Origin of the sequence: Bradyrhizobium quebecense (assembly GCF_013373795.3) — a bacterium.
GTDB lineage: Bacteria > Pseudomonadota > Alphaproteobacteria > Rhizobiales > Xanthobacteraceae > Bradyrhizobium > Bradyrhizobium quebecense.
In genome coordinates this window covers 2,833,997-2,890,172 of sequence record NZ_CP088022.1, presented here as the reverse complement: position 1 = coordinate 2,890,172, position 56,176 = coordinate 2,833,997, and the positions used below count along the sequence as shown (strand labels likewise).

Here is a 56,176-nt window from a genome sequence, read left to right as displayed (position 1 = left end):
ACTACGAGCCGGAGCAGCCGCGCACCGTGGAGCCCTTGATGGGCTGGACCTCGTCCACCGATATGAAGCAGCAGCTCACGCTGCAGTTCGAGACCAAGGAGGAGGCGGTCGCCTATTGCGAGCGCAAGGGCATTGCCTACCAGGTGATCGAGCCGAAGGATTCCGCTCACCGCCAGATCGCCTATGCCGACAATTTCGCGTTCCGCCGCTGGGAGCCGTGGACGCACTAGGCCATACCGCTTCAAAACGAGTTCAATTCCGTCATGGCCGGGCTTGTCCCGGCCATAAACGTCTTTGCTGCCTGAATGAAGAAACGACGTGGATGCCTGGCACGAGGCCGGGCATGACGAGTCTGGCGGAAGGGGCTCCGGGTCAGCCCGCGGGGCTTGGCGCGGCGAGGGCACCCGGGATTGGCAGCGGCGCATCCTTGGAGACGCCGAGCACCGGAAAACTTCGAATTTTGCGCACGTTGGGCAGACCCGCGAACTGCAGCAGCTGCTGACGCATATCGTCGACGCTGGGCGCGACGCATCTCAGCATGAAATCCGCATCGCCCGAGATCCGCCAGCATTGCAGGAAGCGCGGCACGGCCGCGACCGCCGCCTCGAACGCCTCGATCGCAACCAGGTTCTGGCTGTCGAGCTGGATCAGGACGAAGGTCGTCACCTCATAGCCCAATAGCCGTTCGTCCAGCGTGGCGCGGATCGCCTGCACCACACCGCGGCTGCGCAAGGCGCGGACCCGGCGCAGGCAGGGCGGGGCGGTGATGCCGACGCGTTCGGCGAGCTCGTTGATCCTGATCCGGCCGTCCCGCTGCAATTCGGACAGGATCCGCAAATCGATGTCATCGAGCTGTGGGCGCTCTGTCACAGTCACGAGCCCGCTACCGCAGTCCGCGGGCTCTTGCTGCCGCTGCCGACCCGACCGAGCGCGGCCTGCGGTGCGACGCCCGACAGCACCAGCTTCTCATGCGCCGCGATGATGGCATCGCGGGTCAGCCGGCCGCCGGGGCGGTACCAGGTGCAAAGACCCGTCAGCAGCGCGATGATGGCGAAGGTCGCGACCTGGATATCGCCAACTTCGAACACGCCGTCCGAGACCCCCTCGGTGAGAATCTGCGCCAGCCGCTGCTCATAGGCACCGCGCAACGCCACCACGACGTCGTAGTTCTTGGCATCGAGGCTGCGCAGCTCGGAATTGGCGATGAAGACCTCGCGCTTGCGGGTCATGTGATAGCTGACGTGGAAGGCGACGAAGGCGCGCAGCTGCTCGACCGGATCGGCTTTGCCCTCCAGCGCGAGATCGAGCTCGCGCAGCAAATCGTTGATATGCTCCTGCACCAGATCGAACAGCAGGTCCTGCTTGGTTGAGATATGGTTGTAGAGTGAGCCGGCCTGGATCCCGACCTCGGCGGCGAGCTGGCGCAGGCTCATTGCCTCGTAGCCGCGCTCGAAGATCAGGCGCACGCCGGCCTTGCGGATCGCCTCCAGCGTCGTGGGGCCATGTGAGCCGATCGTGCGTGCCATCGGGGCCTCGGAGGGATGTTGGCTTGTCAGGGAGTACCGGAAACAAGCAAACGACCGTATGTATATCGCATGAAATCCCAGTAAATTCAACGAACTGCGGATTTCACATGCAAACCATAGCACAGTCGCTTGCGAAGCCAAGAAAAAAACGTATGATCGTTTAATTGCAATCTCATGGGAGGGGTCATGGCCTCGAACCGGGCGGCAATCTTCAATTTCGACCTTGGCGAGACCGCGGATGCGATCCGCGAGACGGTGCATGATTTCTCGACCAACGAGATCGCGCCGCGCGCCGCCGAGATCGATCGCTCCAACACCTTTCCGCGCGACCTCTGGCCGAAAATCGGCGCGCTCGGCCTGCACGGCATCACGGTCGAGGAGGAGTACGGCGGATCGGGCCTCGGCTATCTCGAGCACTGCATCGCGGTCGAGGAGATCTCGCGCGCGTCGGCTTCGATCGGGCTGGCTTACGGGGCGCATTCCAACCTCTGCGTCAACCAGATCCGCCGCAACGGCAACGAGGCGCAGAAGCGCAAATATCTGCCCAAGCTGATCTCCGGCGAGCATGTCGGATCGCTGGCGATGTCGGAGCCCTCCGCCGGTTCCGACGTGGTCTCGATGAAGACCCGCGCCGAGAAGAAGGGCGACCGCTTCGTGCTCAACGGCAACAAGATGTGGATCACCAACGGTCCCCACGCCGAGACGCTGGTGGTCTATGCCAGGACTGATGCCAATGCCGGCCCGCGCGGCATCACCGCCTTCATCATCGAAAAGGGCATGAAGGGATTTTCCACCGCGCAGAAGCTCGACAAGCTCGGCATGCGCGGCTCCGACACCTGCGAGTTGGTGTTCGAGGATTGCGAGGTGCCGGAGGAGAACGTGCTCTCCGAGGTCGGCCGCGGCGTCAACGTCTTGATGTCCGGTCTCGACTATGAGCGCGCGGTGCTGGCGGCGGGACCGATCGGCATCATGCAGGCCTGCATGGACGTCGTGCTGCCCTACGTCCACGGGCGCAAGCAGTTCGGCGAGCCGATCGGCTCGTTCCAGCTGGTGCAGGGCAAGATCGCCGACATGTACACCACGATGAATGCCTCGCGCGCCTATGTTTACGCGGTGGCGAAGGCCTGCGACCGCGGCGAGACCACGCGCGAGGACGCCGCCGGCGCCATCCTCTATGCCGCCGAGAAGGCCACCCAATGCGCGCTGGACGCGATCCAACTCTTGGGCGGCAACGGTTACATCAACGACTATCCGACCGGTCGGCTGCTGCGCGATGCGAAGCTCTACGAGATCGGCGCCGGCACCAGCGAGATCCGCCGCATGCTGATCGGCCGCGAGCTGTTCGCGAAGACGGCCTGAGCTGCGCACCGGCCGTCGTGCCTCCGGCGCGGCGGCTCGGTTTCCAAAAAATCCTGTCGGCCACTCCAACGAAACGTGCAACAGCGATGCCGCTTCATTCGACGATCGATCCCACATCCTCTGAATTCGCCCGCAACGCTGATGTGATGCGCAGCCTGGTCGCGGAACTCCGGGACAAGCTCAAGCAGGTCGCGGGCGGTGGGGGCGAGACCTCGCGCAAGCGGCACACCTCGCGCGGCAAGATGCTGGCACGCGATCGCGTCGATCTGCTGGTCGATCCCGGCACCGCATTCCTCGAACTGTCGCCGCTCGCCGCCAACGGGCTGTACGGCGGCGATGTCCATTCGGCCAGCGTCATCACCGGCGTCGGACGCATCTCCGGGCGCGAATGCATCATCGTCGCCAATGATGCCACCATCAAGGGCGGCACCTACTACCCGCTGACGGTGAAGAAGCATCTGCGCGCCCAGGACATCGCGCGGCAGAACAATCTGCCCTGCGTCTACATGGTGGATTCCGGCGGCGCCTTCCTGCCGCTGCAGGACGAGATCTTTCCCGACGAGCGGCATTTCGGCCGCATCTTCTACAACCAGGCCCAGATGTCGTCGCAGGGCATCCCGCAGATCGCGATCGTGATGGGCTCCTGCACCGCCGGCGGCGCCTATGTGCCGGCGATGTCGGACGAGAGCATCATCGTGCGCAATCAAGGCACGATCTTCCTCGGCGGCCCGCCGCTGGTGAAGGCCGCGACCGGCGAGGTTGTCACTGCCGAAGAGCTCGGCGGTGCTGACGTCCACTCCCGGCAGTCGGGTGTGACCGATCATTACGCGCAGAACGACGCCCATGCGATCGGGATCGCGCGGCGCATCGTCGGCACGCTGAAGCAGCCGGCGAAGGCGCCGCTCAACATGAAGGCGCCGCAGGAGCCGCTGTTTCCCGCCGAGGAGATCTACGGCGTGGTCTCCGCCGACGGCCGCAAGCCGTTCGACGTGCATGACATCATCGCGCGGATCGTCGACGGCTCCGAATTCGACGAATTCAAGAAGCTCTACGGCACCACGCTGATCTCCGGCTTCGCCCATATCTGGGGCTATCCGGTCGGAATCATCGCCAACAACGGCATCCTGTTCAGCGAGAGCTCGCTGAAGGGCGCGCATTTCATCGAGCTGTGCTGCCAGCGCGGCATTCCCCTGGTGTTCCTGCAGAACATCACCGGCTTCATGGTCGGCAAGAAGTACGAGGCGGGCGGCATCGCGCGCGACGGCGCCAAGTTGGTGACCGCGGTTGCGACCGCCGGCGTGCCGAAATTCACCGTCGTGATCGGCGGCTCCTACGGCGCCGGCAATTACGGCATGTGCGGCCGCGCCTACAGCCCGCGCTTCCTCTGGCTGTGGCCGAACGCCCGCATCTCCGTGATGGGCGGCGAGCAGGCCTCGATGGTGCTGAGCCAGGTGCGCCGCGACGGCATCGAGGCCAAGGGCGAGAGCTGGTCGGCGGAAGAGGAAGACAAATTTCGCGAGCCGATCCGCGCGCAATACGAGAAGCAGGGCAATCCCTACTACGCGACCGCGCGGCTCTGGGACGACGGCGTGATCGATCCCGCCGACACCCGCCTGGTGCTCGGGCTCGGCCTGTCGGCCGCCGCCAATGCGCCGATCGAGCCGACGAAGTTCGGCCTGTTCAGGATGTGACCCAGGATCTGATCATGGACCGCTCAAAACTCTACCGGCGTTTCCGCACGCTTCTGATCGCCAACCGCGGCGAGATCGCCTGCCGCGTCATCCGCTCGGCGCGCGCCATGGGGCTGCGCACCGTCGCGGTCTATTCCGAGGCCGACCGCGACGCGATGCACGTCGCACTCGCCGACGAGGCCGTGGTGCTCGGGCCCGCGCGGGCGCGCGACAGCTATCTCAACATCGAACGGGTCATCGCAGCCGCAAGACAGACCGGCGCCGAGGCCGTGCATCCCGGCTACGGCTTCCTGTCCGAAAATGCCGAGTTCGCGCAGGCCTGTCTCGATGCCGGTTTGGTGTTCGTCGGCCCGACCGCCGCGATGATGACCGCGATGGGCTCGAAATCCGGCTCGAAGGCGTTGATGGAGAAGGCCGGCGTGCCGCTGGTGCCCGGCTATCACGGCGAGGTGCAGGACGAGGCGATCCTGGCGGAGGCCGCCAACCGGATCGGCTTCCCGGTGCTGGTCAAGGCGTCGGCCGGCGGCGGCGGTCGCGGCATGCGCGTGGTCAATTCGGCGGGCGAGCTGTCGGCCGCGATCACCAGCGCCAAGCGCGAGGCCAAGGCGGCGTTCGGTGACGACCGCATGCTGATCGAGAAGTACGTGCAGAACCCGCGTCATATCGAGGTGCAGATCATCGGCGACAGCCACGGCAATCTGCTCTCGTTGTGGGAGCGCGAATGCACGCTGCAACGCCGGCACCAGAAGGTGATCGAGGAGGCGCCGTCGCCGACGCTCAACGCCGCGCAGCGCGAGACGGTCTGCGAGGCCGCCCGCAAGGCGGCCGGCGCGGTCAATTATGTCGGTGCCGGCACGATCGAGTTCGTCTCCGACGGCAAGGATGTGTTCTTCATCGAGATGAACACCCGCTTGCAGGTCGAGCATCCCGTCACCGAGCTGATCACCGGCGTCGATCTCGTCGACTGGCAGCTGCGCGTCGCGTTCGGCGAGGCGCTGCCGCTGAAGCAGGACGAGATCAGGCTGAACGGACACGCGATCGAGGCGCGCGTCTACGCGGAAAATCCGCAGAAGAACTTCATGCCCTCGGTCGGCCGCATCAAGACCTGGCGGACGCCGCCGGAAGGCGACGGCCTGCGCATCGATGCCGGCTATCGCAGCGGCGACAACGTCTCGCCGTATTACGACGCGATGCTCGCCAAGGTGATCGCCTGGGCGCCGACGCGCGAAGGTGCGATCGAGAAGCTCAATCGCGGGCTGCAAGAGACCGATGTCCGCGGCATCGTCACCAACATCCCGTTCCTGTCGGCGCTGGTGACGCATCCGGAGACGCGCGCCAACGCGATCGATACCGGCTTCATCGAGCGCGAGCTGAAGAACCTGACATCAGGCACCGGTGCCGCCGGTGAGTTCGAGCTCTGCGCGGCGGTGGCCGCGATCGTCAACGACGAGCAGAAGGCGGCGCGGCGCGAGGCGAACTCGCCCTGGCAGGCGTTCGGCTGGATGCCGGTCGGCCGCCGTCAGCGGGTGTTCTCGTTCCGGCAGGGCCATGAGGCGCCGCACACCATCACGTTGCACTATGGCAATGGACCGTCGACGCTCTCCGTCGGCGGGCGCGAGCTTGCCTTTGCCATCTCCTCACCCGGCGATGATGGCTTCGACCTGACGCTCGACGGCCTCAAGTCGCGCGTCGCTTCGGTCATCGAGGGCCACGAGCTGTACTTGCGCACCCGCAACGGCCGTTTCGACCTGCACTGGGTCGATCCGTTCGGCGGCGAGAGCGAGGAGCAGGTCGGCGAGGACAAGATCGTGGCGCCCTTGCCGGGCACCGTGGTCGCGCTGCTGGCCGAGGAGGGCGCGACGCTGGAGAAGGGCGCGCCGATCCTCACGCTCGAAGTGATGAAGATGGAGCAGACCCTGCGCGCGCCCTATGCCGGCGTGCTGAAGAAGCTCAAATGCAAGGTCGGCGACATCGTCGGCGAGGGCGTCGAGCTTGCCGAAGTCGAGCCCGCGGCCGCGTCATGAGTGATCAGATCCACATCGTCGAGATGGGGCCGCGCGACGGCCTGCAGAACGAGAAGACGCCGGTCAGCGTCGAGGCGCGCGTCGCCTTCGTCGAGGCGCTAGTGGCGGCGGGGCTTAAGACCGTCGAGGTCGGCGCCTTCGTGTCGCCGAAGGCGATCCCGCAGATGGCAAGCTCCGACCAGGTGCTGCGCGGCGTCAGCCAAATCAAGGACAAGGTCAAGGGCGCCGAATTCCACGTGCTGGTGCCGAACGAGAAGGGCTATGACGCCGCGCGCGCGGCAGGCGCCCAGGTCGTCTCGGTGTTTGCGGCGGCCTCCGAAGGATTTTCGCGTGCCAACATCAATTGTTCGATCGCGGAGTCGATCGAGCGCTTCAAGCCGGTGCTGGCGCGTGCCAAGGCCGACGGCGTCAAGGTGCGCGGTTATATCTCCTGCGTGCTGGGTTGTCCGTTCGACGGCGAGATCAGGCCGAAGGCGGTCGCCGACCTCGCAATGACGCTATGGGATCTCGGCTGCTACGAGATCTCGCTCGGCGACACCATTGGCGTCGGCACGCCGCTCAAGGCGAAGGAGATGCTGCGTGCGGTTGGCGCCGAGCTTCCGGTCGGCAACCTCGCGATGCACTTCCACGACACCTATGGCCAGGCGCTCGCCAATCTCTATGCCGGCATGGAGGAGGGCGTGCGCGTCATCGATGCCGCCGCCGGCGGCCTCGGCGGCTGCCCTTATGCGCCCGGCGCCACCGGCAACGTCGCGACCGAGGATGTCGTCTACATGCTCGAGGGCATGGGCGTGAAAACCGGTATCGACATGGACAGGCTGCTGGCCACGACCAACGAGGTCGCCGCCTTGCTCGGCCGCCCGCCGGTCAGTCGCGTCGCCTCCGCGCTGAACGCGAAACGGAAGCGGCTCGGCGGATCGTAGGGGCACGGGTTCCAGGGACCGCGGGATGGAACCCGTTTTGCGGCGCACACCGCCTTCGTTACCCCTCTGGGTCAAAACCCCTCGAAAGCGTTCACGCCTTGGTGACTCAAACATGCTGATGTGAGGGGGCTCGCAATTGCTCCAGGTGCGTCTCGCCATGTCCGGACAGGTGTCAGCTTCCCGCGGCCGAACGTTTTTGGCCGGAAAGATCGTCTTCAATTTCGGTCGGTCGGCCTTCGATTGCACGGTCCGGCAGCTCACCGATACGGGAGCGACCGTGGAACTCGAAAGCGTCGTTGGCATTCCCGACCAGGTCCAACTGTTGATTGTCGGTACCAATCAGGTGAGGCCATGCAAACGGTTGTGGCAATCGGACCGCCAGCTCGGCCTGGTGTTCGAGGCGCAGCAGGCGAATGCTGCGGCACCCGCGCCAGCAGCAGTCGTGCCTGCCGCTGCTGCGCCATCAGCCATTCCGGAGCGGCGCAGCGGCGATATTCTGCGCGGGCACATGCTGGCGCTGCGCGCGGCGCTCGATCAGATCCCGGTCGGCATCCTGCTTTTGGACGCGGAGCTGAAAGCCCTGTTCATCAACCGCGCGTTCCGGAACATGTGGCAGCTTCCGGACGCGGTGGCCGACCGCAATCCCAGCTTCACCGATCTGATGCATCACGGCTGCAAGACCATGGCCTATGAGCTGCCGGCTGAGCAGCTTCAAGCCTATGTTGCCGAACGCGTCCGCCTCGTGAGTGTCGGCGATGCAAACCCGATCGATCTCAGGCGCAGCAATGGCGATGTGGTTCGGTGTCAATGCACGCCGCTGCCCGATGGCGGCCGGATGATGAGCTACACGCCCGTGACCGACATCGTGCGCGCATCGGACAAGTTGAAGGTGCTGACCGGCGCCCTCGAGAACGTGGAGGACGGCGTCGTCCTGCTTGATCGCGATCTCAATGTGATTTTCCTCAACCGGCGCATGCGAGAATTCTGGGAGGTGAGCGAGGAGGAGGTTGCGCGGCATCCGGCGTACGTCACGCTTCTCACGCGCAGCCGCCGGGCAGTCCCGACCGGCTCGACCCCGGAGCAAATCAAAGCCTTTCCGGCGAAGCGGATCGCCGAGATCAAGGCGGGCGATCACAAGCGCGACGTCCAGACGCCTGATGGCCGCAATATCAGGATCCATTGCTCGACCATGGCAAACGGCGGCCGGATGCTGACCTTTGTCGACGTGACCGATCTTGTCGGTAATGCGCGACAGCTCGAGGTGCTCGCGACCACCGATCCGCTCACCGGACTGTTCAACCGCAGGCACTTCCTGACGACGCTGGATGCAGAGTGGAGCCGGTTCCAGCGCTACTATCGCTCCGTCTCCGTCCTGATGGTCGATATCGACTACTTCAAGAGCATCAATGACCGGCTCGGTCATGCGGCCGGCGACGAGGCCATCAAGGCCGTCGCCGAGATTTGCACACGCGGCAAGCGCAAGTCCGACGTTGTCGGCCGTGTCGGAGGCGAGGAGTTCGCGGTTCTGCTGCCGGAAACGACGTTGTCGCGCGCCCGGACAGTCGCCGAGCGCATTCGCAAGAGGGCGGAAGGATTGAAGTTGGGGGCGGATGATCGTCCTGTGCCGCTGACGGTGAGCATCGGCGTTGCCGAGGCCCTCACCAGCATGCCCGGGATCGAGGCGCTGATGAAGGCCGCCGATGCCGCGCTCTACCTGGCCAAGGAGCACGGCCGGAATCGTGTCGAGTGCTGGGCGCCTCCGGCACCGCCGAAGCTGGCGGCCGAGTAGCGACTCCATCGTCATTCCGGGGCGTGCGAAGCACGAGCCCGGAATCCATTGTGCCGCATTATGCAAACCCCCGCGGCAAAAACATTTCTCTTCATCCGAATTGCAACTGCGTGCGTGCGATCGGCACCCGGCTTTCCCTGCGCCCTCTGTTCGGGGAGAGGGCGGCAATCAAGACACAACTAATGCGAGCTACTTAGCTATGCGGAAACTTAAGGTGCGTGTCAGGTTCCCATAAGGACCGATAATACATGGTTGCCCGGGAGCCACGATTGTTGCGTCGTCGCAACAGTGAATCGACATTTAACCCTAAATACAGGCGGTCCGCAGTCGCGCCGCTTTTTGGCCACACCCTGACATGAAAGGATATTCACCTAGCTGAATAGCCAGCGCTCGCGACGACGGGACTTTTGATCGGTTCCGGCGTTGTTGGAGGGAACAGGGTCGCGATGGACGCCAAAACGAACATCAAGGGCAGGCTGCCGAGCCGTCACGTGACGGAAGGGCCCCAGCGCGCACCGCATCGGTCTTATCTCTATGCGATGGGGCTGACGACAATCCAGATTCATCAACCATTTGTCGGCGTTGCTTCATGTTGGAATGAAGCAGCCCCCTGCAACATCTCGCTGATGCGCCAGGCGCAGGCGGTGAAGAAGGGCGTGGCGTCCGCCGGCGGCACGCCGCGCGAGTTCTGCACCATCACCGTGACCGACGGCATCGCGATGGGCCATGACGGCATGCGCTCGTCGCTGCCGTCGCGGGAATGCATCGCCGATTCGGTCGAGCTGACCGTGCGCGGTCACTCCTATGATGCGCTGGTCGGGCTCGCCGGCTGCGACAAGTCGCTGCCGGGCATGATGATGGCGATGGTCCGGCTCAACGTGCCCTCGATCTTCATCTATGGCGGCTCGATTTTGCCCGGCAACTTCCGCGGGCAGCCGGTGACCGTGCAGGACATGTTCGAGGCGGTCGGCAAGCACTCGGTCGGCGCCATGTCGGACGAGGACCTCGACGAGATCGAGCGGGTGGCGTGCCCGTCGGCCGGCGCCTGCGGCGCTCAGTTCACCGCCAACACCATGGCGACCGTCTCCGAGGCGATCGGCCTCGCGCTGCCGTATTCGGCCGGGGCTCCGGCGCCTTACGAGATCCGCGACGCCTTCTGCTCCGCCGCCGGAGAGAAGGTGATGGAGCTGATCGAGAAAAACATCCGGCCCCGCGACATCGTCACCCGGGAAGCCCTTGAAAATGCTGCGGCCGTGGTTGCAGCCTCAGGTGGTTCGACCAATGCTGCGCTGCACCTGCCGGCGATCGCCCATGAGTGCGGTATTAAATTCAATTTGTTCGACGTTGCCGAAATCTTCAAAAAGACTCCTTACGTCGCGGATTTGAAGCCGGGCGGCCGTTATGTTGCCAAAGACATGTTTGAAGTTGGCGGCATTCCGCTGCTGATGAAAACGCTGCTCGACAATGGCCACCTGCACGGGAATTGCCTGACCGTCACTGGCCGAACGATCGCCGAAAACCTCAAAAGCGTGAAATGGAATCCGCACCAGGACGTGGTGCGGCCCGCCGACAATCCGATCACCGTCACAGGTGGCGTTGTCGGACTGAAGGGTAATCTCGCTCCGGAGGGTGCGATCGTGAAGGTCGCGGGAATGTCCAACCTGAAGTTTACCGGTCCGGCCCGGTGCTTCGACCGCGAGGAAGACGCCTTCGAGGCGGTGCAGAAGCGCACCTACAAGGAAGGCGAAGTGATTGTGATCCGCTACGAGGGGCCGAAGGGCGGTCCCGGGATGCGGGAGATGCTGGCGACCACGGCGGCGCTGACCGGGCAGGGGATGGGCGGCAAGATTGCCCTGATCACCGATGGCCGGTTCTCCGGCGCCACCCGTGGCTTCTGCATCGGACATATTGGACCCGAAGCGGCCGTCGGCGGGCCGATCGGGTTGTTGCAAGACGGCGACATCATCGAGATCGATGCGGTCGCCGGCACCCTTAACGTAAATTTGAGCGACGCCGAACTCGCAAATCGTAAGACCAAATGGGCCCCTCGCGCGACGAACCATACATCTGGTGCGCTGTGGAAGTACGCCGAGCAAGTGGGGCCGGCGGTGGATGGCGCAGTCACCCATCCGGGTGGCGCGTACGAGAAACAGTGTTATGCGGACGTTTAAGCGTGCGATATTTGCGTTTGCGTTAGGGGCCATTCCGGTGGCAGGCCCCGGATTCGGATTCGACGGCGCCCCGGTCAGCCCCCAGGATACCGTTCTTCCGGTGGTCGCTCCGCAGCCCGGCACGGCCGGTGCGCTGAAGCGGGCCGCCACGCCGGTTGCCCCTGCGGCGACCTCGCCGACCTCCTCCTTCAGCACGCTGCAGTACCAGGCCGAGGGCGGTCACCCCGTGGCGCAGTGGAAGCTCGGCAAGATGTACGCCGAGGGCGACGGCGTCATCCAGGACGACATGCGCGCCTTCGAGTATTTCAGCCGGATCGCCAATGCGCATGCCGAGGATTCGCCGTCGGCGCCGCAGGCCTCGATCGTGGCCAACGCCTTCGTGGCGCTCGGCCGCTATTATCTGAGCGGCATTCCCAATTCCAAGGTCAAGGCGGACACCGAACGGGCGCGGGAGATGTTCTCCTATGCCGCGTCCTATTTCGGCAATGCCGATGCCCAGTACGACCTTGCCCGGCTGTACCTGAAGACGCCGGACGCCTCGCGGGACGATTTCCGCTATGGCGCACGCTGGCTCGGGCTCGCCGCCCAGAAGGGCCAGCACCAGGCGCAGGCGCTGCTCGGCCAGATGCTGTTCAACGGCGACCGGCTGCCGCCGCAGCGGGCCCGTGGCCTGATGTGGCTGACCCTGGCGCGCGACAGCGCGACGCCGGAAGAGGCCTGGATCAAGGAAAGCTACAACCGGGCGATCGCCAAGGCATCCGAAGACGACCGCGCGATGGCACTGCAGATGCTCGAGCATTGGGTGCAGGGCCGTCGCGATTAGAGGCCGCCGGGATTGATATTCCCCGCGGCCGGCGGGCTCAGGCGGTCTCGAAATCGAGATCGGCCCAGACTGGGACATGGTCGGACGGCTTCTCCCAGGCGCGGACATAGCTGTCGATTCCAACATCGATCAGCCGGTCGCTGGCCTGCGGCGACATCAGCAGATGGTCGATGCGCAGGCCCCAGTTCTTCTGCCAGGCGCCGGCCTGGTAGTCCCAGAAGGTGTACTGGCCCGGCTCGTCATTGACCGCGCGCAGCGCATCGGTGAGGCCGAGGCCGAGCAGCGACTGGAAGGCCTCGCGGGTCGCAGGGCGGAACAGGGCATCGTCGGCCCAGGCGGCCGGATTGTAGACGTCGCGGGCCGCCGGAATGACGTTGAAGTCGCCGGCCAGGATCAGCGGCTCCTCGGCCTTAAGCCGTTCCCGCGTGTACTCAAGAAGCCGCGACATCCATTTGAGCTTGTACGGATATTTGTCGGTGTTGGCGGGGTTGCCGTTGGGCAGGTAAAGGCACGCGACCCGCACCACGCCCTGTTTCAGCGTGACGACGCCTTCGAGGAAGCGAGCATGTGCGTCCTCGTCGTCGCCGGCGAGGCCCGACTTGGTCTCGTCGAATGGCAGCTTGGAGAGCAGCGCGACGCCATTGAAGGTCTTCTGGCCGTGGGTGACGACATTATATCCGAGCGCCTCGACCTCGAGCCGCGGAAACGCGTCGTCGACGCATTTGATCTCCTGCAGGCAGACGATGTCGGGGGAACACTCCTTCAGCCAGGCGACCAGAAGTTCGATCCGTTGCCGGACCGAGTTGACGTTCCACGTAGCGATGCGCATGCAAGTGACCGGATTGAAGCCGCAGGATTTTACTTAGGTGGCATACCATGGGCGAACCGCCTGTGCTAACCCTCTCCGGAAACAAGGCGTAACAATTGCCGATGGGGGAGTTGCGATGCGTCCCGGCCCTGAGGGAAGCGGGCGGCGCACGTGCGAGAGGTATGAGAAAACGCAATTTGGTTCTGACTGTCGCTGTTCTCGGCATTGCGGCTGGGGCGGCTTACATGACCCGCACTTCATGGATGGGTGGCGGTGCCGTCACCGCGCAGGGGACGCCGCGGCCGCGCGTGGTTTCGGTGGATCTCGCCAAGGCCGAACGCAGGTCGGTGCCGGTGGATGTCGACGCGATCGGAACGGTCACGCCGATCTCAAGCGTGGCGTTGAAGTCGCGGCTGGAGACCACCATCATCTCGGTCCATTTCGAGGACGGCGCCAAGGTCAATGAGGGCGACCTGTTGTTCATGCTCGACGCGCGGCAGATCGACGCCCAGATCGAGCAGGCCGAGGGCGTCCTGGCCCGCGACCAGGCCCAACTCGAGGGCGCGCAGCGCGACCTGCGCCGCTACACCGAGCTGGTCGGCAAGGGCGCGACCACGCAGGTCAACCTCGACAACGCCAAGACCCAGTCCGACGTCCTGATCGGCACCATCAAGGCCGACCAGTTCGCGCTGGAAAACCTCCGCGTCCAGAAGAGCTACACCGTGATCCGCGCACCGTTCGCGGGGCGGATCAGCGCCGCCAACGTCAAGGTCGGGAATTTCGTCCGCCCCGCCGACACCCAGCCGTTGGCCGTCATCAACCAGATGGCGCCGGTCTATGTCACCTTCGCCATTCCTCAGCGTGCGCTGGTCGATCTGCGCGACGCCATGGGGAAGGACGATCCCAAGGTGATCGCGACCATTCCCGGCCATCAGCGTTCCGAGAGAGGCAAGGTCGCGATGGTCGAAAACGCCGTCGATGCGACCACCGGCATGGTTACCGTGCGCGGCATCATGAACAATGCGAGCGAGACGCTGTGGCCCGGCACCATCGTGCAGACCAAGCTGATCATCCGCAGCGAAGACGCGGTCGTGGTGCCCACGGTCGCGGTCCAGCGCAGCCAGAACGGCAATTTCGTTTTCGTCGTCCAGGACGGCGTCGCCAAGGCCCGGCCGGTGAAGGTCGATCGCACCTTCCAGGGCACCTCGGTGATCTCTGACGGATTGGCGGGCGATGAAAGCATCGTCGTCGATGGCCAGCTGCTGCTGTCGGAGGGATCGCGGGTCGAGCTGCGGGCGCGCAAGGCCGGAGCCTGACTGATGACGCTCTCCGAGCTCTGCATCCGCCGCCCGGTCATGACGACGCTGATCACGGCGTCGATCATCGCATTCGGCGTGTTCGGCTTCCGCCTGCTGCCGGTCTCGGCGCTGCCCAAGGTGGACTTCCCGACCATCGCGGTTACCGCGACCCTGCCGGGCGCCAGCGCCGACACCATGGCGGCCTCGGTCGCCGGCATCATCGAGCGTCAGCTCTCGACCATTGCCGGCATCTCCTCGATGTCCTCGAACTCCTCGCAGGGCACGAGCGTCATCACCATCCAGTTCGACCTCAACCGCAACATCGATGCCGCCGCGCTCGACGTGCAGACGGCGTTGACGATCGCGCAGCGCCGGCTGCCGATCGAGATGACGATTCCGCCGAGCTTCCGGAAGGTGAACCCGGCCGACTTCCCGGTGCTGTTCGTCTCGCTGGGGTCGGCGACGCTGCCACTGTCGGCGGTCAACGAATATGGCGACATCACGATCGGGCAGGCGCTGTCGCAGCTGCCGGGCGTCGCCCAAGTGCTGATCTACGGCGCGCAGAAATTTGCGATCCGCGTCCAGGCCGATCCGGAGGCCGCTGCCGCCCGCGGCGTCTCGATGGAGGATATCCGCGCTGCGGTCTCGCGCGCCAATTCCTCGACGCCCGTCGGCACGCTGAACGGCCCCAAGCAAGACGTCGCGCTGCAGGCCTCCGGCCAGATGGATAAGGCGGCCGACTACCGCCAGATCTACGTCGCCTGGCGCAACGGCTCGCCGGTCCGGCTCGACGAGATCGCCAAGGTCTATGACAGCGTCGAGAACGACAAGATCGCGACCTGGATGAACGACGAGCGGGCGATCGTGCTCGCGATCCAGAAGCAGCCCGACGCCAACACTGTGGCCGTCGTCGACGCCGTGCTGGCGAAATTGCCCTCGCTGCGCGCCGCGATCCCGCCCTCGGTGACGATGCAGGTCATGATGGATCGCTCGGTCTCGATCCGGCAGGCGGTCAGCGACGTCGAGGAGACCCTGCTGATCGCGATCGCGCTGGTGATCCTCGTGATCTTCCTGTTCCTGCGCTCGGCGTCGGCGACCTTCATCCCGGCGCTCGCGGTGCCGATCTCGCTGTTCGGAACTTGTGCGGCGATGTACGCGCTGGATTACTCTATCAACAACATGACGCTACTGGCGCTGACGCTCTCGGTCGGCTTCGTGGTCGACGACGCCATCGTCATGCTGGAGAACATCGTCCGCCATATCGAGCACGGCATGAAGCCGTTCGAGGCGGCGCTGAAGGGCGCCCGCGAGATCGGCTTCACGATCATCTCGATCACCTTCTCGCTGATCGCGGTCTTCATCCCGGTGCTGCTGATGGGCGGCATCGTCGGCCGCGTGTTCCGCGAATTCGCCGTCACGATCTCGGTCGCGATCATCGTCTCCGGCTTCGTGTCGCTGACCTTGACGCCGATGCTGTGCGCCCGCGTGCTGCGCGCGCATGACGCGACCAAGCGTCCGAACATCGTGTTGCGGGCGTTCGAGGCGATGTTCGAGGCCTGGCTGCGCGCCTATGAATGGGCGCTGGACTGGGTGCTGGCCAAGAAAGCCCTGATGCTGGTGGTGACGCTCGCGACGCTCGGCGGCACCATCTATCTCTACATGATCGTGCCGAAGGGCTTCTTCCCGCAGGAGGATACCGGCTTCCTGATCGGTGTGACGGAGGCGGCGACCGATACCTCGTTCGAGGCGATGAAGGTGCGCCAGCAGGCGCTGGTCGAGGTGATGCGGACCGATCCGGCGATCGATTACATCAATTCCACCGTCGGCTCGGGCGGTCCCAATCCGACCACCAATTACGGCCGGCTATTCATAGCGCTGAAGCCGCAGAAGACCCGCGACAATGCCACCGTGGTGATCGGCCGCCTCAGGCAGAAGGCGCGCGAGATCCCCGGCATGCAGGCGTTCTTCCAGAGCGTCCAGAACCTCAACATCGGCGGGCGCATCTCCAAGAGCCAATATCAGTATGTGATGCAGAGCGGCGATACCGAGTCGCTGTACCGGCTGGCGCCGGAGATGCGCGACAAGATCGAGAAGATCCCAGGCCTGCTCGACGTCACCACCGACCTCTACATCAAGAACCCGCAGATGACGGTCGACATCGACCGCGAGAAGGCGGCGGTCTACGGCGTCACCGTCGATCAGGTCCGCAACCAGCTCTACAACGCCTATGGTTCGCGGCAGGTCGGCACCATCTACATGCCGTCGAACGACTACCAGATTATCCTGGAGGTGCAGCCGCAGTTCCGCGTCGACCCGTCCGATCTCTCGAAGCTCTACATGAAGACCGCGAGCGGCCAGACCATTCCGCTGGATGCGGTAGCGCGGCTGGTGCCGACGGTCGGACCGTTGCAGATCAACCACCAGGGCCAGCAGCCGGCGGTGACGATCTCGTTCAATCTCGCGCCCGGCAATTCGCTCGGCTATGCGGTCGACAAGATCACCGAGCTCGAGCAGAACGCGAATTTGCCGCCGACGATTGCGACCGGGTTCTCCGGCACCGCGCAGGTGTTCCAGGACTCGCTGCGCGGGCAGGGTGTCCTGATCCTCGCCGCCGTGTTCGCGGCCTTCGTGATTCTCGGCATCCTCTACGAGAGCTTCATCCACCCAATCACGATCATCTCGGGCCTGCCGTCGGCCGGAATCGGTGCGATCCTGACGCTGATGCTGTTCGGGATGGAGCTGTCGGTGATTGCGATGATCGGCATCGTGATGCTGGTCGGCATCGTGAAGAAGAACGCGATCATGATGGTGGACTTCGCGCTCGAGCGCCGCCGCGTCGGCCTCAGCGCCGAGCACGCGATCCGCGAGGCTGCGCTGCTGCGTTTCCGCCCGATCATGATGACGACATTCGCGGCGATCTTCGGCACGCTGCCGATCGCGCTCGGCGCGGGCGCCGGCGCAGAGTTGCGTCAGCCGCTCGGCGTCGCGGTGGTCGGCGGCCTCTGCGTGTCGCAACTGCTGACGCTGTTCATCACGCCTGTGATCTATATCTATCTCGACCGCATCGACCGCAGGCTGCGCCGCAAGCTCGATCCGCAGGCGGAGGCGGGCGGCGACGTCGAGCGCCCGCAGGTGGTCGCGGCAGAATAGTTGGCGTCTCCGGCGAACCGGTCACCGGTTGGCGTCGAGAAGCCACGTCAGGCGAGGAAGCGTCAGATCGAGAAGCTGGTGCCGCAGCCGCAGGACGCGGTGGCGTTCGGATTGACGACGCGGAACGAGGCGCCGATCAGGTCATCGACAAAGTCGACTTCCGAGCCCGCGAGGAACGGGACCGAGGCGGGGTCGATCAGCACCACCGCGCTGTCGCGCTCGATCACGAGGTCGTCATCGGCCTGGGTGCGCTCGACGTCGAATTTGTACTGGAAACCGGAGCAGCCGCCGCCCTCGACCGAAATGCGCAGCTTGGCGCCTTGGCCTTCCTTGCTGAGGATCTGCCCGATGCGGCGGGCGGCCCGTTCGCTGACGGTGATGGCAGCAGTCATGTCGGTCTCCGAAACCCTATTTGAGCATGGTTTGATCGGATCATGCTCGGCGTCATGCCCAATTCATTTGGTCAGCCGCCTCAGTCATAGTTAAGTGCGTCGGACCATGGAATCAAATGGATAAGGACTAAAATACCGTGTCGGTCGGAATGGCTGCCCCCCGTGCGCCTTATGCCTGCGACCCCGACCACAGCCGTGGCCGCCTGGTCGCGGAGCCGCCGAGCCGGACCCGCAGCCCGTTCCGGCGCGACTGTGACCGGGTGATCCATTCCACCGCGTTCCGCCGCCTCAAGCACAAGACCCAGGTCTTCGTCTTCCATGAGGGCGATCACTACCGCACCCGGCTGACCCATTCGCTCGAGGTCGCGCAGATCGCCCGCGCGCTGGCGCGCCAGCTTGGGGTCGACGAGGATCTGACCGAGACGCTGGCGCTGGCGCACGACCTCGGCCATCCGCCGTTCGGGCATGCCGGGGAGCGGGCGCTCGACGACTGCCTCAAGGATGATGGCGGCTTTGACCACAATGCGCAGGCGCTGCGGGTCGTCACCTCGCTGGAGCATCGCTATCCAGAGTTCGGCGGACTGAACCTGACCTGGGAATCGCTCGAGGGTATAGTCAAGCACAACGGGCCGCTGACCGAACGCAACGGCGCGCCGGCCGGCCGCTATCTCGACAGCGGCATTCCGATCGGGATCGCCGACTACAATCAGACCTACGATCTCGAGCTCTGGAGCTATGCCTCGCTCGAGGCGCAGATCGCGGCCTTTGCCGACGACATCGCCTATGACGCTCACGATATCGACGACGGCCTGCGCGCCGGTCTGTTTGCGGTCGACGACCTCAAGGAGATGCCGCTGACATCAGAGATCATCGTCGAGATCGATCGCCATTACCCCGGGCTCGACGAGGTCCGGCGCGGCGCCGAACTGGTGCGTGAGCTGATCTCACATTTCATCAACGCGGTGTTCAACGAGGCGACCCGGCGTCTTGCGGTTGCGCAGCCGCAATCGGCCCAGGACGTGCGCCACCACAACGCGCCGCTGATCGCGTTTCCGCCCGAGGTGGCCGAGCAGGAGGCGGCGATCAAGGCGTTCCTGTTCCGGCATATGTATCGCCACCGGCGGGTGATGCTTGTCATGCGGGAGGCCGAGCAGGTGGTGCGCAACCTGTTTGAGCGCTACCGGCAATCGCCGGGCGACCTGCCGGCGGAATGGATCGAGGGGAGCGTGCAGGAGACCGGCAGCGCGCGGAACAGGCGGATCGGCAATTTCATTGCCGGAATGACCGACCGTTTCGCCCTGATCGAGCACCAAAGGCTTTTTGACTCGACCCCGGATTTGCGTTAGCGCCCTGCCATGGCCGACACCCCTGCGACACCACACCTTTTTGCCGACATGCTGGCGCGCGTGCACGCGATTTGTGCCGCTGTCGCTGCCGAGGATAATTGGCCCGCGGGCATCGATCTGTCCCGCGTCGTGGTCGAGCCGCCGCGCGATGCCAGCCACGGAGACATGGCGACCAATGCCGCAATGGTGCTCGCCAAGGAGGCCAAGGCCAAGCCGCGCGAGCTCGCCGACAAAATCGCCGAGCGGCTGCGTGCCGACGCGCTGGTGGCGTCCGTCGATGTCGCCGGGCCCGGCTTCATCAACCTGACCTTGAAGCCGCAGGTCTGGGCCGACGCGCTGCGTGCCGTGCTGGCCGCCGGCTCGGCCTATGGACGCAGCGACATCGGAAAGGCCGAGAAGGTCAATGTCGAATACGTCTCGGCCAACCCGACCGGGCCGATGCATGTCGGCCACTGCCGCGGCGCCGTGTTCGGCGATGCGCTGTGCAGCCTGCTGCAATTCGCGGGCTTCGACGTCTGCCGCGAATATTACATCAACGATGCCGGCGCCCAGGTCGACGTGCTCGCACGCTCGGCATTCCTGCGTTACCGCGAAGCGTTGGGTCAGGATATCGGCGCGATTCCAGAAGGGCTCTATCCCGGCGACTACCTCGTGCCGGTCGGCGAGGCGCTCGCCAAGGAATACGGCGAGAAGCTGCTCGACATGACGGAAGCCGCGTGGCTGCCGATCGTGCGCGACAAGGCGATCGCCATGATGATGGAGATGATCAGGGGCGATCTCGCCGCGCTCAACATCCATCACGACGTGTTCTTCTCGGAGCGCTCGCTGATCACAGCAGGCAACAACAAGGTCGCCGAGACGATCGATTTCCTGCGCGCGAAGGGCGACATTTACGAGGGCCGCCTGCCGCCGCCGAAGGGCAAGCCGGTCGAGGATTATGAAGACCGCGAGCAGTCGCTGTTCCGCGCCACCGCCTACGGCGATGACGTCGATCGTCCGCTGATCAAGTCGGACGGCTCGTACACCTATTTCGCGTCCGACATCGCCAACCACCGCAACAAGTTCGAGCGTGGCTTCACCAACCTGATCGACGTGTTCGGCGCCGATCACGGCGGCTACATCAAGCGGATGCAGGCGGCGGTGAAGGCGGTGACTGCCGGCAAAGCGACGCTCGACGTCAAGATCGTGCAGCTCGTCAAGCTGTTGCGCGACGGCGAGCCGGTGAAGATGTCGAAACGCTCCGGCGAATTCGTCACGCTGCGCGAGGTGGTCGACGAAGTCGGCTCGGACGCGGTCCGGTTCATGATGCTGTTCCGCAAGAACGACGCGGTGCTGGATTTCGACCTCGCCAAGGTGATCGAGCAGTCGAAAGACAACGCCGTCTTCTACGTCCAGTACGGCCACGCCCGCGGCCATTCGATCTTCCGCAATGCGCGGGAGGAGGCGGTTCCAGATCTGCCCGGGACCGACGAGGCGCGGCTGGCCTATCTCCGGAACGCTGCGGTCGAACGCCTGACCGACCCGGCCGAGCTCGACCTGCTCAAGCGGCTTGCGCTCTATCCCCGGATGATCGAAGCTGCCGCGGTGGCCCACGAGCCGCACCGAATCGCTTTTTATCTATATGATTTGGCCAGTGAATTTCATGCGCTGTGGACCAAGGGGCGCGATTTGCCCTATTTACGCTTCATTATCAATAATGATGCAGAGATCACGAGGGCGCGACTGGCAATGGTTCAGGGCGTCGTCTCGGTTCTGGCATCGGGCTTAGCTGTTCTAGGCGTCCACGCTCCGACCGAGATGCGGTAGGCAGGGGCATTAGGCCCTCACGAGTGGGGATTTGTGAGGGCATCTGGCAGGGGCCAACTCGTTCGGACCGGCTGTGCCGGCGATCTTGGCGCTGTCCCGAAGGGGATGCATCATCACGATGGCTGATCGATATCAGGACCGACATTTTTCCGCCGACACGACCTCCAAGGTCGAGAGCGATCCGCTTGCCGAACTGGCCCGACTGATCGGACAGACGGATCCATTCGGCTCCGCGAACAAGCCGCCGCCGCGTCCGCTGCAGTCGCGCGCCAATGCGCGGCCGCAGCAATATGATCCGCAGGCCGAGGACGAGGATGCACCGCCCGCGGGCCCGCCGCCCTGGATGCAGCGCGCGCGGCAGGAGACCGTCGCTCCGCCGCCCGTGCAGCACACCGAGTACGAAGAGCCCGAACAGGACTACCAGCCGAAGCCGGTGCATCCGTTGCACCGCTATGCGGCCCAGCAGGCGCAGCCGCCTGCGCCCGAACCGGTCGCAACCTATCGGCCGGTCGAGCCCCCGCGACAGCCAGAGGCCTTTGACGACGAGCCGTCCTATCAGAGTGGCGATCAGGGCCACGATCCGTCGCGCTATGACGACGCGCTTTACGGTCAGCTGGAAGCGGGCGAACAGGATCTGCAGCGCGATCCATCCTATCCGGACGATCCCTATGCGTATGAGGCCGACGAGGAAGAGCCTGAGCCACGCCGGCGGAGCAGTGGCCTGATGGCGGTCGCCGCGGTGCTGGCGCTTGGCGTGTTCGGCGTCGGTGGCGCGTACGCCTACCGGACCTATATCGGCTCGCCCCGCAGCGGTGAGCCGCCGATCATCAAGGCCGACAACACGCCGACCAAGGTGATCCCGGCCCAGGCCGATGCGCCGGCCAAAACGCCGGATCGCATGGCAGCGGGTGACGGCACCGAGAAGATCGTGTCGCGTGAAGAGACCCCGGTCGACGTCAATTCGAAGACCGCCGGACCGCGCGTCGTGTTTCCTCCGCTGAACGCCAATGCGAATCCGCCGCCGGCATCAACCGTGCAGACGGCGCAGCCGGCACCGACGCCGATCACCGCGAACGGGACGCTGCCGAACAACGAGCCGCGCAGGGTTCGCACGCTCGCCGTCAAGGGCGATTCGCCCGATGGCGCGCAGGCCGCGGCCGCCGCGGGCAAGCCTGCGGCCGCTGCGAAGCCTCAGGTGTCGCGCGGCAACCCGGCCGCAGCCAATGCCAGCGCGAACGCGCCAATGTCGCTGGTTCCCGGGCAGGCTGACGCAGCCCCGGCCGCGCCTCAGACCCGAGTGGCGTCGACTACGACCGCTTCTGTTGGCGGTGGCGGTGGATATCTGGTCCAGGTGTCGTCGCAGAAGAACGAGGCGGACGCACAGTCGTCCTATCGGACGCTGCAGGGCAAGTATCGCAGCGTGCTCGGTTCGCAGCCTTTGGTGGTGAAACGCGTCGATCTCGGCGAGAAGGGAGTCTATTACCGCGCCTTTGCCGGCCCGTTCGCGTCGTCGGAAGAGGCGAACCAGCTATGCCGGAGCCTGATGTCGGCCGGTGGGCCGCAGTGCCTCATCCAAAGAAATTAAAGGCCGTTTCCTTGACCCGTGAGCTGCATACGGCCTAATCGGCCGAATGACGAACCGCGCATTCATCACGGGCGTATCCGGGCTGATCCTCAACGACGCTGAACGCGAATTCATTCGCGCCGAGCGGCCATGGGGCTTCATCCTGTTCAAGCGCAACATCGAGAGTCCTGCCCAAGTAGCCGCTCTTGTTGGGGAACTCAGGTCGGCAGCCGGCATGGCTGACGCGGCGGTCCTGATCGACCAGGAAGGCGGGCGGGTGCAGCGGCTCGGACCGCCGCATTGGCCGGTCTATCCGCCCGGCGCGAGCTTCAGCGCGCTCTACGACATCGACCCGACGCTCGGCCTGACGGCGGCCCGGCTCAGCTCACGGCTGATTGCGGCCGACCTGATCGATCTTGGAATCACCGTCGATTGCCTGCCGTTGGCCGACGTTCCGGTGGCAGGCGCAGATGCGGTGATCGGCAATCGGGCCTACGGAACCGAGCCGGACAAGGTCGCGGCGATCGCCCGTGCGGTCACGGACGGGCTGGAACAGGGCGGCGTGCTGCCGGTTCTCAAGCATATTCCCGGCCATGGTCGCGCCACCGCGGACAGCCATTTTCGCCTTCCGACGGTCGATACCGCCAGAGATGAGCTGGAACGGACCGATTTTGCCGCGTTCCGGCCGCTGGCGGACCTGCCGATGGCGATGACTGCACATGTTGTGTTTAGCGCGCTGGACCCCGTCCATCCGGCGACGACTTCTGCGACAATCATCGAACAGGTGATTCGCGGCCTGATCGGGTTCCAAGGTTTGTTGATGAGTGATGACGTGTCGATGAATGCGCTGGCCGGATCAATTGCCGAGCGGACCCGCGCCATCGTCAGCGCCGGTTGCGACATGGTTCTGCACTGCAACGGCAATATTGACGAAATGCGCGAGGTCGCGCGGGAGACGCCGGAACTGGCCGGCAAGGCGCTTGAGCGGGCCAAGGCGACGCTCGCCGCGCGGAAGCAGCCTGAGCCGCTCGACCGGCAGGCGGCACGGGCTGAACTGGATGCGTTGTTGAATCGGGTAGGGACGGCATGACCGCTGAAATTCTATCGTTTGAGACCGGGCGGCCGGCCGACCTCGCCGAGGGCGAACCGGCGCTGGTGGTCGACGTCGAAGGTTATGAGGGCCCGCTCGACCTGCTGTTGACGCTGGCGCGGCAGCAGAAGGTCGACCTGTCGAAGATTTCGATCCTTGCCCTCGCCGACCAATATCTTTCGTTCATCGAGGCGGCGCGCAAGATCCGCCTCGAACTCGCGGCCGACTATCTGGTGATGGCGGCCTGGCTTGCCTTCCTGAAATCGCGGCTCTTGCTGCCCGAGCCGCCGAGCGCGGAGGGGCCGAGCGCCGAGGAAATGGCGACCGCGCTCGCCAACCGGCTGCGCCGTTTGGAAGCGATCCGCGAGGCGGCGAACCGGCTGATGAACCGGCCGCAGTTCCAGCGCGATATCTTCCCGCGCGGCAATCCGGAATCGATCGCCGAGATCAAGCATCCGAAGTTCACCGCGACCCTGTACGACCTGCTGTCGGCCTATGCGACGCAGCGCGCGTCGCGCGTGCTGACTTCAGTGCATCTGGCGAAGCGGACGGTGTGGTCGCTGGCCGAGGCTCGCGCCTCGCTGGAGCGGCTGGTCGGCCTCGCCGAGGACTGGAGCTGCCTCGACGAGTACCTGATGAACTACGTCGCCGATCCCAAGCAGAAGGCCACGGTGTTCGCATCGAGCTTCGCTGCTGCCCTCGAACTGGTTCGCGAGGGCGAGATGGAAATCAACCAGAAGCAGGCGTTCGCGCCGATCTATTTCCGAAAGCGTCAAGCGCAGGCCGCAATGGCTGCGCCGGACCTGTCGGTTGAGTAAGTGGAAGAAGGAGAGCAAGCCCATGGCAAGCTTGGCGGAAGTGCGCAGAGACGAGCCCGAGGAGGAGGTTTCTCCTATGGATCATCCGGTAGCGCGTCCTGAGGAATTGCGGCTCCTTGAAGCCCTGTTGTTCGCATCGGCCGAGCCGATCGATCAGGCAACGCTGGCAAAGCGGATGCCCGACGGCGTCGATATCAAGGCGGCGCTCGCACAGTTGCAGGCAGAATATGCGCCGCGCGGCGTCAACCTGGTTCGGGTCGCCAACAAGTGGACGTTCCGCACCGCCAGCGATCTGTCGTGGCTGATGACGCGCGAGAGCACCGAGACCCGGAAGCTGTCGCGTGCAGCGATCGAGGTGCTGGCGATCGTTGCCTATCACCAGCCGGTGACCCGCGCCGAGATCGAAGAGATTCGTGGCGTGGTCACGTCGAAGGGAACGATCGACGTGCTGCTGGAGACCGGCTGGATCCGTCCGCGCGGCCGCCGCAAGACGCCGGGGCGTCCGTTGACCTTCGGAACCACCGACGCCTTCCTGTCGCAGTTCAGCCTGGAAGCGCTCGGCGACCTGCCGGGACTCGAGGAGCTGAAGGGCACCGGTCTGCTCGACTCGCGCCTGCCGACCGGCTTTTCTGTTCCCTCGCCATCGGATGATGCGACGCTGCGGGAGGACGAGGAGCCGCTCGAGCCCGGCGATACGCTGGAACTGCTGCTCGCGCCGGCCGTCGAGCCTGAAGCCGAGGAACCGAAGATCGAGAGCGAAACGGTTGCCAAGGTTGAGGCTGCCGAGGTTGGGACTGCCGAGGTCGAAATGACAGCCGAGGCCGAAACCGACCTCGAAGCGGAAGTTGCCACCGAGGTGGACGCGGCCGAACCTGACGCTGGTGAGCCGGACGAGCGCATCGACCACGCGGGCGATGACGACGGCGCCGAGGAGAAGGGCGAATAGCCCGGAATATTCCCGGTTAAGCCTAGCAATATTACGTAGCCGCGACAGCGATTTGCCGCGGCCGAGGTCCTTGTTTTTGACACCCCGCGGGCCTAACTTCCGGCAAAGTTCAGGCCGGTCCGCCGGCCATTTCTGGAGGGTTGCAGGATGGGTTCGCTTAGCATTTGGCACTGGATCGTCGTGATCGCAGTGGTCCTGCTGCTGTTCGGACGCGGCAAGATTTCGGACCTGATGGGTGACGTCGCCCAAGGCATCAAGGCCTTCAAGAAAGGCATGCAGGACGACGACAAGGTCGCGGACAAGCCGGAGTCCACCAAGGCGATCGACCACAATGCGGCGCCGTCGGCCGCGCGCCAGGATGTCGGCAGCAAGGCCGTCTAACGCGCTTGTACTGACGCATATTTCGACGTTTTTCTTTGCGCGAAACGGTGACGCCGTCGCTCGGAAGCGCTATGGACGCCGATTGAGAAAAGGCGCCGGCAGCCCCACATCCTGCTAGGACCAATGGGGCCGATGGCGGCGCGCTTAGGCGGAACAATTCATGTTCGATATCGGGTGGAGTGAACTGGTCGTCATCGCGGTCGTCGCGCTGATCGCCATCGGCCCGAAAGAGCTGCCGGGCGTGCTGCGCATGGTCGGGCAATGGATGGGCAAGGCCCGCAAGATGGCCTCCGAATTCCAGGGCCAGTTCCAGGAGGCCATGCGCGAGGCCGAGATGGCCGACCTCAAGAAGAGTTTTGACGAGGTCAGGGAAGCCGCAACCGGCATCACCAGCGGCAACATCATGACCTCGCTGCACAAGGACGTCAGCGATGCCCTGCAGATCGACAAGCCGGTCGATGCGCAGGTCGCCTCCGCGATCGACGCACCGGTCACTCCGACAACACCCGCCCCGCCGACACCGGAAACCTTCGTCGAGGCCGAGACGCACGCTGCCGCCGGCGAGCCGCTCGCGATCACCAGCGAGGTGAAGCCCGAGCCGGCGCCTGCGCAGGATGAGACGCCGCCACAGCCTGACGTGCTCAAGGACGCGAGGGCGTCATGAGCGCCGAAGACATCGAGGCCTCCAAGGCCCCCTTGATGGATCACCTGATCGAGCTGCGCTCGCGGCTGATCAAGGCGCTGCTCGGCTTCGGCGTCGCTTTCATCATCTGCTTCTTCTTCGCCAAGCAGATATTCAACGTCCTGGTCTGGCCCTTCATCTGGGTGGCAGGGCCGGAAAATTCCAAATTCATCTATACTGCGCTGCTCGAATATTTTCTGACGCAGCTCAAGCTCGCTCTGTTCGGCGCCGGCTTCATCTCGTTTCCGATCGTCGCGACGCAGATCTACAAGTTCGTGGCGCCCGGGCTCTACAAGCATGAGCGCAACGCGTTCCTGCCCTATCTGATCGCGACGCCGGTGTTCTTCGTGCTTGGCGCGATGATGGTCTATTTCGTGGTCTTCCCGATGCTGACCCGCTTTTCGCTCGGCATGCAGCAGTCGGCGGGCACGGAGACGGCGCAGATCCAGTTGCTGCCCAAGGTCGGCGAGTATCTCTCGCTGATGATGTCGCTGATCTTCGCCTTCGGCATCGCGTTCCAGCTGCCGGTGATCCTGACGCTGCTCGGCCGCATCGGCATCGTCACCTCGAAGATGCTGAAGGAGAAACGGCGCTACTTCATCGTGATCGCCTTCATCATCGCCGCCGTGCTGACGCCGCCCGATGTGCTGAGCCAGGCCTCGCTCGCGATCCCGCTGCTCTTGCTCTACGAGGGCGCCATCATCGCGGTCGGGATCGTGGAGAAGAAGGCCACTACCTCGAGCGTGCCGTCGGCGACCAATCCGGCCGAGTAGGTGATTTCGTCACAGATCCGGACGTCACACCCCGCGAAGGCGGGGTATCCGGTACGCCGCGGCTTCCCGGCGACGCACTGACGTCTCTGGAATACTGGGTCGCCCGCCTTCGCGGGCGATGACACTTGTGCTAGTTGAGGCACGCCGCAAACGTTGACATGCAACGTTATCTTGAAGCGCGACGTTAGGACTCCCCGCCATGCACGACATCAAAGCGATCCGCGACAATCCGACAGCCTTCGACGCCGGCCTGAAACGCCGCGGACTTGGGGCCCTGTCGCCGTCGCTGCTGGCGATCGACGAGAAGCGGCGTGCGGCGATCCTGGCGTCCGAGCAGGCCCAGGCGCGGCGCAATGCGGCCTCGAAGGAGATCGGCGACGCCAAGAAGGCAAGGGACGAGGCGCGCGCGGCCAAGCTGATGGCCGAGGTCGCCGAGCTCAAGACCACGATGCCGGAGCTCGAGGCTGCCGCCAAATCGTTTGACGACGAGCTGACGAAAGAGTTGTCGTCAATTCCGAACTTGCCGCTCGACGAGGTGCCCGACGGCACCGACGAGCACGGCAACGTCCAGCACCATGTGTTCGGCAAGAAGCGCGACTACGGCTTTGCGCCGAAGCTGCATGACGATCTCGGCACCGCGCTCGGCTATATGGATTTCGAGGCGGCTGCGAAATTGTCCGGCGCCCGTTTCGTCGTGCTGAAGAAGGGACTGGCGCGGCTCGAGCGCGCGATCGGGCAGTTCATGCTCGATTTGCACACTGGCGAGCACGGCTATGCCGAGATCAATCCGCCGCTCCTGGTGCGCGACGCCGTGATGTTCGGCACCGGCCAGTTGCCGAAATTCGAGGACGATCAGTTCTGGGCGATCAAGGGCGAATTGCTCTCGGCGCCGAATGCTGATCTGCGCAGCGAGCGCCTCGGCCTGATTCCGACCGCGGAAGTCTCGCTGACCAACCTCGCGCGCGAATCCATCCTCGACGAAAAAGAGCTGCCGATGCGGCTCACCGCGCTGACGCCGTGCTTCCGCGCCGAAGCTGGAGCTGCGGGACGCGATACGCGCGGCATGATCCGGCAGCACCAGTTCACGAAAGTCGAATTGGTGTCGATCACGACGCCAGAAGCTAGCAAGGATGAGCTCGAGCGCATGCTGTCCTGCGCCGAGCAGGTGCTGCAGAAGCTCGATCTGCATTATCGGGTGATGACGCTGTGCGCCGGCGACATGGGCTTCTCCGCACAAAAGACCTACGATATCGAGGTGTGGATGCCGGGGCAGGGCGATGGCGGTGCCTATCGCGAGATTTCGAGCTGCTCGGTGTGCGGGGATTTCCAGGCGCGACGCATGGACGCGCGCTATCGCGGCCCCGACGGCAAGCCGCGCTTCGTGCATACGCTGAACGGCTCCGGCACGGCGGTCGGGCGCGCCTTGATCGCCGTCATGGAGACCTATCAGCAGCAGGATGGCTCGATCGCGGTGCCCGACGTGCTGCAGCCCTATATGGGCGGGCTCAAAGTCATCGAGCACGGCATATGAGGCGAGGGCCAGTGTGATGCCGCTCCACCGTGACATCCACTGGCTTGGTCGACAATGGGCCGTCACCGGCCACGGTCTGCAGCTGATCAATCAGAAGCAGATGGGCTATTACGACATCGAGGCCGCGCGCCTGTGGGAAGCCCGCGTGACCGAGGTGCAATCGAAGGCCTGGATCGACAGGCCGGACTTCGACAAGGCGCTGGAGATCGCGCGCGGCAAGTTCGCCCACTTGGCGCCGGCCGATCTGCCCGCGCCCGCGGCCGTCGCGTCGCCGCCGCCGCCTCCGGTCCGGGCCATGCCGCCGGCCGCGCCGCGGGCTCCGTTTGACGCGGAATCGATGCCCTCGATCGAGGAGCTGCTCGCTAGGCTGAAATCGAAATCGGTTGCGGCCGTGCCCGTCGTAAAGCCGGCCGAAGAGGCGCCCGCGCCACCGCCCAAGCCCGAACCGCCCAAACTAGAGACGCCCAAGCCTGATGCGCCGAAGCTTGAGCCTCGCAAGGTTGAACCCGTCAGATCCGAGTTCCCCAAATCGGAACTTCCGAAGGCTCCGAGGCCCGAGCCTCTCCAGGCGGCTTTGGCTCCCGAGCTGCACAAGCCTGAATCCCGGAAGGTCGAAGCCCCGAGGGCTGAGGCCGCGAAGCCTGTGCCGCTCAGGCCCAACGCACTCACGTCTGCACCTGGCAAGATCGAACCCACCGGGGCTGAGCTCCCCAAAGCGGAGCTTCGCCAGACTGCGCCGGTCGAGCCGCGCAGGCCCGAAGCTCGGAAGAGTGAACCGCCCAAGGTTGAATCGCTCAGGGTCGAAGCTCCCAAGCCTGAAGCTCCCAAGCCTGAAGCTCCCAAGCCGGAGGCTGCCAAGGTCGAACCCGCCAAAGCTGAACCTGCGAAGACTGAGCCCCTCAAGTCCGAAGCTCCCAAGTCCGAAGCTCGTCAGGCGACGCCGGCCCAAAAACTCAAGGCAGCGCCGCTGGCGTCCATTGTCGCCGTTGTTCGGCGGCCAGCCCGACCGGCTTGGCCGGTGTTCGACCGCAAGATCGCCGGCAGCGGTAGATTCGTGCATCCGTGGCGCGTGACGTCGGCGCGATGGCGCGGGCCGGGTTTGCCTCCGCGGCCCTAGCCGGTTAAGACGGCAATCAACTCGAGACACCGCAACTCAAGAAACCGCAATTCAAGAAACCGGCGTCGAATCGGAACAAGAGGCACTTTGACGGATGCGAATTCTCTGCACCAATGATGACGGCATCCACGCCCCCGGCCTGCAGGTCGTCGAGCAGATCGCACGCTCATTGTCCGACGACGTCTGGATCGTCGCCCCCGAGCTCGACCAGTCCGGCGTCTCGCATTCGCTGTCGCTCAACGATCCGCTGCGTCTGCGCGAAGTGGGCCCGCGTCACTTCGCGGTGCGCGGCACGCCGACCGATTGCGTCATCATGGGCGCGCGCCATATTCTCGGAGACAAGCTGCCCGATCTCGTGCTGAGCGGCGTCAACAAGGGCCGCAACGTCGCCGAGGACGTGGTCTATTCCGGCACCATCGCCGGCGCGCTGGAAGGCACCATCCTGGGCTTTCCGTCGTTTGCGTTGTCGCAGGAGTTTTCGATCGAGACGCGCAACGCGCCGCTGTGGGACACCGCGCTGAAATTCGGACCCGACATCATCAGCAAGGTGATTGGCGCAGGCGTTCCCCGCAACACCGTCATCAATGTCAACTTCCCGTCCTGCATGCCCGATGACGTCAAGGGCATCCGGATCACACGGCAGGGCAAGCGCAATCAAGGTTTCCTGAAGATCGATCGCCGTCACGACGGACGCGGCAATCCGTATTTCTGGATCGGCTTCGAGCGCGCGGCGATGATGGATGCGCCGGCCGAAGGCACCGATCTCGCCGCGCTTGCCGCGCGCTACGTCTCGGTGACGCCGCTGCGGCTCGACCGCACCGATGAGGCATTTTCGGAAGCGCTGACCGCGACGTTGAGGTGATGCTGGGGAATCTGTAGCCCGGATGAAGCACAGCGAAATCCGGGGAAATCTCTAACGCATAGAGCGGTCCCGGATTTCGCTTCGCTGCGTCCGGGCTACGAATGCGGGTGAGGTTTAAACCGGCGCGCCCTTCATCGCGCTGGAGATTGCCTGCGCCAGCGTTTCCAGCTGGAAGGGCTTTTGCAGCGCCGGACGATCGCGATACTCCGGGGGTAGGCCGGACGAACCATAACCGGTCGCGAAGATGAAGGGGCGGTTGCGGGCGTTGATCAGCTCGGCAACCGGGGTGATCACCTTGCCATTGACGTTGACGTCCAGGATCGCGAGGTCGAATTCGGTCGATTGCGCGAGCTTGACCGCTTCGCCGATCTCGCCGGCCTCGGCCGCGACGCTATGGCCGAGCTCTTCCAGCATGTCGGCGACCATCATCCGGATCATGACCTCGTCCTCCACGAGGAAAACTGAACAGCCCGCCGGCCGTGTCGCTGTCATGATGGAATCCCTGCCCGTCCCTGAAATAGGCTCGCAAATAACACTATAAGGCGCAACGCAAACGTTTGGGAATTAGCCGGTTTCCAGCGCGCGACGCTGCGTCGCCGGATCGTTCTGACCGACTTTGTTGCGCAGGATTCGTCCAGTCTCCGACCGGGTGCAAATCGTACAACCAGAGCCCGGCGCGCCCGGGCGTTAGCCGCGCATTGCTGTCGATTATATGGGAAGCTGCCGTGTGGGCGCCAACACGAAATCGGACTGCTGGTTCCTGACCGGGAACAAATGGTGACGGGAAATTTTTCCTTAACGCGGTATTTCGGATTTCAATGGCATCAAGCCAGGGCAAGATTCCGCGCTGCCCGCCTAGAGACGCTGATGAACATGGCCGTGAAGCCCGATCCGACCGAGAAGATGATGTTTCAGCTCACCCTGCGGCGGCGAGGGGTGAGCGATCAGGCGGTATTGCGCACCATGGAGGAGGTGCCGCGCGAGGTGTTCGTCGATCCGCGCGATCGCAACGAGGCCTACCGCGACAGTGCGCTTGGGATCGCCTGCGGGCAGACCATCAGCCAGCCTTTCGTCGTGGCCTACATGACCGAGCAGCTGCAGCTGCAGAAGGACCACCGCGTGCTCGAGATCGGCACCGGCTCGGGCTATCAGGCGGCCGTGCTGTCCCGGCTGTGCAAACAGGTTCTGACCATCGAGCGCTACCGGACGCTGGCCGACAGTGCCCGCAAGCGCCTCGAAAAGCTGGGCTATTACAACATCGAGGTGCTGCTCGGCGACGGCTTCGACGTTCCGGCCGGGGCCGGCGATTTCGACCGCATCATCGTCACCGCGGCGATGGAGCAGATCCCGGAGAAGCTGCTGGAGCGGCTCGATCCGGGCGGCATCCTGATCGCCCCGGTCGGGCCGCATCAGGGTACCCAGACCCTGGTCCGCGTGGTGCGGACGCAGAGCGGTTTCGACCGCAAGGAATTGGTCGACGTCCGCTTTGTGCCGGCGCTGCCGGGAATCGCCCGCGAATTGTAATTTCGCGATTTGCTGCTTGGCGCCAACGCCTTATTCGCAGGGTTAAGCGGTTATTTACTCGCGAGGTGTTTACTCAAAACAGTCTTTTGTTGCGTACGAGTGAGTAACCATGTCTGGGGTTGTCGAGTTGCTTCGCTCGCGTCGCGTACCGCAGGTCGCGGTGCTGACGCTGATGTCCATGGCTTTTGCCGGTTGCAGCGCCGACATGTCGTCGCGCTTCTCGCAAAACTCCTACTCGCAAAATCCGTTTGCGTTTGATCCGCAGCCGACCGGCACCGTGCAGGCACAGCCGCCGCGCGAGCTGCCGCAATACGCGCGGCCGCGAACGCAACCGCAATATTCACAGTACCAATCACAGCCGCTGCCGCCGCCGGTTGCGGCGCCGCAGTCCTACCCGGTCGCCAACGCTGGCGTCTCCGGAGGAGGGCGCGGGCTTTCGTCCTACACGCCGCCGACTGCGCGCCCGCAGATCGAGGCCACCGGCACTGTTCCGCAATCTGTCGCGGCTGCGCACGCCGGACACAGCGGCACCACCATCATCGTCGGCACCAGCGATACGCTCGAATTGCTGGCGCGCCGCTACAATGTCTCGACCGCCGAGATCCTGCGCGCCAATGGCTACAAGGGACCGCGCGCGCTGTCGCCCGGCCAGCAGCTGGTCATTCCGCGCCCGATGGCCGCCGCAGCAGCGCCGGCGATGGCTGCGCCGGCCACGCGGCCCGTTGCCGTGGCAGCAGCGCCCGCCGGCGTCCACTACGTTAATCGCGGCGACACGCTGCACAGCATCGCGCGCCAGCACCACATTCCCGTGGCTGAGCTTGCCCGCGCCAACAATCTCGATCAGTCGGCACGGCTCAGCCTCGGCATGAAGCTGGTGGTGCCGGGCGCCAAGACCGCGATGGCGGCCCCGGCCCCGGCGCCGGTTGCGCAAGGCGTTGCTGCCGCACCGGTTGCGGTTGCCCCGGCACCGGCGATGGCGGCCCCGAAGGTCGTCGCCACTGCGCTGCCGCAGCAGAGCGCGCGGCTGGTTCAGCCAACCGCGACCGTCGAACAGCCGGCGGCCGCCGCAGAAGCGCCCGTTGTCACCAAGTCGAGCGAAGCCACCGGCGCATTGCCGACGTTCCGCTGGCCGGTGCGCGGCAAGGTCATCACAGCCTACGGCTCGAAAACCAACGGCAAGGTCAATGACGGCATCAACGTCGCGGTGCCCGAAGGCACGCCGGTGAAAGCGGCCGAGGACGGCGTCGTCGCCTATTCGGGCAATGAGCTGAAGGGCTACGGCAATCTCGTGCTGGTTCGCCATTCCAACGGCTATGTCACCGCCTACGCCCATACGAGCGAAATCCTGGTGAAGCGCGGCGATACCATCAAGCGCGGCCAGGTGATCGCCAAGTCGGGCCAGTCGGGCGAGGCGGGCTCGCCGCAGCTCCACTTCGAAATTCGCAAGGGATCGTCTCCGGTCGATCCGCTCCAGTTCCTCAACGGCGCGTAAGTTGCGCGCCGGGACTTCCAAGTCTCACAACAAAGACAACGGGGGAGGCGCAAGCCTCCCCCGTTTTGTTTGATCTAGAAGTCGAAGGTCATGCCGGTGGTCACGGCGCTCGCCTTGTTGCCGGCGACCACGTTGTTGTTGGCGTCGCGGCCGCATATGCCATACCCATGACCGCTCACGCCGAGGCAGTAATGCGCGCCGGGGCCGTTGCGCAGGTAACTGCCGACAAGATACCAGGTCGCAAACGGGCTGAAGTGGTACTTGACGCCGGCCGCATATTGATCGGCGCTGCTGTCGAGCGTGTTGAGCGCAAAGTCGGCCGATCCCGGTGCCGGAGTGACGGTGTAGTTGTTGAGCACGCCGGTGCCGGGCGAGCCGGGAGAGGCGTTGGCGTGGGCCCATGACGCGCTGACGTCCCAGGCGCCGACGCTCTGGGTGGCGCTGAGGAAGTAGCCGTCGCGCGACCGCTCGTTGAAGTCGGCCACGGTGTTCTCGCGCCGCATCACCTCGTAGATGCCGTAGAGCTGCAGCTTGCCGATGCCGTCGTCGAGGCGATACCCGGCGCCGATCTTCGCGGCCCATTCGTTGGCGATGCCGACGGCTCCCGGCGGAACGATCAGCACGCCGCCGTTGCTCAACGGCGTGACGGCTTCATCGCCGGTGCGATTGGTGCCCTCATGCATCTCGTAGGCAGCGACCGCCGTGAACGGTCCCTGATTGTAGGTCAGCGAGGCGCTGTACAGGTTGCCATACGAGCCGTCGGTACAGCCTTCGGGCGCCGCTGTCAGCGGGAAGCCGCTGCCGCTGCCGCGCGCGGACGTGGCGGGGCAGTTGAAGTCGCCGAGCGCGAAATCGCTGTTGTCCTTTGCGGTGTTCTGCCCGGGCGAGATCATCAGTGTGGTCTGGAAGCCGTTCCAGACCGGCGATTCGTACCAGAGAGCATGGGCCGCACGCCAATCGAACTCCGCACGCAGGTCGCCGCCGGTATTGCCCATGATCGAGTTGTAGTCGCCGAGCGTCGCCGAGAACGGATCGAACTTCGATGTGGCTTTCTTGTAGGGTGTATCCGATTTGCCAGCCTTGATCGTGCCCCACGGCGTTGCCATGCCGATGAAGCTGTCGCGCGTTCCGAGCGCGGCACGCTCGGTCGGCACCGCGGCGACCTCGACGAGGGATTCAAACTGGGCGACGGCGGCCCACCCGGCGAAGCCATACGGTGCGAGATCGTGACGCGCGTGGACGCCGAAAAAGGTGAGGTTGCTTGCCACGCCGAACTTGGTGCCCTGATCGAACACGCCTGCATTGAAGACGTCGCCGGATAGATCCACGTGGCCGTAGAGCGTGACGGTGGTGTTGTCGACGAAGGCGTTGCCGCCCGGCGCCTTGCTGTAGAGCGGCGCACCTCCGATGCTGACGACGGCATGCTCCGGAGCCGGTGTCGGGGAGGGCGCGACGCCGGCATGCTGCACCGGGTTGCCCTTTGGCGTTGTGGTTGCCGCAGGGGGCGCGGCGCTGCGGCTTGTGATGTTGTTCACGCGATCCCGGAGTTGTGCATTCTCCTTCGCGAGCTTCGCATTGTTTCGTTCGAGCGCATCCAGACGCGCCATTACGTCGTCGAGCGTTGCTGCCTGCACCGGCTGTTGCGTGAGCGCCAGGCCGATTGCCGCGAGTGCGGTTCCGGCGAGAAGTCCCTTCTTCATCTAATCCCCCCTTTGTCGGATCTCCTCAGCGGTGTGCTGAGGGTCACAAAGTGGAGGAACGTTAATGTATACCACACACCAGATACATGGATGCGGACGAGCTAAGGCAGATAAACACTCGATGTGACTTAAATGGTACTATGATACTATTGCACTGCATCAATTTGTCGCATCATGCGTTTAGGAATAAGATTTGACTTACATGCATGTGGTTGAATGCCTGATCAGAAATTCAATCCAAAAAATAAGACAGCAATGCTGATATAAAATATTGCGATGCAAAAAATGGGAGTTGGTATTGGAATTATGGATGCCAACTTCTGTCGAATTCGCAGCGAACTCGCGACTGACGCGAGGCCTAGACCGGTTGCCAGGGGTCTCGCTCGTCTGAGAGACGCTCGACCATGTCGCTCAGGAATTGCGGCGGTCCAAAAGCGTGCCAATCCCCGTCCGATTGCAGCAGCAGGGGACGGCGCGCGTCGCGGCTGAAGGCTTCCAGCCACGCGCGCGCCTTGGCTTTCGGATGAGCGCCGATGGCAACCGCAACGTCGACTGGAATGGTGCGCCAGACAAAGCTTGCCGGAAGAAAGATGACATCGGATCTATCCGGACGCATCCAGTCGGGCAGCGGGCTTGTCGGCGTAAGCCAGCCGCAGACGAACTTCCGGCACGGATCGACCGGACGCTCGTCGTAGATCGTGCATTTGCCCGCGCTGCTGAACGGGCACGGCTGCCCCGGATGGACGTCGTGGCCACGTATCCGGATTTTCAGCCAGCCATCGCAGCAAGCGGTGCACTCGCCACATTGTCTCGCAGTCGTGCTGGGTTCGGTCGGCATGCGTCGAGTGTACCCATGCCGCACCGAATCCAGAAGGCCTGCGACTTGCCGGTCGTGCGGCTCGTGCTATGTCCCGCTCAGCCGCACGCCGAGCCGGCCGGCGAGTTCCTGCGTGTACTGCCAGGCGACGCGGCCGGAGCGCGAGCCGCGGGTGGTCGACCATTCGAGCGCTTCGCGCTCGATTTCGTCCTCGGCGATCTCGATGCCGAAATGGTCGCAATAGCCCTTCACCATCGCGAGGTACTCGTCCTGGCTGCAGCGGTGGAAGCCGAGCCAGAGACCGAAGCGGTCCGACAGCGACACCTTCTCTTCCACCGCTTCGCCCGGATTGATCGCGGTCGAGCGCTCGTTCTCGATCATCTCGCGTGCCAAGAGATGCCGCCGGTTCGAGGTCGCATAGAGGATGACGTTCTCGGGGCGTCCCTCGATACCGCCTTCCAGCACCGCCTTGAGCGATTTGTACGAGGCGTCGTTGCCGTCGAAGGAGAGGTCGTCGCAGAACACGATGAAGCGGAACGAGGAGCTGCGCAGCAGCTCCATCAGGCCGGGCAGGCTCTCGATGTCCTCGCGGTGGATCTCGATCAGCTTCAGCCGGTCGGCCGGCTTGCGATCGACATTGAGGCTGGCATGCGTCGCCTTGACCAGCGACGACTTGCCCATGCCGCGGGCGCCCCACAGCAGCGCATTGTTGGCGGGCAGTCCGTTGGCGAAGCGCTCGGTATTCTCCATCAGGATATCGCGCATCCGGTCGACACCCTTGAGCAGGCCGATCTCGACGCGGCTGACGCGCGGCACCGGGGCGAGGCGTCCGTCCGGATGCCAGACAAAGGCGTCCGCGGCACCGAACGACTCGGCCGGATCGGGGGCCGGGGAGGCGGCCACAAGGCGGCTCGCAATGGTCTCCAGGGCATTCGCGATCCGCTCGGCAGTGGCGCCGTCGAGCGGCATTACCGGGCGTTTTGTCGCGGCGTTTGCGGCACGCTTGGCGGCAGCTTGAGGGGCGGTTTTGCGGGCTGTTTTACTGGGAGTTTTCTTGGCTTTTTTCGGCATTTGTCCAGTTCCTGACGGCGCAGCCTTATCGGGCTGGCGGCGGTCCCGCAAGCGCCCTAAATGAAGGTCCGTTAACGTTGCAATTGGGACCGCGGCCGCTATAGTCCGCGCGAATTTGTCCGGACCGCCATACCGCCCCGAACCCGAGGGCGCTGCCGGTTCTTTCCCGTCTTATCCGAGGATCGTCCGAATGCTGATTACTCCTGCGTTTGCTCAGGCTGGAGCTGGCACTGATACCAACAGCATGTTGATGTCGCTGCTGCCATTCGCGCTGATCTTCGTCATCATGTACTTCCTGATTCTGCGCCCGCAGCAGCGGAAGGTGCGCGACCATGCGGACCTCGTGAAGAACATCCGCCGCGGCGACACCGTGGTGACCTCGGGCGGCCTCGTCGGCAAGGTGACCAAGGTGGTCGACGACGACCAGATCGAGTTCGAGATTTCGGACGGCGTTCGCGTGCGGCAGATGCGCCAGATGATTTCGGGCGTGCGTACCAAGGGTGAGCCGGCGAAGGGCGATGCCAAGGACGAGGCATCCGCGAGCTGATTGCCGCGGAGCCTTTTGCCGAATCTGACAGGTCAATTCGATGTTGTATTTCACGCGGTGGCGAGCGCTGGGGATTATCCTGACAGCGCTGGTGGTCTGCCTGTGCGCCGTGCCCAATTTCTTCCCCGAAGCGCAGGTCAAGACCTGGCCGGCCTGGGCGCAACGGCGCCTCGTTCTCGGTCTCGATTTGCAGGGCGGCTCGTATCTGCTGCTCGAGGTCGACGCCAATTATGTGAAGAAGGAGAAGCTCGAACAGGTTCGCGACGACACAAGGAAGGCGCTGCGTGACGCCCGGATCGGCTTTACCGGAGGCATCACGATCCGGAACGACGCCGTCGAGGCCCGGATCGCCAAGGAAGCCGATGTTCCGGCGGCGCTGACGAAGCTTCGCGAGGTCGCGCAGCCGATCGGCGGCTTGCTCGGCTCCGGCGGCCAGCGCGATGTCGATGTGACGGACGCGGGGGGCGGCTTGATCCGCCTGACCGTGTCGCAGCCCGCGATGATCGAGCGGATGCGCAAGACCATCGAACAGTCGATCCAGATCGTCGAACGCCGCGTCAACGAGCTCGGCACCGTCGAGCCCTTGATCCAGCGTCAGGGCACCGACCGCATCCTGGTGCAGGTGCCGGGCCTGCAGGACCCGACCCATCTGAAGGAGCTGCTCGGCAAGACCGCGAAGATGGAATTCCGCATGGTCGACACCACGGCATCGCCCGATCAGGCCACGGTGCCGGCGGACTCGGAGCGGCTCATGAGCGCATCGCCACCACCGGTTCCGTACATTGTGAAGAAGCAGGTCCTGGTTTCGGGAAGTGAACTCTCCGATGCCCAACCCGGCTTCGACCAGCGTACCGGCGAGGCGATCGTCAGCTTCAAGTTCAATACCTCGGGCGCGCGCAAATTCGCTCAGGCGACCGCCGATAATGTCGGCCAGCCCTTTGCGATCGTGCTCGACAACAAGGTGATCTCGGCACCCGTGATTCGCGAGCCGATCACCGGCGGACAGGGCCAGATCTCGGGCAGCTTCACGGTGCAGTCGGCCAACGATCTGGCGATCCTGATGCGCGCCGGCGCGCTGCCGGCACCGCTGACGGTGGTCGAGGAGCGCACGGTCGGTCCCGGCCTCGGGCAGGACTCGATCGAAAAGGGTGAGCTTGCGGCCTATGTCGGCTCGATCCTGGTCATCGTGTTCATGCTGATCACCTACCGGCTGTTCGGGGTGTTCGCCAACATGGCGGTGGCCATCAACGTCGCCATGATCTTCGGGCTGCTGTCGCTGCTTAACGCCACGCTGACCTTGCCCGGCATCGCCGGCATCGTGCTGACGGTCGGCATCGCGGTCGACTCCAACGTGCTGATCTACGAGCGCATCCGCGAGGAATTGCGCGGCGGCCGCAACGCGATCTCGGCGATCGACGCCGGCTTCAAGCGGGCGCTGGCGACCATCCTCGATTCCAACATCACCACCTTCATCGCTGCCGCGGTGCTGTTCTACATCGGCACCGGACCGGTGCGCGGCTTTGCCGTGACGCTCGGCATCGGCATCATCACCACGGTGTTCACCGCCTTTACCTTGACGCGCCTGATCGTCGCGGCATGGGTCCGGTGGAAGCGGCCGCAAACCGTGCCGATCTGAGAGGCCTATTGTGACTCATACCGTTCTCATTGGCCTTGGCATCCTGATTGCCGTGCTGACCGTGGTCGCGGCGCTCGGGCTGATGCCGGCGCTGCGCATCGTGCCCGACGACACGCATTTCGACTTCACGCGCTTTCGGCGCATCAGCTTCCCGATTTCGGCGCTGCTTTCGATCCTTGCCATCACGCTGTTCTTCACTCACGGCCTGAATTTCGGCATCGACTTCAAGGGCGGTACACTGCTGGAGGTACGGGCCAAGTCCGGCACCGCCGACATTGCCGCGATGCGCACGACCTTGAACGGTCTTGGTCTCGGCGAGGTGCAGTTGCAGCAGTTCGGAGGTCCGGCCGAAGTGCTGATCCGCGTCGCCGAGCAACCCGGCGGTGATCAGGCGCAACAGGACGCGGTGACGAAGGTTCGTGGCGCGCTCGGCGATTCCGTAGACTACCGCCGCGTCGAAGTGGTGGGACCGCGCGTCTCCGGCGAATTGCTCGCCTACGGCATGCTCGGCCTGATGCTCGCGATCGTCGGCATCCTGATCTATCTCTGGTTCCGGTTCGAGTGGCAGTTCGCGCTCGGCGCCATGATCGCCAACGTCCACGACATCGTGCTGACGATCGGCTTCATGTCGATCACCCAGGTCGATTTCGATCTCACCAGCATCGCGGCGCTGCTGACGATTCTCGGCTATTCGCTCAACGACACCGTCGTCATCTACGACCGTATCCGCGAGATGCTGCGGCGCTACAAGAAGATGCCGATGCCGCAGCTGCTCAACGAATCGATCAACTCGACGCTGTCGCGCTCGATCATCACCCACGTCACCGTGACCCTGGCGCTGCTCGCGCTGCTGCTGTTCGGCGGCCAGGCGATTCACAGCTTCACCGCCGTCATGATGTTCGGCGTGGTGCTGGTCGGCACCTACACCTCGATCTTCATCGCGGCACCGATCCTGATCTATCTCGGCGTCGGCACCACGAGGCGCGACGCCGCCGCCGATGAATCGGAGAAGAAGCCGAACGCGGCAGCCAAGAAGTAGCCGGTCATGAGCAACTCCTCGGACGCTCCCCATCTTCCGAGGTCGGCGCCGATCGAGGCCTACGGCAAGGGCGGCTTCGCGTTTGCCGATATGTCGCACCGCGGCTCGCTGTTGTGCCTGCCCGACGCGATCTGGGCCTGGCCGGTGACCAGGCCGCAGGAGATCGACGAATACGCGCTGCAGAAGGTATTCGCGGCCGCCAATGCGATTGATACACTGATCGTCGGCACCGGCACCGAGGTCTGGGTGCCGCCAAGGGGCCTGCGCGAGGCCCTGCGCGCGGTGCGGGTGGTGCTCGACCCGATGCAGACCGGCCCCGCGATCCGCACCTACAACATCATGCTGGGCGAGCGGCGTCGCGTCGCGGCGGCGCTGATCGCGGTGCCATGAGCGCGACGGAGGCGCCGACCGACGGCGCGGCGTTCTGCGCCGATCTGGCGCGGACCCATGACTTCGTGCGCTACGCGTCGACTTTGTTCATGCCGGGTCCGGAGCGCCGGGCGCTGCTCGCGATCTACGCCTTCAACATCGAAGTCTCGCGCGTGCACGAGCAGGTCAGCCAGCCGCTGCCCGGCGAGATGCGGCTGCAATGGTGGACCGACATGCTGGCCGGGGCCGGACACGGCGGCGTCGAGGGCAATCCGGTCGCGGCAGAGCTGCTGTATGCGATCCGCAATCACCGCCTGCCGGTCTCGCCGTTCTCGCTCCTGGTCGAGGAGCATCAGTTCGATCTCTACAACGACCCGATGCCGTCGTTGGCCGCGCTCGAGGGCTACCTCGACGCCACGGCATCGGCGCTGTTCGCACAAGCCACGCGCGTGGTGGCGCGGCCATCGGAGGCGATCGATCATCTGGCTCGTCATGCCGGCCTCGCGCAAGGCATGGCGCAGGTCATCGCGGCGCTGGGCCGCGACGCCTCGCGGCAGCAGCTGTTTCTGCCGCTGCAACTGCTGCAACAGCACGGCAGCAGCAAGGAGGAGGTGTTTGCCGGCAAGCCGACGCCGAACATCCGTGCTGCGATCGATCAGCTTGCTGACGAGGCTCAGGGTCATCTCAAGACCGCATTCGGGCTGCTTGCGGATGTACCGTCCGGCGTGAGGCCGATCTTCCTGCCGCTCGCTCACGTCAGGCGCGAGCTAAACCGGGTGAGGAGGGCCGACTACGATCCGTTCCTGCCGAAGCCGGCGTCGCGCCTGCGCACGCTCTGGACGTTGTGGCGGGCTGCGCGCACCGAAGAGTTCGGTCGCTAGCTCTGTTCCTTCGAGATGTGCTTGGTGAAGATCCGGATCGTCGCGCCTTTGACCACCGGGCCGCTGTCAAAGATGTCGGATGCGATCCGTTCGACGGCGTCGCGCAGCGCAACGAACTGGGCCTGGCGAGCGATGCTCGCCGTTCCGCGCGTGCCGGCCAAGTCGTCCATTGCAGCGTCGCTGATCTGGCATTCAATTTCCTGGTCGCCGTGCATCATGGTGAATCCGAACGCCATCCGCTCGGCATCATATCCCCCGATACGGCCACGGGTCAGTGGCATTAAGCTAGTCCCTTGAGCGCGATACCCCCTCGCAAGATTGGCGCGTCACGCTCCGTTTGTCGAGAGCTGCGCGCTCGGAAGCGTGCAGCGTCGATGCGGAGATCGCGCTCAAACGAGAGCCCAACGCGCGACGTGGACCAAATCCGATCTCATCGCGCTTGGCCCGCCGGCCGATCCATCTCGGCAACTTCGAAATTGAAGCGATCGCGCAGATTCTTGCGTTGCTCGAGGATGTCCTTGAGGAACTCGCGATCGGCGTCGCTGCGCATCATCGGTTCGATCAGGTCGATCTGGTTCATGGCGACGAGCTGCAGGATTTCGGTGCGCGGCTTGCCCGCCGCATCGCGCGGCAATGCATGCACGATCTGGATGTGTTCGGGCGGCTTGACGCCCTTGGCGGCGGCAAGCTCGTTGCGCAGCGTCTTTTCCAGCGCGGACTGGTCGGCCTCGACGAAGGCGTAGAGTCCGACGCCGACGCGCCGGTCGGCAAAGGCGACGATCGCGGTGTCGCGCACATCTGGATTCCTGCGGATCAGATCGACCAGCACAGGCGCGTCGTTGACCAGCCGCCGGCCGCCGCCCTCGCGGTCGGTGAAATTGAAGATGCCGCGGGTGATCGCCTGATAGACCTTCTTGCCGGTCTTGAGCCAGACGCTGGCGACCGCGGACTTCTTCGCAAGCACCTTGCGCTCCTTCGGCGTCAACGCCTCCGGCGCGTAGCTGCGCTTGTGCTTCAACAGATGCCGCAGATCCTCATAGGCTGCGATGCGGAACAGCCGGCTTCGGCTCTTGAAGCAGGCAGCAAGCTGGAAGTCGGTGAGGTAGGCGCGGCCGTCGCGGCCGACCAGCCAGTTCTGCTCCTTGGCGAGGTCGTTGTGGCAGATGCCGGCACGATGCAGCTTGCGCAACGCGGCCTTGGCGGAACGGAAATAGGCGACGTCGCCATGCGGCTTCGCCAGATGCAGCGCTGCGCCGTCGATGAAGCCGCGCACCAGCGCGCGCCTGCCTGCCCAGAGCAGCTTGGGGCCGACGTCGAGATCGCGCGCCAGGGTCAGCGCGCGGCGTTCGCGCGAGAACAGATGCAGCGCCACGGCGAACGACCAGAACGGCACCTGATCGAGCCGGCGCAGCACGCCCTCGACCTCGCCGTCATCGGTCCGGAAACGGCCGCGCTCGACCGTCGAGAACACGTCGCGCTTGAGCAGCACGCCCTGGCTCCATCGCGCCGACAGGGTGGCGTCGTCGTCTTTCGGCACGCTCATGACTGTCAGGCCGCTGCCGCAACGCGCAGGTGCTCTGCGATCCAATGGTCGAGGTCGGTGAGCGCCCGCGCGCTGATCGCCTGCTTCTTGGCGACCGTCTTCTCGTTGCCGCGCAGCCGCGAGCCGTCCGGCTTCTTGGTCGGAGGGCTGGCCAGCGGCGGGAACAGACCGAAATTGATGTTCATCGGCTGGAACGAGCGCGCACCGGCGTCGATCGTCTCGATATGACCGCCGGTGATGTGGCCGAGCAGCGCGCCGAGCGCGGTGGTGGCGGGCGGTGGCGTCAGCGCGGTGCCGCGCATGTCGGCGGCAGCGCAGAGCCCCGCAATCAACCCGATGCTGGCCGATTCGACGTAGCCCTCGCAGCCCGTCATCTGGCCGGCGAAACGCAGCCGCGGCTGCGCGCGCAGGCGCAGCTGGCTATCGAGCAGCTTCGGTGAATTCAGGAAGGTGTTGCGATGCAGGCCGCCGAGGCGGGCGAACTCCGCATTCTCGAGGCCCGGGATGGTGCGGAACACGCGCTGCTGCGCGCCGTGCTTCAGCTTGGTCTGGAAACCGACGATGTTGTAGAGCGTGCCGAGCTTGTTGTCCTGCCGCAGCTGAACGATCGCATATGCCTTGACCGTCGGATTGTGCGGATTGGTCAATCCCACCGGCTTCATCGGCCCGTGGCGCAGCGTCTCCTGACCGCGCTCGGCCATCACCTCGACCGGCAGGCAGCCGTCGAAATAGGGCGTGTTGGTCTCCCAATCCTTGAAGTCGACCTTCTCGCCGTCGAGCAGCGCCGCGACGAAGGCGTCATATTGCTCCTTGGTCATCGGGCAGTTGATGTAGTCGGCGCCGGTGCCGCCGGGACCGACCTTGTCGTAGCGCGACTGAAACCAGGCCACCGACATGTCGATGGAATCCTTGTGTACGATCGGTGCGATCGCATCGAAGAACGCCAGCGCGTTCTCGTCGGTGAGCTGCCTGATGGCGTCGGCGAGCGGCGCCGAGGTGAGGGGACCGGTAGCGACGATCACGTTGCCCCAGTCGGCCGGCGGCAGGCCCGCGACTTCCTCGCGGCTGATCTCGATCAGCGGATGTTCGTTCAGCGCTTTGGTGACGGCAGCGGAAAAGCCGTCGCGGTCGACCGCCAGCGCGCCGCCAGCGGGCACCTGGTTGGCATCGGCCGAGCGCATGATGAGGGAGCCCAGCCGCCGCATCTCGGCGTGCAGCAACCCGACCGCGTTGTTGGCGGCATCGTCGGAGCGGAAGGAATTCGAGCAGACCAGTTCGGCGCAGCCTTCGGTCCGGTGCGCCTCGGTCATTCGGTGCGGGCGCATTTCATGCAGGACGGCACGGACGCCGGAATTGGCAACCTGCCAGGCGGCTTCCGAGCCGGCGAGCCCCGCGCCCACGATGTGCACGGGTTGGGAAGAGGATTGATGCGGTGTCATCGCGCAGCGTTAGCGCGTTTCGAGATCATATGCATCTGAAACCGCACCAGAAACGAGAACGCCCGCTGTGGAAGCGGGCGTTATCCGTTCGTCAGATGGCTTACGGCCGATTAGCCGTTGTAGGTACCGGCGGCAACGCGCGGAATGTCCGAGCGGTCGAGGCCGATATCGGCCAGTTCACGATCGCTGAGCTGGGACAGTTCGCTGACATTGCGCTGATAATCCCGGAAAGCCTGGATCATGCGGATGAGCGAGAGCAACATGGTAGTCTCCTAGTAATTCAGATTCAGCTTTTCAAAAGCCTCATCGTTGAACTGAATATAGATGATATGGTGCGGCGCGGTAGTTCCAATGGTGCGATGCAGCTAGACCGAAAACGCATGGCGGAGGTAAGGTCTGGTTAACCGTTTGGCGCTTGCCGAGCAGGTTTGTAAATGAAAGTTCCGCCGACACGCGGCATATCGCAAAAATATTACTGATATCAATCGGTTGTTGAAATTTCAGCAAGCCAGATCAGGTTGGGTATATGGTAATTAAAGACCGCCCAATCAAGTCTTTCCGCGTCCTAGCTCACTGGATCACATCGATGTGTTCCATGCGTGATTCGCATGCGACAAGATGGGCATTGGAATGATTATAAATTCATATGTTGGTGCGAGCGCCGGTGAATGGGCGGAGCGTCAATCGGTCGCATTGACGCGAAAGGTAATTATGTACGGCACGCGCCGTGCGGATCTCGGTCGCGTCCAGCGTGTCGCCCGGAATGTGCTGAGGATTATCGGAAGTGCATTTCGATTGAAGTGAACGTTGGCAGCAGAGCTAATGCGGCGCCGCTTCCTTACCGACATGTAATCGAAACACTATGCAACGCATGCGCGATCCGCGTGCAGCGCTCATCACATTCGTATCGCACGAAGTTCATTCTGAACGGCGCCGGGAACAGCGAATAATTGCGCTGCAGATTCCGCAATCACGCAGGGATCTGTCCAAGAACAAGAGATGGATCATCCCATGATTAAAACATTCATCGCCGCAGCCGGCATGGCTGCCGTTGCTTACGCTGTCGCTGCTCCCGCGCAGGCGGCTCATCGTCATCATATGGGCGTCGGCTGCAGCGGTGCCAATTTCGGCAAGACTGAAGCTGCCGTCGAAGCTATGGCCGACAATGAGGTCAAATTCGCGGCGGAGAAGGAAGTCTCGCTCGCGCAGGACGCGATGCTGAACAACAAGTGGGGCGCATGCGGCGCGCATCTCAGCAAGGCTGCCGAAGAGAGCATGGCGAAGTAAGCTTTTGATCATGGCGATAAGGGCCGATCGCCTGGGGCGATCGGCCCTCTTTGATTCATCCGGAGCAGGAGCAGCGCTGATCGAAGCAGAGCCGACGTGCAGGCTTCTCGCCGCTACGCAACTCCACCGCGCTACGGAGCCTTCGCGAGCTGGGTGGCGAAGTAGCCGATCGTCTTGGCGTACACCTCGCTCTTGTTCCACTGCTGGATGACCGCGAAATTCTCGCTGCCGGGCTCCCAGCCTTTGCCTTTCTTCCAGCCGTAGCTCTTCAGGAAGTTCGCCGTCGAGGCCAGCACGTCAGGTACGTTGTGCAGGAGGTCGCGTTTACCGTTGCCGTCGAAATCGACCGCGAATTTGATGTAGGACGACGGCATGAACTGGGTCTGGCCGAGCTCGCCGGCCCAGGCGCCGCGCATCTCCTGCGGTGAGAGATCACCACGCTCGACGATGCGCAACGCATCCATCAACTCGGCCTTGAACATGTCGGAGCGGCGGCAATCATAGGCCAGCGTCGCCAGCGAGCGTAGGGTCGGAAACTTGCCTGTGTTGACACCGAAATCGGTCTCCAGCCCCCAGATCGCGACCAGGATTTCACCGGGCACGCCGTAGGCCTCCTCGATTCGCGACAGCACCGAGCCGTAGCGCTTCATCATGTCGGAGCCGCGATTGAGCCGCGGCGGCACCATGCGACCCGAGAACTGCTCGAAGGTCTGGCTGAACACCTGCTGCGAATGGTCGCGCGCCAGGATCGCCTTGTCCTGCGTGACGCCATTCAACCCGGCCTGGATCGCGTTCTGCGAAATGCCCTTCGTCACAGCCTCTTTCTTGAAATCGTCGAGCCATGACTCGAACGTGCCCGTGCCGCACTGGGCGGCGAGCGCAGACACGGTCGAGGTCAACAGCCACGCCCCAACGGCGAGCGTGTGAAAGGAAAAGCGCGAGGTCATTGGCAATTTCACTCCGGAGTCTGCGATGTCATCGATTGGTCGCGAAACCCGGCGGGTATGTTCGCGGCAACAGCGGCCAAAACATGGCTCGTGATCGAGCCGTTTATCTCAGGCAGGTGCTGCAAATGCCACGCCAACTTCACACCCATTTGACGATCCGGAACGACAAACCGCCGGCCGAATGTAATCGGCCGGCGGTTGCTTTGGCGTTTACGCGTTCGGGGTGACTGGCGCTTAGCCGCGATCGCTGCGCCGCCACGGGAACAGGTTGGCCGGGAAGTCGGCGGCGGGCTTGCGCTCGCGCGGCTCGGGGATCACCGGCCGTGCGTTCGGATCCTTGACGATGACCTCGCGATAGAGATGCCAGGTGGCGTGACCGAGCAGGGGGATCACGACGGCGAGCCCGAGGAAGAACGGGATCGTGCCCAGCACCAGCAGCACCGCGACGATCAAGCCCCAGGCCGCCATCGGCACCGGGTTCTGTGCGACGGCGCGCATCGACGTCACGATGGCTTCGCCGGCGGTTGCCTGGCGGTCGAGCATCATGGGGAAGGCGACCACGCTGATGCACAGCGCGACGAGCGCGAACAGGAAGCCGACGCTGCAACCGACCACGATCAGCCACCAGCCTTGCGGGGTGGTCAGCACGCGCTCGGCAAAATCGGGAATGTTGGCCGCGACCTGATAGCCGAACACCGCAGTGTAGATCGCCTGCGCGGTGGCGATCCAGGTCACGAACAGTGCGAACAGCAACGTTCCGACTCCGAGCATCGCGCCGAATGACGGCGAGCGGAATACCTGCATGGCGTCCCATGCGGATGCCTGACCGCCGTCCTCGCGACGGCGGCTCATCTCGTAGAGGCCGATCGCGGCGAACGGGCCGAGCAGAGCAAAGCCCGCGGCCAGCGGAAACAGCAGAGGCAGCACGGAATAGCCGTGCACGGTGCGCGCAAGCACGATGCCGAGCACGGGATAGATCAGACACAGGATGATGGCGTGGCTTGGTACTGCCTTGAAGTCTTCCCAGCCGAGACGCAGCGCTTGATGCAAATCGGACAGGCCGATGGTGCGGATAACTGGCGCAGATGCGGGGCCTTGTCCGCTCTGCGTCATCGATGTGACATTGCCTTGGTATGGACTGGCCATGGTCGTTGTCTCCCTCTGGGCGGGCGCATTCTGCGCCCGCCGCGCGGGCACAAACGTACCGCCTCTCGAAGCGATCACGAGCAAGCCAGACGCGAAAGACAGAGCAGAGAGAACTGGCCGTGTCGCGAACTGTTGAATGAGGGTACTCCCAAACCGCGCCAAAAGCACTCACGCTTAAGTGAATGTCGCATTGGCAAGGTATTGAGGGAGCGATACACTTGAACTGCGACCTCGGTCAGCCGGTGCATTGCCGCGTGGCCTTCACATCTCAACTCTCTTGGGAGCGAACGATGAGCATTTTCGGAAGAATCATGGGCGCGATCTTCGGCAGCAGCGCCAGCGCCGCGCCCGCCGGCGGGACGGCCACAAGCGCAGCTCCCGCCGGTGGATCCGGTAGCGCCTCGCCGTCTCCTGCCGCGGTACCCGCCGGTGCGGCGCCCGCGCAGTCCGTCGACGTCGCCCCCATCCTCGACAAGGCGGTTGCCGCGAAGGGCGAGAAGCTCGAGTGGCGGACCTCGATCGTCGATCTGATGAAGGCGCTCGACATCGACTCCAGCCTGTCGGCGCGCAAGGAGCTCGCCAAGGAGCTCGGTTACACCGGCGACACCAACGATTCCGCCAGCATGAACATCTGGCTGCACAAGCAGGTGATGACGAAGCTCGCGGCCAATGGCGGCAAGCCGCCCCCGGATATCAAGCACTGACGGGATCGCCATCCCACACACCGCCAGGGCCCGCGCCAGCGCGGGCCCTTTTTTATGGGCCGGCGAGCATCTATAGATCGGCGGACAAGAAGGAGAACGCCCATGAAAACTCCCACGAAAACTCCGACGACTGATCTCGATCGCCGGACGATGCTTGCGACCGGCGCCCTCGCACTGGCCGGCGCCGCCGCGCAATCCGCGCCGGCCCACGCCGAGGCGCCGAAGGCGTTGTTAGCGGTCCCGGCCGTGACGATCCCGATCGTCGGCGCTACCGAGGTGTTCCAGGTCCGCCGCATCTACTGCATCGGCCGCAACTACGCCGCGCATGCGATCGAGCGGGGCTCCGATCCGAGCCGCGAGCCGCCGTTCTTCTTCCAGAAGCCGACGGATGCGATCCAGAATGTCGCGATCGGCACGGTCGCCGATCATCCCTATCCGTCGCTGACCAAGAACTATCACCATGAGGTCGAGCTGGTCGCCGCGCTGAGGTCCGGCGGCACCAACATCCCCGCCGACAAGGCGCTCGATCACGTCTATGGCTACGCGCTCGGCCTCGACATGACGCGGCGCGATTTGCAGAACGGCATGGCCGCGGAGAAGAAGCCGTGGGAGATCGGCAAGAGCTTTGACCACGCCGCGGTACTCGGGCCGATTCATCCGGCTGATAAGACCGGCCATTTCACGCGGGGCGCGATCTCGCTCGCGGTCAACGGCACGGTGCGACAGAGCTCGGATCTGAAGAACATGATCTGGAGCGTCGCCGAGCAGATCGCAAAACTCTCCGAGGCCTTCGAGCTCAAGGCCGGCGACATCATCTATTCCGGAACGCCGGAGAACGTGGGCCCGGTGGTCAAGGGCGACGTGCTGCTCTGCAAGCTCGAGGGCCTGCCCGACATGTCGATCAAGATCGTCTGACGAACGCGGTGCTAACCCGCAAGATCCGCGTATTCCGGATGCTTGTCGAGGTAGTCCACCACGAAGCTGCAGCCGGCGATCACCTTGTGGCCGTCGGCGCGGATCAGCTCCAGCGCGCCCTTGACCAGCTCCGATGCGATGCCACGGCCGCGCAGGGCGCGCGGTGTCTCGGTATGGGTGATGATGACGGCAGCGGGCGTCTGCCGGTAATTCGCAAAGGCTGTGCCGCCCTCGGTATCGAGCTCGAAGCGCCTCTCGGCCTTGTTGTCGCGGACGGCAGCCATTGCAAAATCCCGGTTGATTCACTGGCCTTGATCTAAGCCCGTGAACCCGCCGGTGCAAAGCCGCGACCAACCCGCAAATTGACATTTGTGGATTGACGAGATGCGCATTTTGGCCTGCCTGACCGCCGCATTGCTCGGCGCCGCGTTGACGCTGCCAAATCCTCCGAAAGCGGCGGCAGCCGATGATCCTAGCTGGCAGACTTGCATCGGCGCCACGACGGACCCAGGCGATCGCGTCACCGCCTGCACGGCCGTGATCGACGGCAAGACCCAGACCGGGAGGCGGCTGGCCGGGGCCTATTGCAACCGCGGCCACGGACTGACCGAAAAGCGTGAGCTCGACGCCGCGCTTGCCGACCTCAACGAGGCCATCAAGCTCGATCCCGCCTATGCCTGTGCCTACACCAACCGCGGCCGGGTTTACGCCTTGAAGCGCGATCTCGACCATGCGATCGCCGATTACGACGAGGCGATCCGCATCGATCCGGCCTTCGCGCTGGCCTACAACAATCGCGGCGATGCGTGGCTCAACAAGGGCGATCTCGACCGCGCGCTGGCCGATCTCAGCCTCGCCATCAAATACAATCCGCAGCTCGCCACCGCCTATGGCAATCGCGGCTTTGTCTATTACCGCAAGCGCGATGCGGCGCATGCGATCGCCGACTACACCACCGAGATCAAGCTCGAGCCCAACGCGCTCGCCTACATCAACCGCGGCAATGTCTATCGCGATGCCGAGCAGCTCGATCGCGCTGCCGCCGATTACGGCGAGGCGGCGAAGATTGCGCCGACCGATGCGCGCGGCTGGCGCAACCGCGGCATGATCCGGCTCTTCCAGGGCGACAATAAGGGCGGGCTCGCCGACTACGACAAGGCGCTGCAATACGATCCCGCCGACGTCTATTCTTGGAACAACCGCGGCCAGGCCAAGCTGCGGCTCGGCGACAGCAAAGGCGCGGCGGCCGATTTTCGCAAGGCGCTGGAGCTGCAGCCCGATCTGAAGTCCGCCAGGGAGGCGCTCGCGCGGCTTGGCGGGGCGCGCTAACGCGCGGTGCCGGGTGCCCTCGATCCTGTCGCATCGCACACACGCCGATCGGGCCTTGCGGGCCGATGCAATTCGATTAGGCTTGTTCCCAGACATACGCCCCCGGATGCGGCCCGACGGTCGTCTGGTACCGAGTGGTGAGGCCGGCCGCTGACGTATGCCCCTTGTCGCAAGGAGGTTCGTCATGTCGGACAATCGTTTCTTCGGCACACACCGCCCCTGGGAGGACTGGCTCGGCATGCTGCTCGGCGTGCTGATCATGGTCTCGCCCTGGTTTCCGATCCAGGTCAGCGACGTCGTCGATGTCGAGCGCAGCCACCTGGTGCTCAACAGCTTCGTGGTCGGCATGCTGGTGCTGGGCCTCGCTCAGCTCGAATATGTCGCGCTGCACCGCTGGGAGGAGGTGGCGAGCATCGTGCTCGGCCTCTGGCTGATCGCGTCGCCCAACATCTTCGGCTATTCGGAAGACCAGGCGCTGCAGCTCTGGCACATCCTGCTCGGAGGGCTGGTCGCCATGATCGGCGCCTTGCAGCTCTGGCAGGACTGGAACCTGAGCGAGCAGGACCTGGCCAAGCATCCGCAATAGCGGCCTCCGGCCAGGTACTGTCGGGCCAGGCATTGTCGGGTTGGCGACCGCCGGCGCGGTATCATCGCGCCGCGCCCGGCGGGCCTTGCCGAGGCGCGCTGCTTGGCGATAAACCGGGTGACACCAATCCCTTGCGGCGCTTGAAGACGCCCGGTTCTGACCGAGGAAACAGCCGATGACCGTCCTGACCATGTCCTCTCTGTTGCGCGTATCGGCGGGGCGGCAATGAGCGGGACCGAGGTGACCGCGCCGCGCGGCGGGATCGCGCGGGTGTCGCGCCGGGTGATGAACCTCGCCTACATCCTGACCCAGAACGCCCGCCGCCATGGCGATCGTCCCGGCTTCATCTGGAACGAGAAGGCCTGGTCCTGGCGCCATATCGACCAGAACGTCTCGGCGCTGGCGGCAGCGCTTGCCGCGCGCGGCATCAGCAAGGGCGACCGCATCCTGGTGCATTCCAAGAACTGCGACGAGATGTTCTGGTCGATGTTCGCGGCCTTCCGGCTCGGCGCGGTCTGGGTACCGACCAATTTCCGCCTGATGCCCGACGAGGTCGCCTATCTGGCGTCGGCCTCCGGCGCCAAGGCGTTCCTTTGCCATGCCGACTTCCCCGAGCACGCCAAGGCGGCCGCCACTCCCGCGCTCGAATTCGTCTGGCGGATCGGCGAGGAGGGCACGTTCGGCGAGGCGACCGTCGGCGACGTCATCGCCAAGCACGCTGGTGCCGCGGTCGAGAACACGCCGGTCGAGTACGACGATCCCTGCTGGTTCTTCTTCACCTCCGGCACCACCGGCCGCTCCAAGGCCGCGGTCTTGACCCACGGCCAGATGGCCTTCGTGATCACCAACCATCTCGCCGACCTGATGCCCGGCACCACCGAAGACGACGCCTCGCTGGTGGTGGCGCCGCTGTCGCATGGCGCCGGCGTGCACCAGTTGGTGCAGGCCGCGCGCGGCGTGCCGACCATCCTGCTGTCGTCCGAGAAATTCGACATCGCCGAGGCGTACCGGTTGATCGCCAAATACCGCGTCAGCAACATGTTCACGGTGCCGACCATCCTGAAGATGATGGTCGAGCATCCCGCCGCCGACCAGCATGACCACTCCTCGCTGCGCTACATCATCTACGCCGGCGCGCCGATGTATCGCGAGGACCAGAAGGCGGCGCTGAACAAGCTCGGCGGTGTGCTCGTGCAGTATTTCGGCCTCGGCGAGGTCACCGGCAACATCACCGTGCTGCCGCCCGGTCTGCACGATACGGAGGACGGACCGCATGCCCGGATCGGCACCTGCGGCTTCGAGCGCACCGGCATGCAGGTCTCGATCCAGGGTGACGACGGAAGCGAGCTGAAGGCGCACGAGACCGGCGAGATCTGCGTGATCGGGCCCGGTGTGTTCGCCGGCTACTACGACAACCCCGAAGCCAACGCGAAGGCGTTCCGCGACGGCTGGTTTCGCACCGGCGACCTCGGCCACATGGACGAGGAGGGCTTCGTATACATCACCGGCCGCGCCTCCGACATGTACATCTCCGGCGGCTCCAACATCTATCCGCGCGAGATCGAGGAGAAGCTCTTGACCCATCCCGCGGTCGGCGAGGTCGCCGTGCTCGGCGTGCCCGATCCGTTCTGGGGCGAGGTCGGTGTCGCCGTCTGCGTCGCGCGCGAGGGCACCGAGGCGGTCGCGGAGGCGGAGCTTGCGGCGTACCTCGCGCCAAAGGTGCCGCGCTACAAGATGCCGAAGCGCTTCTTCTTCTGGGAGGCGCTGCCGAAGTCCGGCTACGGCAAGGTGCCGAAGCGGCTGATCCGCGACGAGCTCGAGGCGCGCGGGCTGCTCGAGGTGATCGCCAAATCGACGGGCGCGTGAGGCGATGCGCAGCATCGCCCAGCCCGGCGCTGCGGTCGCCGAGCGCATCCAATGGGTCGGCGCGCGCGGCCGCGCCTTTTCCTTCGTGCTGCAGGCCGGCATTCCCTTGCTCGAAGCCGTGCGCCGCGGCTTTGCGGCGGAGGGATTTTCCGGCGGCGTGCTGGGCGCCAAGGGTGGCGCGCTCGGGCCGTTCGCCTATGTGATGCCGGCGCTGTCGAAGGACGGCGTCAACGCTGCGTTCTACAGCGACACGTTCCGTCCCGACGGCGTGACACGGCTCAAGCTCGCGGCGCTGACCTTCGGCGAACGCGACGGCACACCGTTTTTCCATTGCCACGGGTTGTGGACCGAGGCCGACGGCCGCTTCAATGGCGGACACATGCTGCCGGATGAGACCATCGTCGCCGAGCCGTTCGAGGTCAGCGCGTTCGGCATCGACGGCGCGACGTTTGTGGCCGAGCCCGACAGCGAGACCAATTTCAAGCTGTTCGGTCCGGTCGCCAGCGCGCCGCGCGGGGCGAAGACCACGAGTCATGCCTTCGCGTTGCGGCTGCGCCCGAACCAGGATTTCGCCTGTGCGCTGGAAGGCTTCTGTCGCCAGCACGGCATCCTGCGCGCGCGGCTGCATGGCGGCGTCGGCTCGACCATCGGCGCGGCCTTCAGCGATGGCCACAGCGTGGTGCCGTTCGCGACCGAGCTCGCGGTGACCGCGGGCCAGATCGCGCCCGACGCCAATCGTCGGGTGCGCGCCAGTCTCGACGTCGCGCTGGTCGACTATCTCGGCGGCATCGCCGAGGGACGCCTGGTGCGCGGCGACAATCCCGTGCTGATGACGATGGAGTTGGTGCTGGAAGTTCTGGAGGAGGCGGAGCGGCCGTAGGGGCGGGGCGTACTCCATCCCGCGCGTCGTCCCGGCCTTCGCCGGGACGACGGCGAGTGTGTGACGCCGCCTGTGAGACACACATCTGCATCCTCGCGACAGGTAAGGGCCGCTCACCGCCGCTTGCGGACATGGATGTTGATGTCGAGGTCGATCGCACTGACACAGGTCTGCTCGGTGCGGTGCGAGCCACCTTCGTGCCAGCGACCCTTGCGCAAGCTGATCGCGCTGACCTGGGCAAGCCGCAGGCAGCGCCATTGCGGCAGCTTGCCCGAACTTTCGCCGGCGAACTGCCACGCCAGCACGACCTCTTCACCGCTCTTGCTGTGGCCGATGATATGCGGGCAGAGCTCGCGCGGCCGATCGTCATAGCTGCAGACCACCTGCTGCTCGGTGAGGATCGCCTCGCGGAAGCGGGCGTAAGCTTTGCTAGGCATGGGACATCGGGCCATCTAGGATTGCGGCGGGCTCCTATCATATAAGCTGGGCCACCTGCCGTTGTTTCCCCGGATCCGCGCCGATGGCCAGAGCACGACACCGCCCGATCAACATGCCGGCGCCGTATCTGAGGCGCGTCTGGCTCGATCCCGAGCGCATTCCCGATCGCAACGCATATCCGTTCGTGCTGCCGCTGCTGCGCGACGAATTCGAACTCAGCTTCGATCGGGCGATCACCATCATCGTCGGCGAGAACGGCACCGGCAAGTCGACGCTGCTCGAGGGCATCGCCGTGATGGCCGGCTATGACGATGCCGGCGGCGGCAAGGGCTATCGGCCGGTCGACCATGGTCGTGCGCTGGAGAAAATGGGCGGCTCGCTGGCGTCAGCGCTGCGCGCGAGCTGGCTGCCCAAGATCACCAACGGCTGGTTCTTCCGCGCCGAGAGCTTCTTCTCGGTGGCAAGGTATCTGGACGAGGCAGCGCAGGACGCCGGCGGGCTGCCGCCCGACTTCCTGTCGCATTCCCACGGTGAGGGTTTCCTGCGCTTCTTCGAGGAGCGCTGCCAGCGGCAGGGCATCTTCATCTTCGACGAGCCGGAATCGGCGCTGTCGCCGTCACGGCAGATCGAATTCCTCAAGCTGCTGCACCGGATGAACGGCACCGGCCACTGCCAGGTGATCATGGCCACGCATGCGCCGGTCCTGATGGCCTATCCCGACGCGACGCTGCTGCGGCTGAGCAAATACGGGCTCGAGCCGGTCAGCCTGCGGGAGACCGATCACTACCGGCTGATGCGCGAGTTCTGCGACGATCCGAAAGGGTTCGTCGAGGCGGCGATCGAGGACTGACGCCGATCCCGGCGGGCTGGCCTCCCGGGGAAGCCGCCGGCCGCGACTTCGCTCTGGTGCAAGAAGCGGGTCGCCGATCTGGTCTAGAACCTCCAATCATAAACTGCGGCATGCGCCAGGCGACGCATGACCGATAGACATCGGGAGTGACCAAGGATGAGGTTGACGTTCGCGAAGGCTGGCGTGGTGGTGGCGGCATTGGCTGTATTGGGGGCCGCTTGGGCCCATGGGCCGACCCGCCAGAAGGTGCGGGAATCGATCGAGATCGATGCGCCGCAGGCCAAGGTGTGGGCCGTGATC

Annotated in this window: 53 protein-coding genes and 1 pseudogene (2 of these 54 cut by a window edge); 38 read left to right on the top strand and 16 right to left on the bottom strand. The window is 64.6% G+C overall.

Annotated features, from left to right (window positions below; genetic code table 11):
* On the top strand, window positions 1–230 hold the 3' portion of the coding sequence (locus HU230_RS13840; protein ID WP_092113947.1) for an ETC complex I subunit. Its footprint begins 76 nt before the window's first position; 230 of the gene's 306 nt are visible here — the last part of the coding sequence; its start codon lies off the left edge, out of view; it ends in the stop codon at window positions 228–230.
* A gap of 142 nt (window positions 231–372) precedes the next feature.
* Here the strand turns inward: HU230_RS13840 and HU230_RS13835 are convergent, their stop codons facing one another.
* Complete coding sequence (locus tag HU230_RS13835) at window positions 373–870, bottom strand: Lrp/AsnC family transcriptional regulator (protein ID WP_176531184.1); 498 nt, start codon at window positions 868–870, stop codon at window positions 373–375.
* Between the two features lie 2 nt (window positions 871–872).
* On the bottom strand, window positions 873–1,526 hold the full coding sequence (locus tag HU230_RS13830; RefSeq protein ID WP_176531185.1) for a TetR/AcrR family transcriptional regulator: 654 nt from the start codon (window positions 1,524–1,526) through the stop codon (window positions 873–875).
* A gap of 186 nt (window positions 1,527–1,712) precedes the next feature.
* Here HU230_RS13830 and HU230_RS13825 point away from each other — a divergent pair, with 186 nt between their 5' ends.
* The 7 genes from HU230_RS13825 to HU230_RS13795 all read left to right on the top strand — a co-directional run bounded on the left by HU230_RS13825 (window position 1,713) and on the right by HU230_RS13795 (window position 12,306).
* The gene (locus HU230_RS13825) at window positions 1,713–2,885 is read left to right on the top strand and encodes an isovaleryl-CoA dehydrogenase (RefSeq protein WP_176531186.1); all 1,173 of its coding nucleotides are present in this window, start codon (window positions 1,713–1,715) and stop codon (window positions 2,883–2,885) included.
* Between the two features lie 86 nt (window positions 2,886–2,971).
* On the top strand, window positions 2,972–4,576 hold the full coding sequence (locus HU230_RS13820; RefSeq protein ID WP_176531187.1) for a carboxyl transferase domain-containing protein: 1,605 nt from the start codon (window positions 2,972–2,974) through the stop codon (window positions 4,574–4,576).
* Between the two features lie 14 nt (window positions 4,577–4,590).
* Entirely contained in the window at window positions 4,591–6,600 is a 2,010-nt protein-coding gene (locus tag HU230_RS13815; protein WP_176531188.1) for an acetyl/propionyl/methylcrotonyl-CoA carboxylase subunit alpha, read from the top strand.
* Window positions 6,597–7,523: a hydroxymethylglutaryl-CoA lyase gene (locus HU230_RS13810; RefSeq protein WP_176531189.1), complete on the top strand. Its 927-nt coding sequence runs from the start codon at window positions 6,597–6,599 to the stop codon at window positions 7,521–7,523. Before HU230_RS13815 ends, HU230_RS13810 begins: the two co-directional genes overlap by 4 nt.
* Before the next feature lie 277 nt (window positions 7,524–7,800).
* Entirely contained in the window at window positions 7,801–9,312 is a 1,512-nt protein-coding gene (locus HU230_RS13805; protein WP_224943264.1) for a sensor domain-containing diguanylate cyclase, read from the top strand.
* 446 nt (window positions 9,313–9,758) lie between these two features.
* The gene (ilvD, locus tag HU230_RS13800; RefSeq protein ID WP_176535030.1) at window positions 9,759–11,483 is read left to right on the top strand and encodes a dihydroxy-acid dehydratase; all 1,725 of its coding nucleotides are present in this window, start codon (window positions 9,759–9,761) and stop codon (window positions 11,481–11,483) included.
* Window positions 11,470–12,306 (top strand): tetratricopeptide repeat protein, encoded by an 837-nt coding sequence (locus HU230_RS13795; protein WP_176531191.1) that lies wholly within the window; start codon window positions 11,470–11,472, stop codon window positions 12,304–12,306. The genes ilvD and HU230_RS13795 overlap by 14 nt, the downstream gene beginning before the upstream one ends.
* Before the next feature lie 37 nt (window positions 12,307–12,343).
* Here HU230_RS13795 and xth read toward each other — a convergent pair whose 3' ends face one another.
* Window positions 12,344–13,135 (bottom strand): exodeoxyribonuclease III, encoded by a 792-nt coding sequence (xth, locus tag HU230_RS13790; protein ID WP_176531192.1) that lies wholly within the window; start codon window positions 13,133–13,135, stop codon window positions 12,344–12,346.
* A gap of 161 nt (window positions 13,136–13,296) precedes the next feature.
* Here xth and HU230_RS13785 point away from each other — a divergent pair, with 161 nt between their 5' ends.
* Window positions 13,297–14,430, top strand: a complete 1,134-nt coding sequence (locus HU230_RS13785; RefSeq protein WP_176531193.1) for an efflux RND transporter periplasmic adaptor subunit — start codon at window positions 13,297–13,299, stop codon at window positions 14,428–14,430.
* 3 nt (window positions 14,431–14,433) lie between these two features.
* Window positions 14,434–17,562, top strand: coding sequence for an efflux RND transporter permease subunit (locus HU230_RS13780; RefSeq protein ID WP_176531194.1), 3,129 nt, complete (start codon window positions 14,434–14,436; stop codon window positions 17,560–17,562).
* Between the two features lie 62 nt (window positions 17,563–17,624).
* On the opposite strand, the gene erpA is transcribed toward HU230_RS13780, so the two are convergent.
* On the bottom strand, window positions 17,625–17,954 hold the full coding sequence (gene erpA, locus HU230_RS13775; RefSeq protein ID WP_176531195.1) for an iron-sulfur cluster insertion protein ErpA: 330 nt from the start codon (window positions 17,952–17,954) through the stop codon (window positions 17,625–17,627).
* Window positions 17,955–18,091: 137 nt separating this feature from the next.
* On the opposite strand from erpA, the gene HU230_RS13770 reads away from it, so the two are divergent.
* The 12 genes and pseudogenes from HU230_RS13770 (at window position 18,092) to surE (ending at window position 30,870) form a co-directional block, all read left to right on the top strand.
* Window positions 18,092–19,300 carry a deoxyguanosinetriphosphate triphosphohydrolase gene (locus HU230_RS13770; protein WP_176531196.1) on the top strand — a complete coding sequence of 403 codons (1,209 nt, stop codon included), beginning with the start codon at window positions 18,092–18,094 and terminating at the stop codon, window positions 19,298–19,300.
* Window positions 19,301–19,309: 9 nt separating this feature from the next.
* On the top strand, window positions 19,310–21,106 hold the full coding sequence (gene argS / locus HU230_RS13765) for an arginine--tRNA ligase (protein WP_176531197.1): 1,797 nt from the start codon (window positions 19,310–19,312) through the stop codon (window positions 21,104–21,106).
* Window positions 21,107–21,224: 118 nt separating this feature from the next.
* Entirely contained in the window at window positions 21,225–22,691 is a 1,467-nt protein-coding gene (locus tag HU230_RS13760; RefSeq protein ID WP_176531198.1) for an SPOR domain-containing protein, read from the top strand.
* Between the two features lie 46 nt (window positions 22,692–22,737).
* Window positions 22,738–23,760 carry a beta-N-acetylhexosaminidase gene (gene nagZ / locus HU230_RS13755; protein WP_176531199.1) on the top strand — a complete coding sequence of 341 codons (1,023 nt, stop codon included), beginning with the start codon at window positions 22,738–22,740 and terminating at the stop codon, window positions 23,758–23,760.
* Window positions 23,757–24,578: a segregation and condensation protein A gene (locus HU230_RS13750; RefSeq protein WP_092113984.1), complete on the top strand. Its 822-nt coding sequence runs from the start codon at window positions 23,757–23,759 to the stop codon at window positions 24,576–24,578. The genes nagZ and HU230_RS13750 overlap by 4 nt, the downstream gene beginning before the upstream one ends.
* 22 nt (window positions 24,579–24,600) lie before the next feature.
* Window positions 24,601–25,299 (top strand): annotated as a pseudogene (gene scpB / locus HU230_RS13745) (SMC-Scp complex subunit ScpB); the annotation flags it as partial.
* Between the two features lie 372 nt (window positions 25,300–25,671).
* Window positions 25,672–25,905, top strand: coding sequence for a twin-arginine translocase TatA/TatE family subunit (locus HU230_RS13740; RefSeq protein ID WP_050400528.1), 234 nt, complete (start codon window positions 25,672–25,674; stop codon window positions 25,903–25,905).
* A 160-nt stretch (window positions 25,906–26,065) separates the two neighbouring features.
* Window positions 26,066–26,569, top strand: coding sequence for a Sec-independent protein translocase protein TatB (tatB, locus tag HU230_RS13735; protein WP_176531201.1), 504 nt, complete (start codon window positions 26,066–26,068; stop codon window positions 26,567–26,569).
* Window positions 26,566–27,360, top strand: coding sequence for a twin-arginine translocase subunit TatC (gene tatC / locus HU230_RS13730; RefSeq protein WP_176531202.1), 795 nt, complete (start codon window positions 26,566–26,568; stop codon window positions 27,358–27,360). Before tatB ends, tatC begins: the two co-directional genes overlap by 4 nt.
* A gap of 199 nt (window positions 27,361–27,559) precedes the next feature.
* Entirely contained in the window at window positions 27,560–28,891 is a 1,332-nt protein-coding gene (serS, locus tag HU230_RS13725; protein WP_176531203.1) for a serine--tRNA ligase, read from the top strand.
* Window positions 28,892–28,991: 100 nt separating this feature from the next.
* The gene (locus HU230_RS13720; protein ID WP_176531204.1) at window positions 28,992–30,008 is read left to right on the top strand and encodes a hypothetical protein; all 1,017 of its coding nucleotides are present in this window, start codon (window positions 28,992–28,994) and stop codon (window positions 30,006–30,008) included.
* Between the two features lie 94 nt (window positions 30,009–30,102).
* A complete protein-coding gene (surE, locus tag HU230_RS13715; RefSeq protein ID WP_176531205.1) occupies window positions 30,103–30,870 on the top strand; it encodes a 5'/3'-nucleotidase SurE in 768 nt (255 codons plus the stop codon).
* 114 nt (window positions 30,871–30,984) lie between these two features.
* Here surE and HU230_RS13710 read toward each other — a convergent pair whose 3' ends face one another.
* Window positions 30,985–31,362, bottom strand: a complete 378-nt coding sequence (locus tag HU230_RS13710) for a response regulator (RefSeq protein WP_173643453.1) — start codon at window positions 31,360–31,362, stop codon at window positions 30,985–30,987.
* 375 nt (window positions 31,363–31,737) lie between these two features.
* Here HU230_RS13710 and HU230_RS13705 point away from each other — a divergent pair, with 375 nt between their 5' ends.
* Entirely contained in the window at window positions 31,738–32,394 is a 657-nt protein-coding gene (locus HU230_RS13705) for a protein-L-isoaspartate(D-aspartate) O-methyltransferase (RefSeq protein WP_176531206.1), read from the top strand.
* Between the two features lie 109 nt (window positions 32,395–32,503).
* Window positions 32,504–33,886, top strand: a complete 1,383-nt coding sequence (locus HU230_RS13700) for a LysM peptidoglycan-binding domain-containing M23 family metallopeptidase (protein ID WP_176531207.1) — start codon at window positions 32,504–32,506, stop codon at window positions 33,884–33,886.
* A 74-nt stretch (window positions 33,887–33,960) separates the two neighbouring features.
* Here the strand turns inward: HU230_RS13700 and HU230_RS13695 are convergent, their stop codons facing one another.
* From HU230_RS13695 to HU230_RS13685, 3 genes are all read right to left on the bottom strand, one after another.
* Window positions 33,961–35,586, bottom strand: a complete 1,626-nt coding sequence (locus tag HU230_RS13695) for a porin (RefSeq protein ID WP_176531208.1) — start codon at window positions 35,584–35,586, stop codon at window positions 33,961–33,963.
* A 358-nt stretch (window positions 35,587–35,944) separates the two neighbouring features.
* Window positions 35,945–36,424 carry a hypothetical protein gene (locus tag HU230_RS13690; protein ID WP_176531209.1) on the bottom strand — a complete coding sequence of 160 codons (480 nt, stop codon included), beginning with the start codon at window positions 36,422–36,424 and terminating at the stop codon, window positions 35,945–35,947.
* A gap of 66 nt (window positions 36,425–36,490) precedes the next feature.
* Entirely contained in the window at window positions 36,491–37,474 is a 984-nt protein-coding gene (locus HU230_RS13685) for an ATP-binding protein (RefSeq protein WP_176531210.1), read from the bottom strand.
* Between the two features lie 190 nt (window positions 37,475–37,664).
* Between HU230_RS13685 and yajC the strand changes: the two genes are divergently transcribed.
* Genes yajC through HU230_RS13660 form a run of 5 tightly spaced genes read left to right on the top strand, consistent with a single transcriptional unit; the run spans window position 37,665 to window position 41,946 of the window.
* Window positions 37,665–38,021: a preprotein translocase subunit YajC gene (yajC, locus tag HU230_RS13680; protein WP_050400518.1), complete on the top strand. Its 357-nt coding sequence runs from the start codon at window positions 37,665–37,667 to the stop codon at window positions 38,019–38,021.
* A gap of 40 nt (window positions 38,022–38,061) precedes the next feature.
* Window positions 38,062–39,657, top strand: coding sequence for a protein translocase subunit SecD (gene secD, locus HU230_RS13675; RefSeq protein WP_176531211.1), 1,596 nt, complete (start codon window positions 38,062–38,064; stop codon window positions 39,655–39,657).
* Window positions 39,658–39,667: 10 nt separating this feature from the next.
* On the top strand, window positions 39,668–40,696 hold the full coding sequence (gene secF, locus HU230_RS13670) for a protein translocase subunit SecF (protein WP_176531212.1): 1,029 nt from the start codon (window positions 39,668–39,670) through the stop codon (window positions 40,694–40,696).
* A gap of 6 nt (window positions 40,697–40,702) precedes the next feature.
* Window positions 40,703–41,086: an Mth938-like domain-containing protein gene (locus HU230_RS13665; RefSeq protein WP_176531213.1), complete on the top strand. Its 384-nt coding sequence runs from the start codon at window positions 40,703–40,705 to the stop codon at window positions 41,084–41,086.
* A complete protein-coding gene (locus HU230_RS13660) occupies window positions 41,083–41,946 on the top strand; it encodes a phytoene/squalene synthase family protein (RefSeq protein ID WP_176531214.1) in 864 nt (287 codons plus the stop codon). Before HU230_RS13665 ends, HU230_RS13660 begins: the two co-directional genes overlap by 4 nt.
* Here HU230_RS13660 and HU230_RS13655 read toward each other — a convergent pair.
* From HU230_RS13655 to HU230_RS13640, 4 genes are all read right to left on the bottom strand, one after another.
* Complete coding sequence (locus HU230_RS13655) at window positions 41,943–42,164, bottom strand: DUF1488 family protein (protein ID WP_234633871.1); 222 nt, start codon at window positions 42,162–42,164, stop codon at window positions 41,943–41,945. The genes HU230_RS13660 and HU230_RS13655 overlap by 4 nt on opposite strands.
* Before the next feature lie 212 nt (window positions 42,165–42,376).
* Entirely contained in the window at window positions 42,377–43,489 is a 1,113-nt protein-coding gene (locus HU230_RS13650) for a serine/threonine protein kinase (protein WP_176531216.1), read from the bottom strand.
* Between the two features lie 5 nt (window positions 43,490–43,494).
* The gene (gene trmFO / locus HU230_RS13645) at window positions 43,495–44,928 is read right to left on the bottom strand and encodes a methylenetetrahydrofolate--tRNA-(uracil(54)-C(5))-methyltransferase (FADH(2)-oxidizing) TrmFO (protein WP_176531217.1); all 1,434 of its coding nucleotides are present in this window, start codon (window positions 44,926–44,928) and stop codon (window positions 43,495–43,497) included.
* Window positions 44,929–45,038: 110 nt separating this feature from the next.
* Window positions 45,039–45,191: a DUF1127 domain-containing protein gene (locus HU230_RS13640; protein ID WP_016846063.1), complete on the bottom strand. Its 153-nt coding sequence runs from the start codon at window positions 45,189–45,191 to the stop codon at window positions 45,039–45,041.
* 736 nt (window positions 45,192–45,927) lie between these two features.
* On the opposite strand from HU230_RS13640, the gene HU230_RS13635 reads away from it, so the two are divergent.
* Window positions 45,928–46,215, top strand: a complete 288-nt coding sequence (locus tag HU230_RS13635; protein ID WP_176531218.1) for a hypothetical protein — start codon at window positions 45,928–45,930, stop codon at window positions 46,213–46,215.
* Between the two features lie 131 nt (window positions 46,216–46,346).
* Here HU230_RS13635 and HU230_RS13630 read toward each other — a convergent pair whose 3' ends face one another.
* Both HU230_RS13630 and HU230_RS13625 read right to left on the bottom strand, forming a co-directional pair.
* Window positions 46,347–47,162 carry a lytic murein transglycosylase gene (locus HU230_RS13630; protein WP_176531219.1) on the bottom strand — a complete coding sequence of 272 codons (816 nt, stop codon included), beginning with the start codon at window positions 47,160–47,162 and terminating at the stop codon, window positions 46,347–46,349.
* A 234-nt stretch (window positions 47,163–47,396) separates the two neighbouring features.
* A complete protein-coding gene (locus tag HU230_RS13625) occupies window positions 47,397–48,308 on the bottom strand; it encodes a DUF2189 domain-containing protein (RefSeq protein ID WP_176531220.1) in 912 nt (303 codons plus the stop codon).
* A 290-nt stretch (window positions 48,309–48,598) separates the two neighbouring features.
* On the opposite strand from HU230_RS13625, the gene HU230_RS13620 reads away from it, so the two are divergent.
* The gene (locus HU230_RS13620) at window positions 48,599–49,012 is read left to right on the top strand and encodes a DUF3597 domain-containing protein (RefSeq protein WP_176531221.1); all 414 of its coding nucleotides are present in this window, start codon (window positions 48,599–48,601) and stop codon (window positions 49,010–49,012) included.
* Window positions 49,013–49,114: 102 nt separating this feature from the next.
* Window positions 49,115–49,927 carry a fumarylacetoacetate hydrolase family protein gene (locus HU230_RS13615; RefSeq protein ID WP_176531222.1) on the top strand — a complete coding sequence of 271 codons (813 nt, stop codon included), beginning with the start codon at window positions 49,115–49,117 and terminating at the stop codon, window positions 49,925–49,927.
* Window positions 49,928–49,938: 11 nt separating this feature from the next.
* On the opposite strand, the gene HU230_RS13610 is transcribed toward HU230_RS13615, so the two are convergent.
* Complete coding sequence (locus HU230_RS13610) at window positions 49,939–50,211, bottom strand: GNAT family N-acetyltransferase (protein ID WP_176531223.1); 273 nt, start codon at window positions 50,209–50,211, stop codon at window positions 49,939–49,941.
* Window positions 50,212–50,311: 100 nt separating this feature from the next.
* Between HU230_RS13610 and HU230_RS13605 the strand changes: the two genes are divergently transcribed.
* From HU230_RS13605 to HU230_RS13590, 4 genes are all read left to right on the top strand, one after another.
* Window positions 50,312–51,256: a tetratricopeptide repeat protein gene (locus tag HU230_RS13605; protein ID WP_176531224.1), complete on the top strand. Its 945-nt coding sequence runs from the start codon at window positions 50,312–50,314 to the stop codon at window positions 51,254–51,256.
* 184 nt (window positions 51,257–51,440) lie between these two features.
* Entirely contained in the window at window positions 51,441–51,842 is a 402-nt protein-coding gene (locus HU230_RS13600) for an SPW repeat protein (RefSeq protein WP_176531225.1), read from the top strand.
* 225 nt (window positions 51,843–52,067) lie between these two features.
* Window positions 52,068–53,708, top strand: a complete 1,641-nt coding sequence (locus tag HU230_RS13595) for an acyl-CoA synthetase (protein WP_176531226.1) — start codon at window positions 52,068–52,070, stop codon at window positions 53,706–53,708.
* A 4-nt stretch (window positions 53,709–53,712) separates the two neighbouring features.
* A complete protein-coding gene (locus tag HU230_RS13590; protein ID WP_176531227.1) occupies window positions 53,713–54,588 on the top strand; it encodes a PCC domain-containing protein in 876 nt (291 codons plus the stop codon).
* A 113-nt stretch (window positions 54,589–54,701) separates the two neighbouring features.
* Here HU230_RS13590 and HU230_RS13585 read toward each other — a convergent pair whose 3' ends face one another.
* On the bottom strand, window positions 54,702–55,025 hold the full coding sequence (locus tag HU230_RS13585; protein WP_176531228.1) for a hypothetical protein: 324 nt from the start codon (window positions 55,023–55,025) through the stop codon (window positions 54,702–54,704).
* An 83-nt stretch (window positions 55,026–55,108) separates the two neighbouring features.
* Here HU230_RS13585 and HU230_RS13580 point away from each other — a divergent pair, with 83 nt between their 5' ends.
* Window positions 55,109–55,876, top strand: coding sequence for an AAA family ATPase (locus tag HU230_RS13580; RefSeq protein WP_176531229.1), 768 nt, complete (start codon window positions 55,109–55,111; stop codon window positions 55,874–55,876).
* A 156-nt stretch (window positions 55,877–56,032) separates the two neighbouring features.
* Window positions 56,033–56,176 carry the 5' end (the start) of an SRPBCC family protein gene (locus HU230_RS13575; RefSeq protein ID WP_176531230.1) on the top strand. 396 nt of this gene lie beyond the right edge of the window, so only the first 144 of its 540 coding nucleotides appear in the window; it begins with the start codon at window positions 56,033–56,035; its stop codon lies beyond the right edge, outside the window.

What these genes read in the sequence shown, in the direction of transcription:
- HU230_RS13620 (WP_176531221.1), top strand. Translation starts at nt 48,599, where the DNA reads ATGAGCATTTTCGGAAGAATCATGGGCGCGATCTTCGGCAGCAGCGCC.
- HU230_RS13700 (WP_176531207.1), top strand. Translation starts at nt 32,504, where the DNA reads ATGTCTGGGGTTGTCGAGTTGCTTCGCTCGCGTCGCGTACCGCAGGTC.
- HU230_RS13600 (WP_176531225.1), top strand. Translation starts at nt 51,441, where the DNA reads ATGTCGGACAATCGTTTCTTCGGCACACACCGCCCCTGGGAGGACTGG.
- ilvD (WP_176535030.1), top strand. Translation starts at nt 9,759, where the DNA reads ATGGACGCCAAAACGAACATCAAGGGCAGGCTGCCGAGCCGTCACGTG.
- nagZ (WP_176531199.1), top strand. Translation starts at nt 22,738, where the DNA reads ATGACGAACCGCGCATTCATCACGGGCGTATCCGGGCTGATCCTCAAC.
- HU230_RS13665 (WP_176531213.1), top strand. Translation starts at nt 40,703, where the DNA reads ATGAGCAACTCCTCGGACGCTCCCCATCTTCCGAGGTCGGCGCCGATC.
- trmFO (WP_176531217.1), bottom strand. Translation starts at nt 44,928, where the DNA reads ATGACACCGCATCAATCCTCTTCCCAACCCGTGCACATCGTGGGCGCG.
- secD (WP_176531211.1), top strand. Translation starts at nt 38,062, where the DNA reads ATGTTGTATTTCACGCGGTGGCGAGCGCTGGGGATTATCCTGACAGCG.
- HU230_RS13710 (WP_173643453.1), bottom strand. Translation starts at nt 31,362, where the DNA reads ATGACAGCGACACGGCCGGCGGGCTGTTCAGTTTTCCTCGTGGAGGAC.
- HU230_RS13625 (WP_176531220.1), bottom strand. Translation starts at nt 48,308, where the DNA reads ATGGCCAGTCCATACCAAGGCAATGTCACATCGATGACGCAGAGCGGA.
- HU230_RS13640 (WP_016846063.1), bottom strand. Translation starts at nt 45,191, where the DNA reads ATGTTGCTCTCGCTCATCCGCATGATCCAGGCTTTCCGGGATTATCAG.
- serS (WP_176531203.1), top strand. Translation starts at nt 27,560, where the DNA reads ATGCACGACATCAAAGCGATCCGCGACAATCCGACAGCCTTCGACGCC.
- HU230_RS13780 (WP_176531194.1), top strand. Translation starts at nt 14,434, where the DNA reads ATGACGCTCTCCGAGCTCTGCATCCGCCGCCCGGTCATGACGACGCTG.
- surE (WP_176531205.1), top strand. Translation starts at nt 30,103, where the DNA reads ATGCGAATTCTCTGCACCAATGATGACGGCATCCACGCCCCCGGCCTG.
- HU230_RS13635 (WP_176531218.1), top strand. Translation starts at nt 45,928, where the DNA reads ATGGATCATCCCATGATTAAAACATTCATCGCCGCAGCCGGCATGGCT.
- HU230_RS13650 (WP_176531216.1), bottom strand. Translation starts at nt 43,489, where the DNA reads ATGAGCGTGCCGAAAGACGACGACGCCACCCTGTCGGCGCGATGGAGC.
- HU230_RS13615 (WP_176531222.1), top strand. Translation starts at nt 49,115, where the DNA reads ATGAAAACTCCCACGAAAACTCCGACGACTGATCTCGATCGCCGGACG.
- HU230_RS13695 (WP_176531208.1), bottom strand. Translation starts at nt 35,586, where the DNA reads ATGAAGAAGGGACTTCTCGCCGGAACCGCACTCGCGGCAATCGGCCTG.
- tatC (WP_176531202.1), top strand. Translation starts at nt 26,566, where the DNA reads ATGAGCGCCGAAGACATCGAGGCCTCCAAGGCCCCCTTGATGGATCAC.
- HU230_RS13720 (WP_176531204.1), top strand. Translation starts at nt 28,992, where the DNA reads ATGGGCTATTACGACATCGAGGCCGCGCGCCTGTGGGAAGCCCGCGTG.
- tatB (WP_176531201.1), top strand. Translation starts at nt 26,066, where the DNA reads ATGTTCGATATCGGGTGGAGTGAACTGGTCGTCATCGCGGTCGTCGCG.
- HU230_RS13815 (WP_176531188.1), top strand. Translation starts at nt 4,591, where the DNA reads ATGGACCGCTCAAAACTCTACCGGCGTTTCCGCACGCTTCTGATCGCC.
- HU230_RS13610 (WP_176531223.1), bottom strand. Translation starts at nt 50,211, where the DNA reads ATGGCTGCCGTCCGCGACAACAAGGCCGAGAGGCGCTTCGAGCTCGAT.
- HU230_RS13760 (WP_176531198.1), top strand. Translation starts at nt 21,225, where the DNA reads ATGGCTGATCGATATCAGGACCGACATTTTTCCGCCGACACGACCTCC.
- argS (WP_176531197.1), top strand. Translation starts at nt 19,310, where the DNA reads ATGGCCGACACCCCTGCGACACCACACCTTTTTGCCGACATGCTGGCG.
- HU230_RS13585 (WP_176531228.1), bottom strand. Translation starts at nt 55,025, where the DNA reads ATGCCTAGCAAAGCTTACGCCCGCTTCCGCGAGGCGATCCTCACCGAG.
- HU230_RS13655 (WP_234633871.1), bottom strand. Translation starts at nt 42,164, where the DNA reads ATGATGCACGGCGACCAGGAAATTGAATGCCAGATCAGCGACGCTGCA.
- HU230_RS13785 (WP_176531193.1), top strand. Translation starts at nt 13,297, where the DNA reads ATGAGAAAACGCAATTTGGTTCTGACTGTCGCTGTTCTCGGCATTGCG.
- HU230_RS13690 (WP_176531209.1), bottom strand. Translation starts at nt 36,424, where the DNA reads ATGCCGACCGAACCCAGCACGACTGCGAGACAATGTGGCGAGTGCACC.
- HU230_RS13820 (WP_176531187.1), top strand. Translation starts at nt 2,972, where the DNA reads ATGCCGCTTCATTCGACGATCGATCCCACATCCTCTGAATTCGCCCGC.
- HU230_RS13740 (WP_050400528.1), top strand. Translation starts at nt 25,672, where the DNA reads ATGGGTTCGCTTAGCATTTGGCACTGGATCGTCGTGATCGCAGTGGTC.
- HU230_RS13580 (WP_176531229.1), top strand. Translation starts at nt 55,109, where the DNA reads ATGGCCAGAGCACGACACCGCCCGATCAACATGCCGGCGCCGTATCTG.
- HU230_RS13660 (WP_176531214.1), top strand. Translation starts at nt 41,083, where the DNA reads ATGAGCGCGACGGAGGCGCCGACCGACGGCGCGGCGTTCTGCGCCGAT.
- yajC (WP_050400518.1), top strand. Translation starts at nt 37,665, where the DNA reads ATGCTGATTACTCCTGCGTTTGCTCAGGCTGGAGCTGGCACTGATACC.
- HU230_RS13605 (WP_176531224.1), top strand. Translation starts at nt 50,312, where the DNA reads ATGCGCATTTTGGCCTGCCTGACCGCCGCATTGCTCGGCGCCGCGTTG.
- HU230_RS13685 (WP_176531210.1), bottom strand. Translation starts at nt 37,474, where the DNA reads ATGCCGAAAAAAGCCAAGAAAACTCCCAGTAAAACAGCCCGCAAAACC.
- HU230_RS13595 (WP_176531226.1), top strand. Translation starts at nt 52,068, where the DNA reads ATGAGCGGGACCGAGGTGACCGCGCCGCGCGGCGGGATCGCGCGGGTG.
- xth (WP_176531192.1), bottom strand. Translation starts at nt 13,135, where the DNA reads ATGCGCATCGCTACGTGGAACGTCAACTCGGTCCGGCAACGGATCGAA.
- HU230_RS13750 (WP_092113984.1), top strand. Translation starts at nt 23,757, where the DNA reads ATGACCGCTGAAATTCTATCGTTTGAGACCGGGCGGCCGGCCGACCTC.
- HU230_RS13705 (WP_176531206.1), top strand. Translation starts at nt 31,738, where the DNA reads ATGAACATGGCCGTGAAGCCCGATCCGACCGAGAAGATGATGTTTCAG.
- HU230_RS13830 (WP_176531185.1), bottom strand. Translation starts at nt 1,526, where the DNA reads ATGGCACGCACGATCGGCTCACATGGCCCCACGACGCTGGAGGCGATC.
- HU230_RS13810 (WP_176531189.1), top strand. Translation starts at nt 6,597, where the DNA reads ATGAGTGATCAGATCCACATCGTCGAGATGGGGCCGCGCGACGGCCTG.
- HU230_RS13630 (WP_176531219.1), bottom strand. Translation starts at nt 47,162, where the DNA reads ATGACCTCGCGCTTTTCCTTTCACACGCTCGCCGTTGGGGCGTGGCTG.
- erpA (WP_176531195.1), bottom strand. Translation starts at nt 17,954, where the DNA reads ATGACTGCTGCCATCACCGTCAGCGAACGGGCCGCCCGCCGCATCGGG.
- HU230_RS13795 (WP_176531191.1), top strand. Translation starts at nt 11,470, where the DNA reads ATGCGGACGTTTAAGCGTGCGATATTTGCGTTTGCGTTAGGGGCCATT.
- HU230_RS13590 (WP_176531227.1), top strand. Translation starts at nt 53,713, where the DNA reads ATGCGCAGCATCGCCCAGCCCGGCGCTGCGGTCGCCGAGCGCATCCAA.
- HU230_RS13825 (WP_176531186.1), top strand. Translation starts at nt 1,713, where the DNA reads ATGGCCTCGAACCGGGCGGCAATCTTCAATTTCGACCTTGGCGAGACC.